This is a genomic window from Pseudomonas sp. PB120 (assembly GCF_009761815.1).
Taxonomy (GTDB): Bacteria; Pseudomonadota; Gammaproteobacteria; order Pseudomonadales; family Pseudomonadaceae; genus Aquipseudomonas.
The window spans coordinates 1-57,451 of the sequence record NZ_RWIN01000053.1 but is presented as its reverse complement, the minus strand read 5'-3'; the positions used below and the strand labels follow the sequence as shown (position 1 = coordinate 57,451).

The window sequence follows — 57,451 nt, the reverse complement described above, 5'->3', positions numbered from 1 at the left end:
GTTGATTTTGCCGTCCGCCAAGCGTTCAAGCTTCGCCGGACCTTGCAGCTTCCAGTCCTGGCCTCCGGCCTGGATATCGCCGCTGGCCAAGCGTCCACGCCAGTTGCCCTTATCCAGCGCACCGTCGAGCCCTAGGGCCAGTTTCAGCTGCGGCCCTTGCAGGTCGAGGCTGAGTTTCTGGTTTTTGATATCGCCCTGGCCGCTGGCCGTCAGCGTGCCCAGTGAGGTGTCGCCGGCCTGAATGCCGCTGCCCTTGAGGTCAATCTTCGCCCGTTGCGCGCTGTCGAGCGTCGCATCGAGGTTCAGGCTTTGCAGGCGATTGTCTTCGAACGCCAGCTGCGTGCCCTGCAAACCGAGCTTGCCCTGTGGCGCCTTGAGCGTGCCGGCGACATCCAGTCGACCGTTGAGCTGGCCGCGCAATTGCGGCCACAGCTGAGCCAGGCGCGGCAGCTTGATATCGATTTGACCGGAGAGTTTCTGCTGCAGGCTGCCCTTGCCGCTGATGCTGTTGTCACCCAGGCGAATTTGCAGCGCGTTGAGATTCCATTGTTCACCGCCGCCATCGGCCTTGGCCTGGATCACCGCCGGTTGGCCGCGAAGCTTGCCTTTCAGGTCGAGGTCGGCCGTGAGACTAAGTGTTTCATTCTTCATCTCGCCTTTGCTGCGCAGCGGACCCGCTAAAGTGCCCGGCAATTCCGCGACCCAGTACGCCGGGTTGATCGCCGACAGATCCAGTGCCGTGTCCCAGGCGATGCCCTCGGCAAATTGCAGGTTCAAGTGCCCTTCGGCCTTGCCCTGCCCGGCTTCGAGTTGAATTTGTTGCAGGTAGATTTTCGTCAGGTCGCCGCTGAACGGGCTGCTCAGGTTGAACGCCCCCGCCGGGCCGTCCAGCGCAGCGTTGAAGCTGCCGAGGTATTGGCCGTCGGTGTAGGAGATGTCGCCGTTAAAGCGGCGCAGCGCCACTTGCGGTTCGTCGATCAGAGGATAGAGGCGGTGCCAGGGGAAATCCTGCCAGTCGATTTTTGCGTCGGCGCTCAGGCCTTTGCTCCAGTCGAGGTTGCCCGTGAGCTTCAGGCTTTGCTTGTCGTTGGCCGTCAGGTCGAGGCCGGCAATTTGCGCGCCTTTGGCGTCGACCTTGCCTTGCAACATCAGTGCAACCGGCGCGACTTCTGCGGGCAGCGTGGCATTGCCGAGCAATTGGTAACCGTTTTTCAGGTCGCCGGCGCCCGTGAGCACCAGCTGATTGAGTTGCAGGGTGTCCGGCAAATCGGCGCTGGGCTTGAAGCCGTCAGCGGTGATTCGCACCTTGGCTGGCAGGTTTTCCACCAGCGGTTGCAACTCGCCAGTCAGTTGGCCGTTGAGGTAACCGCTGCTGTCGGCTTTCAGGTTCAGGGTTTTCAGCAGATCGCCGTCGATCTTCAGGGCCAACGCCCAAGGTTCGGGGGCTGGCAAGGTCAGCTTGCCTTCCACTGTCAGCGGCCAGTTGCCGCTGGGTTGCAGCAGGCCGGAAAGGTTCAGGCTCAGGTCGTCGCGCTGCAACTGAACCGAATCGATCCGCAAGCCTTGCGCTGTCCAGTGCGCGGCCAGTTGCAGGCCCTTGAGTTCTTCGCTGCCGTTGAACAGCAGGCTGCCAACCTTCACGTCCCCCAGTTCGATTGCCAATGGCAATTTAAGATCCGGAAGGCTGATCGGGCCGCTGCTGGCTTCTTCTTCGCCCGGCGGAAATTGCAGGCTGACCTGATCGGCCTGCAACTGTTCGATGCACAGGGTCATGCGCGTCAGGCACAGTGGCGACCAGGCAAAAATCACTTTGCTCAGTTCAACCCGACTGCTGCCCTGCTGCCACACCAGGTGATCGGCACTCCACTGCCCGCCCAGACGGCCCTGGTAGTTTTCGAGGGTCAAACCCGGCACGAAGCCAAGCGCCCAGCGGCTGCCCGTCTGCGTTCCGATCACGGCGGCCAGTGTCAGCACAATCAGCATCAGCAACGCGAGAGGCGTCAGCAGCGTTACTTTCAAACCACGCTTCACAGCTCAGGCCCCATGGAAAAGTGCAGTCGGATGCCACCGTCGTCGTCCAGCGCATGGGCCAGGTCGAGGCGAATCGGCCCCACCGGCGAGACCCAACGCACACCGATGCCGACGCCGGTCTTGAGGTTCGGCAGTTCGAGGGTATTGAACGAGTTGCCTTGGTCGACGAAGGTCGCCACCCGCCATTTTTCGGCGATGGAATACTGATACTCGGCGCTGGCCGTGACCATGTAACGCCCCCCGATGCGATCACCCTCGGAGTTTTCCGGGGACAGGCTCTGATAATCGTAACCGCGCACGCTCTGATCGCCACCGGCAAAGAAGCGCAGCGACGGAGGCACCGATTTGTAGCCATTGGTGGCGCTGCCGCCGACCTGTACCCGACCGAGGAAACGGTGCTTGTCGAACACGGTGGTCAAGCCTTTCACCAATGCGGTGCCGTACACCAGGTTGGTGTCGGACCCCAGCCCTTCCTTGGCCACTTTGGTTTCGAATTGCAGACGATAGCCGTTGTGCGGGTCGATGCGGTTGTCGCTTTTCAGGTAGGAATAGCTGACGCCCGGCATTAGCAAGGTGCTGAGCCCCGAGTCGTCGCCCAGCCGATATTCCTCGCGCTGCCACTTCAGCGACACCACCCGCTGCCAGCCGCTGGGCAACTTGCTGTGCCACTCAGGACCCAGGGTCAGCAACTTGCTCAGGCTGTCCTTATCGGCGATTTCTTCGTTCTGATAACCGCCGGCGAAGCGCAGTTTGTCGGTCAGCGGCGGGTCCAGCGGAATGTCGTAGAACACCCCGACGTTCTGCCGTGGCGCCGAGACTTCGGTCTCCCAGCCATAGCTGTGCCCCTGGGGGTTGACCCAGTGCCGGGTCCAGTTGGCCTTGACCCGTGGGCCGACGTCGGTGGAATAACCCAGGCCAAGGCCCATGGTACGTGGTTTGCGGGTTTCGAGTTTGACGTCCACCGGGATTACATCGTCCTTGGACGCCGTCGGCGCCGCATCCACCCGGACACTGTCGAAATAGCCGCTCGATTGCATGGCCTGGTTGAGTTCGGCGATCAATTCGGAGTCGTAAGGGGCGCCTTCCTTGAAGGGCACCATGCGCTTCAACAAATCTTCGTCGAACGGCGTGTCACCCTCAAAACTGACCTTGCCCAAGGAATAACGCGGGCCACTGTTATAGATCAGCTCGATGTCGGCAACGCCGGCTCGCGGGTCGACCGACAGCTTCTGACTGGAAAAATGGCCGCTGAAAAAGCCGTAGCGCGAGGCCTGGTTCTGGATCAGCCGCTTGGCGTCTTCGTAACGACCGTGGTTGAGCACCGCGCCGGTTTTCAGCACGTCACTTTTTGGCACGCGAAAGGATTTGAGCGAGGCGGCCGGGCCGTCGATGCGGATGGTGACGTTGCGCAGATGCACCGGCTCGCCCGGATCGATGGTGAGCACCAGGCGCGGCGTCTTGCCGCCCTTCACATCGCTGTCGATGTGTGGCTGGTAATAACCCAAGGCCTGGGCGGCCTTGCGCGCCTGTTCCTCGGCGCCACGACTGAAGCGCAACAAGGCTTCTTCGTCACGGTCGCCGAGGCTGCCGATATAGCCCTCTATATTGGCTTTCAGTTCATCGTTGGACGGTTTGATCCGTACATCCAATTCACTTTGGGCCAGCGCCGCGCAACTGCTGATCAGCATGAGCACGCCGCTGGTAATTCTTCCTGGAAACTTCATAGGCGCGGATGCTATCACGAGCTTGAGAGCGTGATAGAGCCTCGGGTGCCGGGAAAGTTCGACCTCTAGGCTGTCGCGGTTTGCAGCACCTGGGGGTTGGCGTGGAAAAACACGTGCTCGCGTATCGGTCCTACGGCCACTTCGCCGATTTCCTCATAGCCCTGACGTTTGTAAAACTCCAGGTAACGCGGATTCCCGGTGTCGAGGATGACGCCCTGGGAGTGTTCATCCACGGCACACCAGTTGTGCACGGCTTGCAGCAGTTGCTCGCCGAAATGTTTGCCCTGGAATTGCGGGTGAATCCCCAGCAACGGCAAGACATGCACCGCATCGGACGGCACGCAGGAAGCCACCGCATCGTGATATTCAAGGTAGCGACGGGTGCAGCGGAAACCCGTGCTCAGCACCATGCGCAAACGCCAGGCCCAGCTTTCGGTAATGCCCAGGCGACGTTGCGGCGGTGCGATCAGCGCGATGCCGATCAAGCGATCGTTAACCAGCAGGCCGATGGCCGGAAGGTCCTGCAGAAAGTGTTGTTTGACCAGCTCACGCACGGTGGCTCGGACCCGTTGCTCATAGCCGGGGCGTTCGGCTTCGAACAGGTAGCCGAACGTCGGCTCATGTCGGTAGGCCTGATACAGCAGGGAACGGGCTTCGCGGGAGTAGCCACTGTCGAGCATGTGGATATCGGCGATGGCGGTCGAGGTTTCAGGCATTGCGGTTGATCTCCCCGGGGCGTCGCTCTAAATGGCGCCGCTCTTATTGGTACGAGCCTTTTGCTGGCGTCACAGTTCCCAACAGGTATAGACCAACCTTGGGATCTTCATCGACTGAACTGGCCCCAATCCCACATGTCAGCTAGCATCGCCCTTTTGCCAGGACTGCCGACCATGAAGATCGTCTCCTTCAACATCAACGGGCTGCGCGCTCGCCCGCATCAGCTGGCGGCGCTGATTGAAAAGCATCAACCCGACGTGATCGGGCTGCAGGAAACCAAGGTCCATGACGACCAGTTCCCGCTGGCCGAGGTTCAGGCGCTGGGCTATCACGTGTATTTCCACGGGCAAAAGGGTCACTACGGCGTCGCCCTGCTCTCGCGCAAGGAACCGCTGGCGCTGCACAAAGGCTTCGCCACCGATGAAGAAGACGCGCAACGCCGCTTTATCTGGGGCACGTTCGCCGACGCCAATGGCGTACCGGTGACCATCATGAACGGCTATTTCCCACAGGGTGAAAGCCGCGACCATCCGACCAAATTCCCGGCCAAGGAACGGTTCTACAACGACCTGCAGCACCTGCTGGAAAGCCAGTTCAGCAACGAGCAGCCGCTGGTGGTGATGGGCGATGTGAACATTTCCCCGGAAGATTGCGACATTGGTATCGGCCCGGACAACATGAAACGCTGGCTCAAGACCGGCAAGTGCAGCTTCCTGCCGGAAGAGCGCGAGTGGATGGCGCGGTTGAAAAACTGGGGGCTGGTCGACAGCTTCCGCCACCTGAACCCGGACGTGTCCGACCGTTTCAGCTGGTTTGACTACCGTAGTCGTGGTTTCGAAGATGAACCCAAGCGCGGCCTGCGGATTGACGTGATCATGGCGTCCCACGGCCTGATGCCGCGGGTGAAGGATGCCGGCGTGGATTACGAACTGCGCGGGATGGAAAAACCTTCGGACCACGCGCCGATCTGGCTCGAACTGGCCTGATCAACACAGTCCCCCTGTAGGAGCGAGCTTGTGTGGCGAGGGAGCTTGTCGGATCGCCGCACCGTCCCGCTCGGCTGCGGAGCAGTCGCATAGCTTTTGGGGCCGCTTCGCGACCCAGCGGGAGCAAGCTCCCTCGCCACACAAGCCCGCCCCCACAGTAGTGGCAACTGTCATCTTTCGGCAACCTTACTGACTTATTCTCCCGGCACTTCCTTTGGCTTAATAAGGTGCCGGCATGACGCTGCGCGTTTTCCTGCTGTTGATGCTCTGTGTCGGCCTACCCCAGACGGTGTCGGCCGGCGCTTTGCCGACGCCCGAACAAGGTCCGGTGCTGCGCATCCAGGGCTCCAACACCATCGGTGCGGCGCTGGGCCCGGCGCTGGTTGAAGGTCTGCTGCGCGATCAAGGCCTGCTCAAGGTTCACAGCGAAGCCCCGGACACCGCCAACGAACTGCGCGTCGTGGGCGAAACCGCACAGGGTCGCCGAGTGGTGGTGGACATTGCGGCCCACGGCTCCAGCACCGGGTTCACCGCCCTGAAAACCGCCAACGCGGACCTCGCCGCGTCGTCGCGCCCGATCAAGGACAGCGAACTGCAGGCCCTCGCCCCGCTCGGCGACCTGAAATCCCCCGCGGCCGAACAAGTCATCGCCATCGATGGGCTGGCCATCATCCTCCACCCGCAAAACCCACTGAATCAACTCGATACCGGGCAACTGGCGCGCATCTTCAGCGGCGAAGCTAAAACCTGGGAAGAACTCGGCGGCACGGGCGGCCCTATTCATCTGTATGCGCGCGATGACCAGTCCGGCACCTATGACACCTTCAAGGAACTGGTCCTCAGCGGCTATGGGAAAACCCTCAGCGGCGCGGCGAAACGCTTCGAATCCAGCGAGCAATTGTCCGACGCGGTCAGCCTTGACCCGCAAGGCATTGGTTTCATCGGCCTGCCCTATGTGCGCCAGGCCAAAGCCGTGGCGATTGTCGATGGGCAATCCCAGGCCATGTTGCCGCTCAACAGCCTGATCGCTACGGAAGACTATCCGTTGTCGCGCCGGTTGTTCTTTTACCTGCCACCCAACGGCAAAAATCCCTGGGCCGACGCGCTGGTGGCGTTCGCCCAAAGCAGCAAGGGCCAGGCCATCGTCGCCGCCAACGGTTTCATCGCGCAAACCGTGCAGGCCATGACCGTCACGCCGAACGCGCTGATGCCCGAGGGTTATCAAGCGCTCAGCCGCCATGCCCAACGGCTGTCGGTGAATTTTCGCTTCGAGGAAGGTAGCGCCACGCTGGATAACAAGGCACGACAGGACCTGTCGCGGGTGCTGGATTACATAAAACAGCGCGACAAAACCAATCGGCAAGTGACGCTGGTCGGGTTTGGCGATGCCAAAAGCGATCCGGCGCGCGCGGATTTGCTGTCGAAACTGCGGGCCATGGCGGTGCGGCGGGAACTGGTGAAAAGCGGCGTGGTGTTTCGCGAAATCCGTGGCTTCGGCGCCGAAATGCCGGTGGCGGCGAACAGCGCGGATGAGGGGCGGATCAAGAATCGGCGGGTTGAGGTTTGGGTGTACTGACTTAACGAAATTGTGAATTTGTTACAACCCTGTGGCGAGCGAGCTTGCTCGCGCTTGAGTGTGCAGCACTCACAAAGACCTGCAATTCATGTCAGATAATTGGGGCCGCTTCGCGACCCAGCGGGAGCAAGCTCCCTCGCCACAGGGGTATGGTTTGCTTGAAGAATACGTTGAGTCGTTAGCCGAGCAGTTTTTCCAGCTGCGCCACGGTATCCACCGCCCCCATCGTCCTGGCAGCATCCAGCGCGCCGATGCCATTGGCATCCTTGGCTTTCGGGTCCGCACCCTTGCTGATCAGGTAGTCGACGATTTCAACGCGGTTGAACATCGCCGCCATCATCAACGCGGTACGGCCGTCGAACGAAGAGCCTTCCACCTGCGCGCCGCCTTCGACCAGCGCCTTGACCACTGCCAGATCGCCCTTGAAGGCTGCGCCGGCAATCGGGCTCTGGCCGTTGTCGTTGCGGATTTCCGGGTCTGCCTTGTGCTCCAGCAGGACTTTCACCGTCTCGACGTGGCCATGGTAAGCGGCCAGCATCAACAGGGTGTCGCCCTTGTGGTTGCGCAGGTTCGGCGGCAAGCCCTTGGTCAGCAGCGCAGCCATCATGGCCGCATCGCCCTCGCGCGCTTTGTTGAATACCTGTTCGGCAAATTCAGCGGCTTCTTCGGGGGTCATCTGGCGGCTTTGGTCTGACATCGGGCACTCCATATTCGGTTATTCGCAAGGCCGACAGTTTCCCGAGCAGCCCCGTCACTGTCACTTCTTTTTTCTCATGCCCGGCCATAGCCACATTCAATAGCGGTACTTGCCGTTGTGAATCTCCGTCAACAGTTGCTCGGTGACCTGCACGTAGGTCTCGGTCCCCGGCAGCCAGGCATAGATCGGGTCATCCCCGGTTCTACCGGGATCGAAGGCTTCGTCCTTGAGTCGGGTCTTCTGGTACTTGAACGTCCCGGTGGTCTCCATTTTCACTTTCACTCGCAGGAACAACGGCACCGCATAGGCCGGCAGTTGCTCCCGGGTGAAGGCCAGCAGTTCGCTGAAATCCAGGGTCGCCAGGGATTCCGCCGGGGTGATCGCCGCCATGCCGGCACGGCCGTTGGTGTTGCGGATCTCGACGCCGTACGCCACAGCCTCGGAAATCGTCGGGTGTTTCAGCAGGACATTCTCGACTTCGGTGGTCGAGACGTTTTCGCCTTTCCAACGGTAGGTGTCGCCCAAACGGTCGACGAATCGGGCGTGTCCGAAACCGATGTTGCACAGCAAGTCACCGGTATTGAAATAACGATCGCCCTTTACAAACACGTCATGCAGCACCGCTTTTTCGGTCTTCTGCGGGTCGGTGTAGCCGTCGAGTGGTGCCTTGTCGTCGATCTTCGCCAGCAACAGGCCCCGTTCGCCCTTGGCAACTTTGCGCATGAAACCCTGTAAGCCACGTATCGGCGCGCCGCTGTCGTGGTCGTATGCCACCAACTCCCAGGACATCAGGGAAAAGCCGACAGTGTTGTCGAAATTGAGAATGTTGGTGAACCCGATATTGCCGTCGCTGGCAGCGTACAACTCGCAGATGTGGTTGACCCCAAAGCGCGTCTTGAACTCGGCCCACGCGCCGGGGCGCAAGCCGTTGCCGATCATCTTCGTCACGCCGTGTTGGCTGTCGTCGGCGCTGGGCGGTTGATCCACCAGGTAACGGCACAACTCTCCGACGTAGCCAATGGTGGTCGCGCGGTAATGGCGCACGTCATTCCAGAACTGGCTGGCGCTGAACTTGCGGCGGATGGCAAACCCCGCAGCGCCGCTGATGGCCGAGCCCCAGCACACGCACAGTCCGGTGGCGTGATAAAGCGGCAAGGTGCTGTAGACGATGTCCTCCGGGCGCATATCCAGCGCGATCAGGCCGAAGCTCGCGGAACTGCGCATCCAGCGACCGTGCTTGAACACGCCAGCCTTGGGTAAACCGGTGGTGCCGGACGTATAGATGTAGAAACACGGATCGTCGAAAAAAACCTGCTGGCTACTGGCGGGGTTTTCGCTGTCGCTGCCGAGGCTGGCCGTCATCAGGTTGATGAAACCGTCCGGCGCAATGCCCGGGGTGCTGTAAGTATCGTTGTCTGCAACGAACCAGGTACGCGACGCGTCGATGGACACCCGTGCGCGAACCGCCGAAAACGCCGGGACCAGCTCTTCGCCGACAACAATCGCGACCGGCGACACCAGCTTCAGGCTATGAGTGAGGGCGTCGCGGGTCTGCGTGGTATTGAGCAAGGCGCTGACCGCGCCGACCTTGGCCACCGCGAGAATCGTCACCAAGAGCTCCGGGCGGTTCTCGATGAACACCGCGACCACGTCGCCCTTTCGAATGCCTTGCGCAATCAGGTGACGGGCAATGCGATTGGCCCACTGGTTGACTTGCAAATAGGTGAGTGTCAGGTCGCCATGCAATAGTGCCGGCCCCTCTGGATTGCGCAGGGTCGCCTGCTCGAAGCTCCAGCCGAGGCCGCACGATTGGGTCGGGTCCGTGACGTTCGCGGCCTTCATGCCCTTGACCACCCGGGGAATGGCCTTGGCAATGACAGGCAGCTTGCGGAGCATCATGCCCCAGGTAATCGCGTCGCGCATGGTTGCTCCCGTTGGTCTTCTTATAGTCGGGCGGCGTTGATGACCCCGAAAATACGTCAGCGGTTCTTGAGCTGTACACGCGGTTTTTGAAATGTTTTGTATCCGCGGGCTCTGGCGAGAAAGCGCATGAGCACGCGGCCGGCGATTGGTTCCATAAATAGGGGACCGACCACGCAAAATGCAGGATGCACGATGGCCATTCATGCAGATTGCACGAAAGCGAAAATTGGCTAAAAAGTTAAACCATTGATTTATAAAGATTTTATAAATTTAGAATGCTGGCACAAAGGCTGCAACTACCTCTCCATGCTTGCCAACCAAGTGCTAACGGAGCTGATAGACATGAGCCTGATCCAGGAAAAATTTTCGTCCTTGTTCTCCAACTTCGATGTGACCACCCAGGCACGCCCGGATGGCGGCATCTTGCTGACCCTGAGCAATGCCGACGGCAAAATCTTCAAACGCTCGATTTCCTACCAGCAATTGCATGCCGGTGATCAGCTGTCGTGGGTAATCAGCGCCATTCGCCGCGACATCGCCGAACAGGCCAGCGAATTGCCACAAATTTCCATGCTGCAAAGCCAGCAGCGCTTTGCATTGCCGTCGTATCACTCGGCGTAAATTGTTCCGTATGTAGTCAACGAACTGTGGGAGCGAGCTTGCTCGCGATGGCGGCCTGTCATTCGATTTGATGTCGACTGATACATTGCTATCGCGAGCAGACTCGCTCCCACAGTTTTTGTGCATCGCCGTTCAGAGCGAAAGAGTCAGTCTTCAAGACCCGGGAAGCGGCTGGCGATGTCATCGCCGGTGAAGGTGGCAATCAGCCCTTCAGGATTGTTGAACAGGCGGATCGCGACGAAATGGGGATGTTCACCCAAATCAACCCAGTGCGGCATGCCAGCCGGAATCGAAATCAGGTCATTCTTCTCGCACAGTACGGCGTAGACGTAATCGTCGATGTGCAGGGTGAACAGGCCACGACCGGCCACAAAAAATCTTGTGCTGTCCTCGCCAAGGCGAAACTCGGCGCAGTGCTCCGTTGTTTGCGGGTGCTCGCTGCTCAGTCGAATCACGTCAACGGTGCGGTAACCGCGCTCAGTCATCAGTGTGTCGATCTGCCCCTGGTACGCCGCAATCATCTCTTCCTCGCGGGCCCCCGGCTGGATTTTCGCCGCCGCTTGCCAGCGGTCAAAGCGAACGCCGTGCTCGGCCAGGGTCGAGGCGATGTCTTCCAAATGGGTCAGCACCTTGTTCGGAAGGTCAGGGCTCGAGACGTGGTAAACGGACAGGCTGCTCATCAGGGCAATTCCTTAACGGGTCAGGGTCGAGCGCATCTTCAATCCGCACTCAAACAATAATTCAACGGCGAGGCTCATGGCCTGTCCTCGCGCATGCGTGTGGCAATGATAACGGCGGCGGCCAACGCGGCGATGCTGGCAATACTAAAGGTGTAGGCGGCCCCGAGCCCATTCCAGCTATAACCGGAATACAACGCGCCGAGTGCGCCGCCGGTGCCGGCCAGCGCCGCGTACAGCGCCTGGCCCTGCCCTTGTTGGCGCGCGCCAAAACTGCGTTGCACAAACTGGATGGCAGCCGCGTGAAAGCTGCCGAACGTCGCCGCGTGCAGCACTTGCGCAAACAGCAGCACCCACAAGAATTGCGCGAACGAACCGAGCAACAACCACCGCAACGCCGCCAGCAGGAAACTCGCCAGCAACACCCGGCGCACCGAAAAGCGCGCGAGGATCTTGCTCATGGCCAAAAACATCAGGACTTCCGCCACCACGCCCACCGCCCAAAGCATGCCGATCACGCCGCGGCTGTAACCGAGCCGCTCAAGGTGCAGCGTCAGAAAGGTGTAATACGGACCATGGCTCATCTGCATCAGCGCCACACATCCGTAAAACGCCAACACGCCCGGGCTGCGCAGTTGCTTGAGAAAACCGTCCCCGGCCGGACGCTCGCCCTGAGCCGGTTGGGCATTAGGCACCCACAGGCTGCTGACCACGATCCCGGCCATGATCAGCACCAGCGCCACCGGATAAATGTCGAGGCTGAGCCATTCGAACAAGCGACCCAGCGCAACCACGGTGATGATGAAACCGATGGAGCCCCACAGGCGGATCTGGCTGTAGCGCGACGTCTGCCCTTTCAAGTGCGCCAGGGTGATGACTTCGAACTGCGGCAACACCGCGTGCCAGAAGAACGCATGCAACGCCATGACCATCGCCAGCCAGGCGTAGGTCTTGCTGACGAAGATCAGTGAAAACGTCAGCAACGTGCACACCGCGCCGAAACGCACGATGGCCAGGCGTCGCCCGGTGTAGTCGCCGAGCCAGCCCCAGATGTTCGGCGCAACGCAACGCATCAGCATCGGGATCGCCACCAGCTCGCCGATGCGCGCGCTGGAAAAACCCAGGTGATCGAAGTACAGCGCCAGAAACGGCGCTGTCGAACCGAGCAAGGCGAAATAGAACAGATAGAAACTGGAGAGCCGCCAGTATGGGAGCGCCGCCACGGCCGTCAGACCGCAGCGGCTGTGAGGTCAGTCATTAAAGCTGACCCAGCACCGGCGTGCTGACCCGCACATCGGCGTTCTGGCCGCGATGACGCAACAGGTGATCCATCAACACGATGGCCATCATCGCTTCGGCAATCGGCGTGGCGCGGATGCCGACGCATGGGTCGTGACGGCCCTTGGTGATCACGTCCACCGGGTTGCCATGGATGTCGATGGAACGGCCCGGCGTGGTGATGCTCGATGTCGGCTTCAACGCCAGGTGCGCAACGATCGGCTGACCGGACGAGATGCCACCCAGAATGCCGCCCGCGTTGTTGCTGAGGAAACCTTCCGGGGTCATTTCATCGCGGTGCTCGGTGCCGCGCTGGGCGACGCTGGCGAAACCGGCACCGATCTCCACGCCCTTGACCGCGTTGATGCTCATCAGCGCGTGGGCCAGTTCGGCATCGAGACGGTCAAAGATCGGCTCGCCCAGGCCCGGCATCACACCTTCGGCGACGACGGTGATCTTCGCGCCCACCGAATCCTGGTCGCGACGCAGCTGGTCCATATAGGCTTCCAGCTCCGGGACTTTGTCCGGATCAGGACTGAAGAACGCGTTCTCTTCCACCGAATCCCAAGTCTTGAACGGGATTTCGATCGGCCCGAGCTGGCTCATGTAGCCACGGATGACGATGCCCTGGGTTGCCAGGTATTTCTTGGCAATCGCGCCGGCGGCTACACGCATGGCGGTTTCCCGCGCCGAGCTGCGACCGCCGCCGCGGTAATCGCGCTCGCCGTATTTGTGATGGTAGGTGTAATCGGCGTGCGCCGGGCGGAACAGGTCCTTGATCGCCGAATAGTCCTTGGACTTCTGGTCGGTGTTGCGGATCAACAGGCCAATGGCGCAGCCGGTGGTGCGGCCTTCGAAGACGCCGGAGAGGATTTCGACTTCGTCGGCTTCCTGGCGCTGGGTGGTGTGGCGGCTGGTGCCGGGTTTGCGGCGATCGAGGTCGCGCTGCAAATCTTCCAGGGAAATCTCCAGCCCCGGCGGGCAGCCGTCGACAATGGCGACCAACGCCGGACCATGGCTTTCGCCCGCGGTGGTGACAGTGAACAGCTTGCCGTAGGTATTGCCGGACATGCAGGACGCTCCGTGAAATGAACCTGAATACGTAATGCGCGCCAGTATACGCAGGCTACCCGACTAGTTCATCCTCGAACCTTATGGGTGCCTGTGAGTCCAACCGGCATCTTGTTCATGATGGCGTGATGATGCTGCGAGTTCTAGCCTTGAGCCTTACCTTGTTTACCGGCTTTGTTCAGGCCACCGTTTTGCAACGGCCGATTTCATTGGACACCGGCACCGGCGAGCTTTTCGGCTCGTTGCTGCTGCCCAAGTCCGACACGCCGGTGCCGGTTGTCCTGATCATTTCCGGCTCCGGTCCTACGGATCGCGACGGCAATAACCCTGACGGCGGACGCAACGACAGCCTGAAGCGCCTGGCCTGGGTCCTAGCCAAACACAATATCGCCAGCGTGCGTTACGACAAGCGCGGCGTGGCCGCGAGCCTGGCGGCGACCCCGGACGAGCGCAATCTGTCGGTGGAAGCCTATGTGGCCGACGCCGAAGCCTGGGGCCGAAAGCTCAAGGCCGATCCGCGCTTTGGCCCGTTGATCCTGCTGGGGCACAGCGAAGGCGCATTGATCGCCAGCCTGGCCGCACCGAGCCTGGATGCGGCAGCAGTGATCTCCATGTCCGGCAGCGCCCGGCCCATCGATCAGGTGCTGCGCCAGCAACTGAGCAATCGCCTGCCCCCACCGTTGCTGCTGCGCAGCAATGAATTGCTCGACAGCCTCAAGGCGGGCCATGTCGACGACAACGTACCGCCGCAATTGCAGGTGATTTTCCGCCCCAGCGTGCAGCCGTACCTGATCTCGCTGTTCCGCCAGGACCCGGCTGCGGCGTTCGCGCAACTGAAAATGCCGGCGCTGATCATTCAGGGCAGCAACGACATTCAAGTCGGGGTCGGCGATGCCAGGCTGCTCAAGGAGGCCAAGCCGGACGCCGAACTGGCGGTGATCGAAGGCATGAACCACGTCATGCGCATCGTGCCCAATGACGTCAAACGGCAGCTTGCCTCGTATAAAGATCCGCAATTGCCGTTGGCCGCCGAATTGAGCACAAGGATTCTTGGGTTTATTGACGGACTTCGCACCCGTTAAGCGCTACTTGCCCTCCAGTCCTGGAAAAAACGGCCGATAAGCCTTTGTCGCCAGCGCCATGACTGGCGGCAAGCAGAGCTTGGACAGGATCTCGCCGTTATGACTGATACCCAGACTTCACCCGACAGCACCGCTGAAAAAGACGCACCACCAGCGGCCGAGCTGCCGTGGGCGGACGTCCAGGTCGAGCACCACAAGATGCTCCGTCTGGCGCCGTTACAGACCGACCGCAACACCGGTGGTCGCCCTTTGCGCTTTGTGGAGTTCGGCTACGCCGACCGCAACAGCAAGGAACACAGCCTGATGCGCATGAGCATTTCGCTGCCCGGCCAGCGCGTGCGCAAGGAACAGAATCATCTTGATGTGTGGGTCGATCACACCACCAAACGGGTGCATTTCGGGCCTGACAGCGGCTTGCAGATCGAACCGATGAATCGCGGCATCGGCCGCTTCATGGCTGCCCAGGGCATCACTTGGGCGAAAAAGAGATGGCCTGGCTACACCGTCGACGGCACGGACCTGAACAACAAGGACGCACTGAACGAAGACACCCGCCTGCGTCGCGATCACTTCCTGAAGGCCCATGGCTTTGAGGTGGCGTACGCCGATGCCCAGCATTTGAAGGGCAGCGTCAAAGAGGTGCAAGTCGGCGATCTGCTGGGTGAGTGGAACACCGAAAAATTGCAGGTGGTGGAGATTCTTGAAGCGGCGCAGATGCTCCAGCAGGCCGAGCAGAATCTGGCCGAGCAGGAAGTAAAGCTCAAGAAACACGAAGAGAAAGTCAGCAAATACAAACGCGAAGACGCCGGGCTGCGGTTCACGATTACGTGCCTGGTGGCGTTTGCGGTGTTTCAGGCGGGGTTGTTGATCTGGATTGCGACGCACCGGTAATCGCTATCAAACCTGGATTGTGGCGAGGGAGCTTGCTCCCGCTCGAGCGCGAAGCGGTCGCCAAACAGGCAACCGCGTTTTGCCAGGGACTCAATGGCGTGTGGTCTTAGGGCTGCTTCGCAGCCCAGCGGGAGCAAGCTCCCTCGCCACAGGGTTAGACGCGGGAGGCGAATAGCGCCTGATGCTCGCGGCACTGTTCAGCCGTCAACATGAACACGCCATGACCACCGCGTTCGAACTCCAGCCACGCGAAGTCGACTTCCGGGTACAGCGATTCGACGTGAACCTGGCTGTTGCCCACTTCAACAATCATCAAGCCCTTCTCGGTCAGGTGATCCGCCGCTTCGGCGAGCATGCGGCGCACCAGGTTCAGACCATCGTCACCGCAGGCCAGGCCCAATTCCGGCTCGTGCTGGTACTCGTCCGGCATGTCGGCGAAATCTTCGGCATCGACGTAAGGCGGATTCGACACGATCAGGTCGAAACGCTGACCCGGCAACCCGTCGAAACCATCGCCCTGCACGGTGTACACCCGCTCATCGACGCCATGGCGCTCTATGTTCTGATTGGCCACCTCCAGCGCTTCGAACGACAGGTCGGCCAGCACCACTTCAGCGCTCTGGAACTCGTAGGCACAGGCGATACCGATGCAGCCGGAGCCGGTGCACAGGTCGAGGATGCGCGCAGGCTCGGCGCCCAGCCACGGCTCGAAGTGTTTTTCGATCAGCTCGCCGATGGGCGAACGCGGGATCAATACACGGTCGTCGACGATGAACGACATGCCACAGAACCACGCCTCGCCCAACAGGTACGCGGTGGGAATGCGTTCTTCGATACGACGCTTGATCAGGCGCTGAAGCTTGACCACTTCGTCCTCTTCCAGGTTGCAGTCAAGATAGCTGTCGGCCATTTCCCACGGCAGGTGCAAGGCGCCCAACACCAGTTGACGGGCTTCGTCCCAGGCGTTGTCAGTCCCATGGCCGAAGAACAGATCCCCTCCATGGAAATGGCTGACGGCCCAACGGATATGGTCACGCAGGGTACGAAGTCGGGAAGTGATCACAGCGGCAAGCTCCAGAAAAAACGACTGGCGATTCTACCAGCCAAATGCCGCCAACACGACGCAGGAAAAACACGGGTTCAGTTGTAGGACTAGTCTCTTTATCTGGCGGGGTATTGAACAAAACGAGTAACTTGACAAGGCTGTAAGCCAGTAACGACGGCGCCTGCGATGGTAGCGATTCACAGAAGCGCTCAGCCAGAGGACAATGTCGCAAAAGCCCCACTCGAAGGAGCCCCAGAATGTCCGTTCCAAAAACGATGTTTCAACTCAGCGGCCGCGGTTACGCAGCAGCCAATCTGAGCCATGCGACCCTTGTGATCATCGATGCCCAGAAAGAATACCTCAGCGGCCCCCTGGCCCTGACCGGCATGGAAGCCGCCGTCGCGAACATCAAGCAATTGCTGGCCGCTGCCCGTGCCGCGGGCCGCCCGATCGTGCATGTACGCCATCTCGGCACCGTCGGCGGGCTGTTTGACCCACAGGGCGAGCGCGGTGAATTCATCCCGGGGCTTGAACCACAGGGCGACGAAACCATCATCGGCAAACTGCTGCCGAGCGCGTTTCACGGCACCCCGCTTGAAAAACGCCTGCAGGACCTCGGCGCCCTTGACCTGATCGTCTGCGGCTTCATGAGCCATTCCAGCGTCAGCACTACGGTGCGTGCCGCGAAAAACCTGGGCTTCCGCTGCACCCTGGTGGAAGACGCCTGTGCGACCCGCGACTTGCCCTACAAGGGTGGAGTCCTGAGCGCCGAGCACGTTCAGCAGACCGAAATGGCGATCATGGCGGACAACTTCGCCACCCTCGCCCTGACCCACGAGCTGATCTGACCGGCGATTGATGAGCGGTTCTGCCGCCGCTCATCCGCAAAAGCCTGTCATTTGCTGTAAATGTCTTAGCCTCAGGAACATCCCGGTCAACTCCCGGTCGAAGGGCCGATACCCATTGAGGAAGGTCGGAATGAAGTTATCCGATGGTTTTGACGCTCGCCGCTTGCGGCCCAAAGGCCAACGCAACTGGCGTTTTCGTATAGGCGCGGCGTTTGCTGCGCTGCTGGCCATGTGCGGTGTGTTGCTGGCCATGGCCGGCGCCGCCAGCCTGCTCGGTCACCCGCCCGCCCTGGGCGAATTGAATGCCAGCCCGATCGGCTCGGCGGTGATTCTGGCGATCGGCCTGTTCGTGCTGTACATCGGCGTGTGGCTGTGGCGCCGTTGCCGTCGCCGTTCACGCCAGTCGCGGGAACTGAACATGTCCCCGCACCTGATGAAAAAACACGACTGAGCGAACGCGTCGCGTTTTCTCGCGCCTCATTCGCCTCGAGTTGGGTAAACTGGCCGCCCTTCGCGGAGGCTGACATGCAAGACGACGATTTTTCCCTGTTCAAAAGCGCGATCCAAGGCGTCAAGCCGATCAAGCACGATCGCGCCGAAACCGGCAAACCCAAGGCTGACCGCGCGCAAATCGCCAAGCTGCGCCAGGCCGCCACCGTGCGTACCGATGCCACGACCGTTGACGGGCTGTCCGATCAGTTTGTCATCGACGTCGGCCCGGAAGACGAGTTGATGTGGGCGCGGGACGGCGTGCAGGAAAGCCAGATGCGCAAGCTCAAGATCGGCCAGATCCCGTTCGAAGGCAGCCTCGACCTGCATGGCATGACGGTGGAGAAGGCGCGGGAAACCCTTTGGGCATTCCTGGCCGAAGCGACCAAGTTCGAAATCCGCTGCGTGCGCGTCACCCACGGCAAAGCGGTACGTCTGGACGGCAAGCGCCCGATGATCAAAAGCCACGTCAATACCTGGTTGCGCCAGCATTCCCAGGTGCTGGGCTTCACCTCGTGCCAAGCGAAACATGGCGGTGCCGGAGCCGTTTATGTGATGCTCAAACGGACCATGATGGAAGGCCGCGACGAGTAAAGCTGTTGCGACAAGCTTGCAGCGCCGTGTCCGCCACCGTACCCTTGCTCTTTGCGTAAAATCCCACAGGTAGTTTCATGTCCCTGGAACAGAATTACACACAGATTCTCGGCCAATTGGGCGAGGACGTTTCCCGCGAGGGCCTGATCGACACGCCAAAGCGTGCCGCCAAAGCCATGCAGTACCTTTGCCGCGGTTATGAACAGACACTGGAAGAGGTCACCAACGGTGCCCTGTTCAGTTCCGATAACAGCGAAATGGTGCTGGTGAAGGACATCGAGCTCTACTCGTTGTGCGAACACCACCTGTTGCCGTTCATCGGCAAGGCCCACGTCGCCTACATTCCGAGCGGCAAGGTACTGGGTCTGTCGAAAGTCGCGCGGATCGTCGATATGTACGCCCGCCGCCTGCAGATCCAGGAAAACCTCAGCCGCCAGATCGCCGATGCGGTCCAGCAGGTCACCGGCGCCCTGGGCGTTGCAGTGGTGATCGAGGCCAAGCACATGTGCATGATGATGCGCGGTGTGGAGAAACAGAATTCGACGATGGTCACTTCGGTGATGCTCGGCGCGTTCCGCGACAACGCGGCGACCCGCAGCGAGTTCCTGAGCTTCATCAAGTAAAGCGCCCCCCCGAAGAAAACCGGCATTCATCGCCGGTTTTTTTTCGTCCGCGAAAATCAGGTAAGCTGCGCGCCTTGCGAATTCTCCTGTGAGGCTTAACTGTGTTTGTAAAAGCGCTGCGTGTCGGCCTTGGCCAACTGATCATCTTCATCGACTTCATCACTCGCCCAGCCAAAAAGCAGCGCCCCGCCGCCGCTCAGGCTCAGGTTGAAACGGCTGCCCGGGACCTGACCCTGTATCAGTTCCACGCCTGCCCGTTCTGCGTGAAAACCCGCCGCACCCTGCGCCGCCTGAACGTGCCGGTGGCATTGCGCGATGCGAAGAACAACGAACAGAATCGCCAGACCCTGCTGGAGCAAGGAGGCAAGATCAAGGTGCCGTGCCTTCGTATCGAAGAGAATGGCCAGACCACCTGGATGTATGAGTCCAAGGTGATCATTGATTATCTGGACAAGCGGTTTGCTGCGGCCTGATGGTTTTGTGGCGTAGCTGATGGCCTCTTCGCGGGCAAGCCTTGCTCCTACAGGTATACGCACAAACCTGTGGGAGCGAGCCTGCTCCGGGCGGCGTTCCGACGATGAGGCCTGAACAGTCACTACAAACCCCAGATAAAAATAAACCGGCCCATTGGCCGGTTTATTTGTTTATGCCCTCCCCTCAGGCCGCTTCTGCCCTTTGCGCATCACGCACTACCGCCGCCAATCGCTTGAGGCCTTCGTCCAGCCTGGCCGGATCGATATGACTGAAGTTCAGGCGCAAATGCCCATGATGCTCGTCCGGTTCGGGAAAAAACGGTTCCCCTGGCATGAACGCCACATCATTCGCCAATGCAGCCTTGAGCAAGGTTCGTGTGTCCAGCGGTTGCTTGAGCGTCAGCCAGAAAAACAGCCCGCCTTGCGGCACATTCCAGTCAGCCAGATCGGAAAAATGCGTTTCCAGTGCGCACTGGAACGCGTCCCGACGGCCCCGGTAGAAATCCCGTAATTCGACCAGGTGATGCTGGAATTTCTCGGTACCGATCCATTGCAATGCTTGCCACTGGCCGACGCGATTGGTGTGCAGGTCCGCCGACTGCTTGAGTTTCAGCAGGTGCGGGAACAAATCCGGGCTGGCGATCAGGTAACCCACGCGCAACCCGGGCAGCAGGGTTTTCGAGACGGTGCCGGTGTAGATCCAGCTGGCCTTCTTCAGACGACTGACGATAGGGGTGGCACTGCCGCCGTCAAACGTCAGCTCCCGGTACGGCTCGTCTTCGATCAGGGTTACGCCAAACTCATCCAGCAACGCTGCAACCGCCTCGCGCTTGGCATCGCTATAGCGAACGGCCGACGGGTTCTGGAAAGTCGGAATCAGGTAGATGAAGGCCGGCTTGTGTTTTTCCAGACGTGCTCGCAACTGCGCTAAATCAGGCCCATCGGCCTCTTGTGGAACAGTGATGCAGTCCGCACCGAACAGCTGGAAAATCTGCAACGCCGCCAGGTACGTCGGTGCTTCGAGCAGAATCTCGGTGCCTTTGTCGATGTACAGCTTGGCCGCGAGGTCGAGGGTTTGCTGAGAGCCACTGACCACCAGCACCTGGCTTGCTTCGCACGGCACGCCCAACGCACGCGCCTGGGCAGCCAAGACTTCGCGCAGCGCCGGCTCGCCTTCACTCATGCCGTATTGGCCCATGGACAGTGGCATGTCGGCCCACTCGACGTTCGGCAACATGGCTTCGGCCGGCAAGCCGCCAGCAAACGACATCACCTGCGGACGCTGGGCCGCCGCGAGGATTTCACGGATCAAAGAACTTTTAAGGCGCGAGACACGTTCGGAAAAAGCCATGGGGTCACCGGTAGCGAGGCCAGAGGAAAATGAGTCAAACTGATTGACCGAAATTACGACAACTTGCGCGGATACGTCAACATGCTTGACCTTAAAAACCCCTCCTCCCAACAGCAAGCCATGGAAGCGTTTTTCTTCGGCTATCAGGCATTCACCGCCAAGGCCGACGAAATGCTCGAGCGACGCGGTTTGAGCCGGGTGCATCAGCGCATCGTGTTTTTCATCGCGCGCTACCCGAACCTGAGCGTCAAGGAGCTGCTGGCCTTGCTCGGGGTGACCAAGCAGGCGCTGAACATGCCGCTACGCCAGTTGGTGGAAATGCAGGTGGTAAACAGTGTCGCGTCGCAAACCGACGGGCGTAAGCGATTGCTGGAACTGACCGACGAGGGTGCACGCTTCGAACAGGCGCTGCGACGTGAACAGGTGAAGTTACTGGAGCGGGTGTTTACCGAAGCCGGGGAAACGGCGGTAAATGGCTGGATGGCGGTAAATCTGGCGCTGGGGAAAGGCCAGGTGGCGGCTGACTGATCGTTTTACCTGCTGTTTTTTCGGCAACCCATCTGAGGTCATCGCGAGCAGGCTCGCTCCCACAGGGAAATGCAATCAAAGGTGGGAGTGAGCCTGCTCGCGATAACGTCCTGACAGGCGATATATCCCTCCCACCAAATTTTTCGTCTACAAAACCAAAAACATTATTTGCTTTATTTGTATACAAAAGCATAATCCACTTCGTGCGAGTTCCTGACCAACCGGTCAACAAATTCGCAAGTGCCTCAAAGGGCCGCTGCCACCCTCATGGGTCCGGCCCTGGAAATAACAATAAAACTCTTGAGGAGTACTCGCTGTGGAAAGCCGCAAATCCGAAGCATCGACGCTGGATCTCTCGCCGCCTTTACGCACTGGCTGGCTGGAGCGCATCTTTAAACTCAGCTTGCATGGCACCACGGTGAAGACCGAGCTGATTGCCGGTCTGACAACCTTCATCACCATGGCCTACATCATCTTCGTCAACCCGAACATCATGGCCGACGCCGGTATCGACCATGGTGCCGCGTTTGTCGCCACCTGCATCGCCGCTGCACTGGGCTGCCTGTTGATGGGCCTGTACGCCAACTGGCCGGTCGGCCTGGCGCCGGGTATGGGCCTGAACGCCTTCTTCACCTACACCGTGGTCGGCACCATGGGCTACAACTGGGAAACCGCCCTCGGTGCGGTGTTTGTCTCGGGCGTGTTGTTCATGATCCTGACCTTCTCGCGAATCCGCGAGTGGCTACTCAACAGTATTCCCGTCAGTTTGCGCTTCGCCATGGGCGCCGGCGTGGGCCTGTTCCTGGGGCTGATCGGCTTGAAAACCGCAGGCATCGTCGTCGATAGCCCGGCCACCTTGATCAAACTGGGCTCCCTGCGCGAGCCTGGCCCGCTGTTGGCCGCCATCTGCTTCCTGATGATCGCCATCCTCAGCTACCACAAAGTGTTCGGCGCGATCCTCATCAGCATCATCACCGTGACGCTGGCCGGTTGGGGCCTGGGTCTGGTGCATTACGAAGGGATCATGTCTGCTCCACCGAGCCTGGCACCGACCTGGATGGCCATGAATCTCGCCGGCGTGTTTAACGTCAGCATGATCAGCGTGGTACTGGCCTTCCTCTTCGTGCACATGTTCGACACCGCCGGCACGCTGATGGGTGTTGCCCAACGCGCCAATCTGGTCGGTGCCGATGGCCGGATTGAAAACCTCTCCCGCGCCATGAAAGCTGACAGTGCGTCCAGTGTCTTCGGGGCCGTCGTGGGCGTGCCACCGGTGACCAGCTACGTGGAAAGTGCGGCAGGCGTCGCAGCGGGCGGCCGGACAGGTCTTACCGCCGTGACCGTCGGCGTGCTGTTTATTGCGGCCATGTTCTTCGCACCACTGGCGGGCATGATTCCCGCTTATGCAACCGCGGGTGCACTGATTTACGTTGCGATGCTGATGATGGGCGGCATGGCCCACATCGAATGGGACGAGGCCACCGACAGCATTCCGGCCATCGTTACCGCGATCATGATGCCCCTGACCTTCTCCGTCGCCGACGGCATTGCCCTGGGTTTCATCACCTACGTGGCGCTGAAGGCCGGTACCGGCAAGTACAAGGAAATTTCCGTGAGCCTGTGGGTGCTCTGCGCGATATTCATCGCTAAGTTCATCTTCTTGTAAGCGTTACAGGCTTCAAACCAGCCTCACCCCGTCGGGTGGGGCTTTTGCACAAATGGAGGAAAGTGATGAGTCTGGAAACCTGGCTGCTGTTCAGCGGCGCTGCGCTGGTAGTGATCCTGATCCCGGGGCCCCTGTCTTTGCTGATGATCAGCAACAGTCTGAATTACGGTTTGCGCCGTTCTTACCCAGCGTTCCTCGGCGGTGTGATTGCCTCGATCTGCTTGCTCAGCGCGTCGGCACTCGGCCTTGGCGCCCTTCTGCTCGCGTCGGAACAGTTGTTCAGTGCCTTGAAAGTCGTCGGCGCGCTGTACCTGTTCTACCTTGCCTGGCAGAGCTGGCAGCAATCGCGTCAGCCTTCCCAAGGCGCTGAAGTGCCTCAGGCTGCGCCGGTCCCACGCTTTCGTGCGCTGTTCGGCCGCGCCTTCGTATTGGGCGCCAGCAATCCTAAAGACATCCTGTTCTTCGCCGCCTTCCTGCCGCAGTTTTTGAGCGCCGAACAACCTTTCCTGCCGCAACTGCTGGTGATGATCGCGACATGGACCGTGCTGGACCTGCTGTGCAAGCTGGCCTACGGCCTCGGTGCCCATGGCGCGGCGCGCTACTTGCGCAGCGGCAAGGGTCAGAGTTGGTTCAACCGAATCAGCGCCGGCCTGTTCAGTGGTGCGGGAGCGGCTTCGTTGCTCAGCGGTCATTGAGGCGTCACCTGCCGATCGGCACACAACTTGCTCGGTTCCAGCACCTAGACGCTGGAACCGAACATGCTCCACTCCCACCTCACCACCCTCAACGCCGTTTCGCTGGTGCTCAACACCTTCAAGGCCGAAGGCTTGTCCAGCGAGGAGCTGTTGGCCGGCAGCGGCATCAGCGCCGCTGATTTGGCCCGGGCCGACACACGCATTACCACCAATCAAGAGATGCAGGTCTGCGCCAACGCGGTCGCCCTCAAGCGCGATATCGGCCTGGAGCTGGGCCAGCGGATGCACGTTTCGTCCTACGGGATGCTTGGTTATGCCTTGCTCACCAGTGCCACCTTCGGTGACGCCTTGCGGCTGGCGTTGCGCTATCCGGCGCTATTGGGAACACTTTTCGAGCTGAGCCTTGAAGACGACAGTGAACGTGTCTGGTTCGTCGCCGCCGATTACCGGGAGAACCCGGCACTGGCGGTGTTCAATGCCGAGTTCTGTCTGGTGTCGCTGAAAGTCATCTGCGATGACCTGCTGGGGCATCCGCTGCCGCTGTTGGGCGCGCGCTTCGAACACGCGGCGCCTGACTATGAGTCGACCTACGCCGAACACTTCAACTGCCCCCTGCACTTCGAGGCGCGGGACAACGCATTCGCCTTCGAACGCCGCTGGCTCGATCAACCGTTGCCGCTGGCGGACGTGATCACTCACCAGGCCATGGCCGAACGCTGCCGCAAGCAGAACACTGAATTCACCGGGCGTCAGGCGTGGCTGGGACGGATCCGCCAATTGCTCAGGGCTCAACTGAACGCCGCACCGGGGCTCGAAGGCCTGGCAGAGCAAATGAATTGCTCGGCACGAACCTTGCGTCGGCACCTCAAGGATTCGGGTTGCAGCTATCAGGAGTTGCTGGACGAACTGCGGTTTGAGCAAGCCAAGCAGATGCTGTGCGAGGAGCAGATGCCGATCTACCGGATCGCCGAGGCCTTGGGTTTCAGCGAGACCGCCAGTTTCCGTCATGCGTTTGTGCGCTGGAGCGGCGTAGCGCCGAGCCAGTTCAGGCCCTGAGTCATGCGCTATCGGGGCTGCCGTCTTCGCCGGAACAGTAAAAAGGCAAATTGCAGACACAAAAAACCCCGGTCTTTCGACCAGGGTCTTTGCTATCGACTCGAAGTAGCCAGCGGCTTTCTTCGTAGCTCCAAGGCGTTCAGTGGGCCTTGAGGCTGATATGGCGCAGCGGACGGGACTCGAACCCGCGACCCCCGGCGTGACAGGCCGGTATTCTAACCGACTGAACTACCGCTGCGTATCGCTTTGGACTTGCGTCCAAGTAACTCGTTTGACTGAAAGCTTCGGTGCTTTTCAATCGCGAACCGAAAAAATCCGATTCGTAAAATATGGCGCAGCGGACGGGACTCGAACCCGCGACCCCCGGCGTGACAGGCCGGTATTCTAACCGACTGAACTACCGCTGCGCGTCGGTGGAGGCTTTTAAAAGCTTCCATCTTGCTTTCGCAAGACTCTCGGAAGTGGTGGGTGATGACGGGATCGAACCGCCGACATTCTGCTTGTAAGGCAGACGCTCTCCCAGCTGAGCTAATCACCCGTTTGCATCTCCGAGGCCGCGAAATTTACGCAGGTAGCGAACCTAAGTCAATAGCAGGATTGAAGTTTTTCTGAAAAAGACAAAATTCTTTCAATCAGTACCGCATCGGCTGCTTTCGCGAGCAGCCCAACTCCCACATTAAAAACACCATCCACTGTGGGAGCGAGCCTGCTCGCGATGCCCCCCGGCACATTCAACATCCATGCTGGACATTGGATTCGGATTATTCGCTGTAAATCATCTTCTTGGTCATGCCGCCATCCACCACAAACTCCTGGCCCGTAACGAACCCGGCGTTCTTCGACAGCAACCAGGCAACCATCGCCGCGACATCCTCAACGGTCCCTACCCTGCCCGCTGGATGCTGGGCATGGTCGGCATCGGTCAGGGGCTCGGCACGCCGCACTGATGGGTCTCGTGTATCGATCCAGCCAGGGCTGACCGCATTCACGCGGATTTCCGGACCCAGGCTGATGGCCAACGCGTGAGTCAGGGCCAGCAACCCGCCCTTGCTCGCCGCATAGGCCTCGGTGTCGGGCTCTGACTGCCCGGCGCGGGTCGACGCCAGGTTGACGATCGCCCCGCTGTGAGCACGCAGGTAGGGGGCGCAGTGCTTGGCCAACAGCATCGGCCCACTGAGATTGACCGCCAGCACCCGATTCCAGTACGCCAGGTCGAGACTTTCCAGAGTGATGTTATGCGGATCGGCCACTGCCGCGTTGCACACCAGTGCATCCAGGCGCCCGAACTGCCCCAGCACCTCGGCAACGCCCAGCGCCACCTGCCCTTCATTCGCGACATCCATGGCGATGAACCAGGCGTTGTCGCCCAGCACCTTCGCCACTTTCGAGCCGCGCACCCGGTCCAGGTCCGTCAGCACCACCTGCCAGCCTTCGCTGATCAGCCAGGCCGCAATGCCCAGACCGATGCCCCGCGCAGCACCGGTCACCAGTGCGACGCGGCCATTGGTGCCGGTACTCGACGTGGACAACTCGATCACAAGGCAGCCAACCCACGCGCCAGATCGGCTTGCAGGTCTGCCGCGTCTTCCAGACCGACCGCAATGCGGATCAGGCTGTCACGAATACCCGCCGCTTCGCGCTCTTGCGGCGTCAGTCGGCCGTGAGAGGTAGTGCTCGGGTGCGTGATGGTGGTCTTGGTGTCGCCGAGGTTGGCAGTGATCGAAATCAGACGCGTTGCATCAATAAAGCGCCAGGCGCCCTCTTTGCCGCCCTTGACCTCGAAACTCACGACCGCACCGAAACCTTTCTGTTGACGCTGGGCCAGCTCATGCTGCGGATGGCTCTTGAGGCCGGCGTAATGAACCTTCTCGATGCCGTCCTGCTGTTCCAGCCATTCGGCCAGTTGCTGGGCGTTGGCGCAATGCGCCTTCATCCGCAGGCCGAGGGTTTCGAGGCCCTTGAGGAAGATCCAGGCGTTAAACGGGCTCAGGGTTGGCCCGGCGGTACGCAGAAAACCAACCACTTCTTTCATGTGCTCGCTGCGACCGGCCACTACACCGCCCATGCAACGCCCCTGGCCGTCGATGAACTTGGTGGCCGAGTGCACGACGATGTCCGCGCCCAGGTTCAGGGGCTGCTGCAATGCAGGCGTGCAGAAGCAGTTGTCGACGACCAGCATCGCGCCTTTGGCATGAGCGATTTCCGACAACGCAGTGATGTCCACCAGCTCGGCCAATGGATTGGACGGCGATTCGACGAACAGCAACTTGGTGTTGGCCTTGATGGCCGCGTCCCAGCCGGACAAGTCCGCCAGAGGCACGTAGTCGACTTGGACGCCGAAACGCTTGAAGTACTTCTCGAACAGGCTGATGGTCGAGCCAAACACACTGCGCGACACCAGCACATGGTCACCGGCGCTGCACAGGCTCATTACCACGGCCATGATGGCCGCCATGCCAGTGGCGGTGGCCACGGCCTGTTCGGCGCTTTCCAGCGCCGCAATGCGCTCTTCAAACGCGCGCACGGTCGGGTTGGTGTAGCGCGAGTAAACGTTGCCCGGGACTTCCCCGGCAAAGCGCGCAGCCGCATCAGCAGCGGTACGGAATACATAGCTGGAAGTGAAGAACATCGGATCACCGTGTTCGCCTTCCGGCGTGCGGTGCTGACCGGCGCGTACGGCCAGGGTATCGAACGCTACGCCTTCGAGGTCGCTGTCCAACCGACCGGCATCCCAATCCTGACTCATGCTGTCACTCCTTGCCTTGCTCGTTTTTTAGTAGATACAAAACCGGCCCCTCAGGGCCGGTAGTTACTCAGTTGTTATACAGATCAATGATCGCGCTGACTGCCTGCGTCTTGACCTTGGAGGCATCGTTACGTGCCTGCTCGATCTTGTTCAGGTAAGCCTCATCGACGTCGCCGGTGACGTACTGGCCGTCGAACACCGCGCAGTCGAACTTGTCGATCTTGATCTTGCCGCCACCGACCGCTTCGATCAAGTCAGGCAGGTCCTGATAGATCAACCAGTCGGCGCCGATCAGATCCGCCACGTCCTGGGTCGAACGGTTGTGGGCGATCAGCTCGTGAGCACTAGGCATGTCGATGCCGTAGACGTTCGGGTAGCGAACGGCCGGTGCTGCGGAGCAGAAGTAAACGTTTTTGGCGCCGGCTTCACGGGCCATCTGGATGATCTGCTTGCACGTCGTGCCGCGAACGATGGAGTCGTCCACCAGCATGACGTTCTTGCCGCGGAATTCCAGTTCGATGGCGTTGAGTTTCTGGCGTACGGATTTTTTCCGTGCTGCCTGGCCCGGCATGATGAAGGTGCGGCCGATGTAGCGGTTCTTCACGAAGCCTTCGCGGAACTTGACGCCCAGGTGGTTCGCCAGCTCCAGGGCCGCGGTGCGGCTGGTGTCCGGAATCGGGATGACCACGTCGATGTCGTGATCCGGACGCTCGCGCAGGATCTTCTCGGCCAGCTTCTCACCCATGCGCAGACGGGCCTTGTAGACCGACACGCCGTCGATGATCGAGTCTGGACGCGCCAGGTAGACGTGCTCGAAGATGCACGGGGTCAGGGACGGGTTGGTCGCGCACTGACGGGTATGCAGCTTGCCGTCTTCAGTGATGTAGACCGCTTCGCCCGGCGCCAGGTCGCGGATCAGGGTGAAACCGAGCACGTCCAGGGACACGCTTTCGGAGGCGATCATGTATTCGACGCCTTCGTCGGTGTGACGCTGGCCGAACACGATCGGGCGGATGCCGTGCGGATCGCGGAAGCCGACGATGCCGTAGCCGGTCACCATCGCCACGACGGCGTAACCACCGACGCAACGGTTGTGCACGTCAGTGACGGCCGCGAAGACATCTTCTTCGGTAGGTTGCAACTTGCCGCGCTGGGCCAGTTCGTGCGCGAACACGTTGAGCAGCACTTCCGAATCGGAGTTGGTGTTGACGTGGCGCAGGTCAGATTCGTAAATCTCCTTGGCCAGCTGTTCAACGTTGGTCAGGTTGCCGTTATGCGCCAGGGTGATGCCGTAAGGCGAGTTGACGTAAAACGGTTGAGCTTCGGCCGAGGTCGAGCTGCCCGCGGTCGGATAACGCACATGGCCAATGCCCATGTGCCCGACCAGGCGCTGCATGTGACGCTGATGGAACACGTCACGCACCAGACCATTGTCCTTGCGCAGGAATAACCGGCCATCATGGCTGGTGACAATACCGGCAGCGTCCTGGCCGCGGTGCTGGAGGACGGTTAGCGCGTCATACAGCGCCTGATTGACGTTCGACTTACCGACGATACCGACGATGCCACACATGCGACGCAACCCCTACTTAATGGATCTGAACTGAACACAACTCACTGAGGCGTTTTGGCCGTCGGCAAGAGGTGCTCCTTGAACGGTATCTCAACGGGTACGCTGATACCGCTGGCAAGCCACTGACTGCTCCACCCGAGGATCAGGTTTTTGGACCAGTCTGCGACCAATAGAAATTTTGGCACGAGCTGTGACTGTTGCCACCACCCGTCCTGCTGTACCGGCCCCAGGCTTAACAGCCCGACCGCCACGACCACCAGCAACACGCCACGCGCGGCGCCGAAGGCCATGCCGAGGAATCGATCGGTCCCGGATAGCCCGGTGACGCGTACCAACTCGCCGATAAGATAATTGATCATTGCGCCCACGATTAAGGTGGCGACAAACATGATGGCACAGCCCGCGATCACGCGAGCCGATGGCGTTTCGATGTATCCGGCGAGGTACTCGGACAATGAACCACCGAACATCCAGGCGACGACTCCTGCGATGATCCAGGTCACCAGCGATAGTGCTTCCTTGACGAAGCCGCGGCTCAAACTGATCAATGCGGAGATGGCGACGATTGCAACGATCGCCCAGTCAACCCAGGTAAATGGCACAGTGCAGCCTACAGACGGATAAGGCGGCGCATTTTAGCAGAGCCCATGCTTATCGGTAAGCTGCGATTGTCAGTGCTTTTCAAATCGGGTCGATAGTTTTCAACCGCGCTCAGGCTGGAAGCGCACCACAAACCCTTTGAGGTTCTGTTGGCGGCTCAGCAAGTCACGCAGACGGTCGGCCTCAGCCCGCTCGATCAGCGGTCCGACAAACACCCGGTTCTTGCCATCGGCGGTGCGGATATAGGCATTGTAACCCTGGCTGCGCAGGGTTTTCTGCAAGCTTTCGGCACTGGCACGACTGGAAAGACTGGCAAGCTGCACCGACCAACTGACCGACAGGCCATTGGCATCGATGCGGCTTTGCGTGGTGTCCGGCTTGCCCGGTGCGGCAGCTATCGGCTGAGACGGCGCCGCAGCAGGCTTGGCGGCCAATGCCGGCGCCGGGGCTGGAGCGGCCGGCTTGGCAACAGGCACAGGCGCGACCGGCGCAACGGACGCAACCGGTTTCGGCGGCGCTTCCTGCTGTGCAATTTCATCGTCGCTCGGCACCGGCTCTTGCGGCAACGCTTGCGGCTCAGGCACGACCACCGGCTCGACCTGCACCTGCGGCACGGAAGGCGCTTGAGGCGCAGCCGGAGCTTCGACCGTCACCTGACGCTGCTCGTCCTGACGGGAAAACAGCATCGGCAGGAAAATCACCGCCAGCGCCACCAGAACCAGGGCGCCAACCATGCGCTGTTTGTATGCCTTATCCAGCAATGCCATTTGCCGCTTCCTCCGTGGAGCGCCGGTCAAGCCATTCTAGGGCCTCGGCGACACAATAAAATGATCCGAACAACAGAATCTCGTCGTCACTTGTCGCCAGCGCACTTTGCCCTTCCAGGGCGGCCGCCACGCTGTCATAGGACGTTACCGATGCCCCAAGCGCCTGCAATGCCGCCTGCAAATCAGCAACCGGACGCGCGCGAGGCGAATCCAGTGGCGCGACGGCCCAGTGCTGGACACTGGCACTCAATTCGCCGACTACACCGTCCAGATCCTTGTCCGCCAGCAACCCGAACACTGCCAGACGCTTGCCGACAGGAGGTCGACTGGCCAGACGGCGGGCCAGATACTCCGCTGCATGCGGGTTATGCCCCACATCCAGCAACAGATTAAGACGCTTGCCCTGCCAGGTGTACTGACGGCGATCAAGACGGCCGACGACTCGAGTCGATTTCAGCGCATCAATTATCTGGGCTTCATCCCACGGTAAACCGAGCAACAGATAAGCCTGCAGCGCCAGCGCCGCGTTCTCCATCGGCAGATCGAGCAACGGCAGATCGCGCAACTCGACCATACGCCCCTGAGCGTCCAGGCCGCGCCACTGCCAATTAGTATCTGTTACGCCGAGATCGAAGTCGCGCCCCCGCAGGAAAAACGGGCAAGCCAGCTCACGCGCTTTATCCAGCAGAGGTTGCGGAGGATTCAGGTCACCGCAAAGCGCAGGTGCGCCCTGGCGGAAGATGCCGGCCTTTTCGTATGCCACGGACTCACGGGTATTGCCCAGGTAATCCGCGTGATCGACGCCGATGCTGGTCACCAGCGCCATGTCGGCATCCACCACGTTGACCGTATCCAGACGCCCGCCCAACCCGACTTCCAGCACCACAGCATCAAGACCGGCCTGTTGAAACAGCCAGAACGCCGCCAGCGTGCCCATTTCGAAGTACGTCAGGGACGTGTCGCCACGGCCCGCCTCAACCGCGGCAAAGGCCTGGCACAGCTCGGCGTCAGTGGCTTCGACGCCGTTGACCTGCACCCGCTCGTTGTAACGCAGCAGGTGCGGAGAATTATAGACACCGACGCTCAGGCCCTGCGCCCGCAGCAATGAAGCCACGAATGCACAGGTAGACCCCTTGCCGTTGGTGCCGGTGACCGTGATCACCCGAGGCGCCGGCTGGCCCAGTCCCATGCGGGACGCTACCTGTTGCGAGCGCTCCAGCCCCATATCGATGGCCGAAGGGTGCAACTGCTCAAGGTAGGCGAGCCACTCGCCAAGGGTACGTTGGGTCATAGGTTGGCAGGTACCGGTGGAACCACGATCGGCTCAATGGGGGCGGCGACGAATTTAGGCGTCGGCAGACCCATCATCTGTGCCAACAGGTTGCCCAGGCGCGGACGCAGTTCCTGACGGTGAACGATCATGTCGATGGCGCCGTGCTCCAGCAGGAACTCGCTGCGCTGGAAGCCTTCCGGCAGTTTTTCGCGCACGGTTTGCTCGATCACGCGCGGACCGGCAAAACCGATCAGGGCTTTCGGCTCACCGACGATCACGTCACCCAGCATGGCCAGACTCGCGGAAACGCCACCGTAGACCGGGTCGGTCAGCACGGAAATGAACGGAATGCCTTCTTCACGCAGACGCGCCAGCACCGCGGAGGTCTTGGCCATTTGCATCAGGGAAATCAGGGCTTCCTGCATCCGCGCGCCACCGGAGGCGGCGAAGCAGATCATCGGGCATTTGTTTTCCAGCGCATAATTGGCGGCGCGCACGAAGCGCTCGCCAACGATGGCGCCCATCGAACCGCCCATGAAAGAGAATTCAAACGCCGAAACCACGACCGGCATGCCCAGCAGGGTGCCGCTCATCGAGACCAGTGCGTCTTTTTCGCCGGTCTGCTTCTGTGCAGCGGTCAGGCGGTCCTTGTACTTCTTGCCGTCACGGAATTTCAGGCGGTCGACCGGCTCCAGGTCCGCACCCAGTTCGGCACGGCCTTCCGCGTCGAGGAAGATGTCGATACGGGCGCGGGCGCCAATACGCATGTGGTGGTTGCACTTGGGGCAAACATCCAGGGTCTTTTCCAGCTCCGGACGATACAGCACAGCCTCGCAAGACGGGCATTTGTGCCACAGACCTTCAGGCACCGAGCTCTTCTTGACCTCGGAACGCATGATCGAAGGGATCAGTTTGTCTACTAACCAGTTGCTCATGCTTTCTTTCTCCAGTACCGGCGGCCCGAACGCTCTGGTTCGCAGCCCCGCGTATGCCCTTGAGCTAAATTCATATGTGCGGCGATGATTGGCGGGTTGCCGGATCAGCTAAACGTGACCTGCGTACACCCCAAAAACCCTCAGCCATGCCTGTGGACGGCGGCAGTGTGCCAGCCGTCACATCAACCGCGTACTGCGTTGATGAATGCCTGAATTTTTGCGTGATCCTTGATGCCCTTGCTCGCCTCTACCCCGCCGCTAACATCCACGGCGTAAGGTCGAACCCTGGCAATCGCCTCGGCGACGTTATCCGGGGTCAATCCACCCGCCAGGATAATCGGCTTGCTTAAACCTTGCGGTATCAGAGACCAGTCGAATGCTTCTCCGGTTCCCCCGGGAATGCCCTCAACGTATGCGTCGAGCAGGATACCGCTGGCACTCGGAAACGCATCGCATGCCGCCGCGATGTCATCACCGGCCTTGACCCGCAGTGCCTTGATATACGGCCGGTGCCAGCCTTCGCAGTCGGCAGCGGTTTCGTCGCCATGGAACTGCAACAGGTCCAGCGGCACGGCGTCGAGCAACTCGCCCAGCTCACAACGACTGGCATTGACGAACAAACCCACGGTGGTCACGAACGGCGGCAGCGCCTTGATGATCGAGCGCGCCTGCTGAAACGTCACGGCCCGCGGGCTCTTGGCGTAGAACACGAATCCGATGGCATCGGCCCCAGCTTCAACCGCTGCCAACGCATCTTCTATGCGGGTAATCCCGCAAATCTTGCTGCGAACGGCCGACATGTCGATACAACCTCAAGGCAAATCCGGGAAAGTCCCGGATGGTAGCAAATGCGTTCGAGGGCGTCAGCCGTCAAGTTCGGTGAAACCCGTCAGGAAATGTGGACCGATGTAACGCTCGGGCAATTCGAACTCGTCGCGGTACTCGACTTGCACCAGATACAGCCCAAACGGATGCGCCGTAACCCCTCCCGAACGGCGAATACGACTTTCGAGCACTTCTTTCATCCACTCCACCGGGCGCTCGCCGGCACCGATGGTCATCAGCACGCCAGCGATGTTGCGCACCATATGGTGCAGGAACGCGCTGGCACGGATGTCCAGCACGATCATCTTGCCGTGACGCGTGACGCGCAGGTGATGCAGCTCCTTGACCGGCGATTTGGCCTGGCACTGGCCGGCACGGAAAGCGCTGAAGTCGTGGGTACCGACCAGATACTGCGCGGCTTCGGCCATGCGCTCGACGTCCAGCGGGCGGTGGTTCCAGGTGATTTCTTCGTTCAGGTGCGCCGGACGGATCTGATCGTTGTAGATCACGTAGCGATAACGCCTGGCGATGGCCTTGAACCGCGCATGAAAATGCGATGGCATGACCTTGGCCCAGCTGACGCTGACGTCGTGGGGCAAATTGATGTTCGCGCCCATGACCCAGGCTTTCATCGACCGCTCGACCTGTGTGTCGAAATGCACCACTTGTCCGCAGGCATGCACGCCCGCGTCGGTGCGTCCGGCGCAGAGCAGCGACACCGGCGAGTCGGCGACCTTGGACAACGCATTTTCCAGGGTTTCCTGCACCGTGAGCACACCGGAGGCCTGGCGCTGCCAGCCGCGATAGCGCGAGCCTTTGTATTCAACGCCCAAGGCGATCCGGTAAAAGCCGTCGGCTGCCATTTCGGCGGCCGGGTTATCTATGTTTGCCAAGGAGGGACAGCCTGCTGATGTACGCAAAGGCGGGCATTATAAGGCTGTCGGGCGGGGATGCCAGTGAGATCTCTACCGGTTGTTCTGGCCTCATCGCGAGCAGGCTCGCTCCCACAAGGATTTTGTAAACACTGGAGATCCCTGTGGGAGTGAGCCTGCTCGCGATAGCATTCCAGAAAATGCCATCGCACCCCGATAAAACAAAAACGGCAGCCTCAATGGGCTGCCGCTCTGTTTACAGCGCGTCGATCACTCAAACCAGACGCGAAAGCATCTCCCGCGCTTCACTCTTCTGACCGTCATCGCCTTCGCTCACCACCTCGTTGAGAATATCCCGAGCGCCATCGTTATCGCCCATGTCGATGTAGGCCTGGGCCAGATCGAGCTTGGTGGCGACTTCGTCAGTGCCGGAGAGGAAATCGAAGTCCGGTTCGTCCGCCGCGGAGGCCATGGCGTCTTCGGCCGTGAAGGTCGGCTCGCCGATGCTGGAGGACAACTTTTCAAGCTCGGCGTTGACGTCATCGAGCTCGGCCGAGAAGGCATCCGGTGCATCCATTTCATCGGCCAGCGACAGATCGAAATCGGCAGGAAGGTCGAGATCGCCCAGCGCCATGTCAGGGACGGCCGGTGTGGCAGGCGCTGGCAAATCCTTGAGGTCGTCATCCAGGTTCAGCAGGAAATCGTCCTCGGCCAAGGTCGCTGGCGAGGCATCGCCACCCAGGTCCATGTCCAGGTCGAAGTCCGACAGGTCATCCAGGTTTTCCTTGATTTCGGTGTGCTGCTGCAACACCGATTCAAAGCTCAAATCGTCTTCCTGCGGGAACTCGTCCAGCTCGACGACCTCTTCGGGTGCCGGCTCCGGCGCAACCACCGCAGGCGACGCGGCTTCCAGGTCATCCAGGCTCAGGTCGAAGGCGCTGTCGAAATCGGCGTCGGGCAATTCCGGCTCCGGCTCTGGCGCCTGCGGTTCGTCCAGCAACAGGTCCTTGACGTATTGCGCATCCAGTTCGGCCGCGATGGCGGCTGCCGCAATACCGCCAGCGGCCACGAGGGCCATGGCCGGGAAGCGGCTTTTCAGCTGTTCGACTTGGGCGAAGTTGTCACCGTTGGCGACCAGTTGGCGCTCCTGGACAACGAACGCATCACGATCGCCCTGCTGACCATAGACTTCCATCAGTTTCAGGCGCAGGTCACTGCGTTGCGGTTCTTGCTTGATGCCGTCTTCCAGCAACGCAGCCGCCTGATTCAGACGACCGGCAGCGATGTGCGATTGAGCCTTGCTCAATACATCGTCATCGCGCTCGCCAGCCGGCGATACCAGTGGTGCAGCGATCGGCGTCGTCATCACTACCGGAGCAACCAAAGGCGCGGGCGCCGGTTTTGGCGCGGGTGCGGGTACGGGAGTCGGCGCGGTCGCGAGCTTCACGCTTGGCGGCGGAACCTCCAGACCTTCGAAGCTGCTTTCCGGCAGATCCTGCTCGACGGAGAACTCCTGCTCCTCAGACAAGGCCCGAGCCATGCGCAGATGCTTCTCGGCTTCTTGCTGGGCCTTGCGACGACGGGCCAGCAACAGCAGCAACAGCAGGAGCACCACTGCACCACCGCCGGCCAGGCCCAGCAGGTACGGATTGGTCAACAAATCGTTGTATTTCTGCTCGTCGGAGGCGACGGGTGCCGGCTCGATCGGGGTCTCGACCGGAGCTGGCGTTGCCTCCGGTGCAGTGACCACTGGCGCTGGAGCGACCGGCGCCACTTCAGCCGGCGCGGCTGCGGGGTTGGGCACCAGCTCGGCGGAAATCGGCGCAGCAGGCGCTGCGGGCTCAGCGGCCGCAGCAGGCGCAGCAGGCGCAGCAGGTGCGGTAGCGCTCCCTTCTGCCTGCATCTTGGCCAATTGATTGTTCTTCAGTTCGATCAAGCGTTGCAGCTTGTCCATCTGACTTTGCAGATCGGTGATGCGGCTTTTCAGTTCGGCATTGCCACGACGCGTGCTGTCGAGGCTTTCCTGAGTGATGGCCAGTTTGTTGCTGAGGTTCTTGGCGTCGCCCGCAGCACCCTTGCCACGATTCTTGCCAGTCTCCGCAGAGACCAGGCTCAGTTTGTCCTTGGCAGCCTGCGACGAAGGGCCTTCAGCGCGAGCACGCTTGGTAGCGTCCAGCTGTTGCTGCCCGTTGGCGGGCTTCGCAACATAGCGACGCCCCTGACGCCATGCGGTGTTCTGCGCGGCGACCTCAGCGATGGCTTTGGGTTGCGGCAGGCTGGTGCTCTGGGTTTGATCCGGCAGACGCAGCACCTGACCGGTTTTCAGCCGGTTGATGTTGCCATCGATGAAGGCATCCGGGTTCAGCGCCTGAATCGCCAGCATGGTTTGTTGGACCGACCCACCATTGCGTGCCTTGGCGGCGATTTCCCACAGGGTATCGCGTGGCGTCGTGGTGTATTGGGTCGGTTTGGTCGCACCGGTGACCGGCGCGGTGACGGTTTGAGTCGGCGCAGGTTGCGCGGCCGCATCAACGGTTTGCGGCGAGAATTTGGACGGATCGAGCAGCACGCTGTAATCGCGCAGCAGGCGACCGTTGGGCCACATCACCTGAACCAGGAATTTCACCATCGGCTCGGAGAGTGGTTTGCTGGACGTCACGCGCAGGATGCTTTTGCCGCTGGCGTTGAGCACCGGCGTGAACGTCAGGTCGTTGAGAAACGCCTGGCGGTCGACACCGGCCTTGGCGAAATCGTCGGGCGACGCGAGGCTCGGCACCACTTCGGCAGCGGTGAGGTCCTTGACGTCGAGCAACTCGATTTCGGCCACCAGAGGCTGGTTCAGCGTCGATTTCAGGGTCAGCTCCCCGAGCCCGAGTGCATGCGCCATACCGGAGGACAGCGCCGAGGCGGCCGCTATTGCTAACACCAGTTTGCGAACTTGAACCATAGCGTCATCCTTTGTTTGAACATTCCTCGGCCAGCGAGAAGGTGTTAATAGCCGCTGCCGTAAGGCATTGCGCGCGGCGGCGAAGTGTCGTCGCGCGCGATCATTTCATTCGTGCCATGCCAGCCACACGAAGTGGCTCGCCAACAGCCATCCGGCAAAGCTTAGCGCTCGACTAGAACCATTCGACAAATTGTTGCCAAGTATCTTTTACACAAGGTCTTTTATCAACAATTCAGCCACCTGCACAGCGTTGAGCGCCGCGCCTTTGCGTACGTTATCTGACGTCGCCCACAAATTTAGTTCCGACAGGTCGTCGATCCCCCGGCGAACCCGACCGACGTACACCACGTCCTGCCCTACCGCATCACCGACCGCCGTCGGATAATCGCCGGCTTCAACCAGTTCGATACCCGGTGCGTCTTCCAGTGCCGCGTTGACTTTCGCCAGGTCGACTTCGCTCGCGGATTGCAGGGTCACGCTAAAGCTATCGCCAAAAAACACCGGGGCTTGAATGCAAGTCACGGAAATCTTCAAAGAAGGTAGCGCCATGACCTGCCGGAGTTCGCGCACCAGGCGCTTTTCCAGCAGCGTATGACCCTGATCATCGGGCTTGCCGACTTGCGCCAACAGGTTGAACGCCATCTGCCGGTCGAAAAAAGTCGGCTCCAGTGGTCGTACATTGAGTAGCTCCGCGGTTTGGCGGGCCAGTTCGGTGACGGCTTCGCGACCCTGGGCGGAAACGGCCAGGTTGGCGGTCAGGTTGATGCGCTGCAGGTCGAGCAGGCCGAGCAATGGGGCCAGCACCACCGCCAGCGTCGTGGCCGAGGGGCTTGGGCTGCTGACCTGGAAGGGCTTTTTCAGACCAGAAAGGACGTGTGCGTTGGCTTCCGGGACCACTTGCGGCGCCTGATCGGCCGGCAAGGCGCCAGACAAGTCGATCAGCGAGCAACCGGCGGCCGTGGCGCGGGAGGCGAAACTCAGGGTGACCGCCGGGCCTGCGGCGAAAAACACCAGCTGGACTTTGCTGAAATCGAACTCATCGACCTCGCGCACGCGCACGTTTTTGCCGCGAAACGGCACCGAGTGCCCCGCAGACTCGCTGCTGGCCAACAGGTGCAGGCTGCCGACCGGGAAGTCGCGCTCTTCCAGGATCTGCACGAGCGTTTCGCCGACAGTACCGGTGGCGCCGATCACGGCAATATCAAAGGACTGGCTCATGGTTCTACCTCTGGCGAAACGGGGGGAGCGGCACTTTACCGGGTGGGTGGCTTGCAGGCAATTCGGCCAAGGGTTTGCGGTGGATCTGATGGCCTCTTCGCGGGCAAGCCTTGCTCCTACAGGTATTGCGATTGTTCCAAAATCCCGAGAACGACACAAAACCTGTAGGAGCATGGCTTGCCCGCGAAGAGGCCCTTCCTGACGATACAGCCTCCATAAAAAAACCCGCACCTCTTTCAAGGTGCGGGCTTTTTCACAACGTCAATCAATCAACGCTCAAGCAGGATCCGCAGCATGCGACGCAGCGGTTCGGCCGCACCCCACAGCAGCTGGTCGCCAACGGTGAACGCGCCGACGAACTGCGAGCCCATGTTCAGCTTGCGCAGACGGCCCACCGGGATGTTCAGGGTGCCGGTGACCTTGTTCGGGCTCAGCTCCTGAATGCTGGTTTCACGGCTGTTCGGCACCAGCTTGACCCAAGGGTTGTGCTGGCTGATCAGCCCTTCGATATCAGCGATCGGTACGTCTTTGTTCAGCTTGATGGTCAGCGCCTGGCTGTGGCAGCGCATGGCGCCGATGCGCACGCAAATGCCATCGACCGGGATCGGGCTCTTGAAGCGACCGAGGATCTTGTTGGTCTCGGCCTGGGCCTTCCACTCTTCGCGGCTCTGGCCGTTCGGCAGTTCCTTGTCGATCCACGGGATCAGGCTGCCGGCCAACGGTACGCCGAAGTTTTCGGTCGGGTACGCATCGCTGCGCATGGCTTCGGCGACGCGACGGTCGATGTCGAGGATCGCGCTGGCCGGGTCGGCCAGTTGATCGGCGACCGCGGCGTGGGTGGCGCCCATTTGCTTGATCAGCTCACGCATGTTCTGCGCGCCGGCACCGGAGGCCGCCTGATAGGTCATGGCGCTCATCCACTCCACCAGACCCGCTTCGAACAGGCCGCCCAGGCCCATCAGCATCAGGCTGACGGTGCAGTTGCCGCCGATGTAGTTCTTGGTGCCCGCGTCGAGCTGCTGGTCGATGACCTTGCGGTTCACCGGGTCCAGCACGATCACCGCGTCATCCTGCATGCGCAGGCTGGAAGCGGCGTCGATCCAGTAACCCTGCCAGCCGGCTTCGCGCAGCTTGGGGAAGACTTCGCTGGTGTAGTCGCCACCCTGGCAGGTCAGAATCACGTCGAGGGTTTTCAGCTCTTCAATGCTGTAAGCGTCCTTGAGCGGAGCAATGTCCTTGCCCACGGACGGCCCTTGGCCACCGACATTCGAAGTGGTGAAAAACACCGGCTCAATAAGATCGAAATCCTGCTCTTCCAGCATCCGCTGCATGAGCACGGAACCGACCATACCGCGCCAACCGATCAGACCTACACGTTTCATCGCAACTACACCTTCTTTAAAAAGTGGGCCGCTGCTTTCGAAGTTGAAAGTGGCAGCGGGCCCGAGAGATTACAGATTCCGCAGCGCGGCGACTACTGCGTCACCCATTTCCTGCGTACCGACTTTAGTGCAACCGGCCGACCAGATGTCGCCGGTGCGCAGGCCTTGATCCAGCACCAGGCTCACGGCTTTCTCGATCGCATTCGCTGCATCCTGCAGATTGAAGCTGTAACGCAACATCATCGACACCGACAAAATGGTCGCCAGCGGGTTGGCAATGCCTTTGCCTGCGATGTCCGGCGCCGAACCGTGGCACGGCTCGTACATGCCTTTGTTGTTGGTATCCAGGGACGCCGACGGCAGCATGCCGATGGAACCGGTGAGCATCGACGCCTGGTCGGAAAGAATGTCACCAAACATGTTGTCGGTCACGATCACGTCGAATTGTTTCGGCGCGCGCACCAGCTGCATGGCAGCGTTGTCGACGTACATGTGGCTCAGTTCGACTTGCGGGTAATCCTTGGCCACTTCCTCGACGATTTCACGCCACAGCTGGCTGGACGCCAGGACGTTGGCCTTGTCCACCGAGCACAGCTTCTTGCCGCGCACCATGGCCATGTCGAAGCCGACACGAGCGATGCGACGGATTTCGCTTTCGCTGTACGGCAGGGTGTCGTAGGACTGACGCTCGCCGTTTTCCAGGGTGCGGGTGCCGCGTGGCGCGCCGAAGTAGATGCCGCCGGTCAGTTCGCGAACGATCAGGATGTCCAGGCCGGCAACGATTTCCGGTTTCAGGCTCGACGCCTCGGCCAGTTGCGGGTACAGGATCGCCGGGCGCAGGTTGCCGAACAGGCCCAGTTGCGCACGAATTTTCAGCAGGCCGCGCTCAGGGCGGATGTCACGTTCGATGGCGTCCCATTTCGGGCCGCCCACGGCGCCCAGCAACACGGCGTCGGCGTTGCGGGCGCGCTCCAGGGTTTCGTCGGCCAGCGGCACGCCGTGCTTGTCGATGGCCGCGCCGCCGATCACGTCGTGGCTCAGCTCGAAGCCCAGGCTGTACTTGTCGCTGGCCAGTTCCAGCACCTTGACCGCTTCGGCCATGATTTCCGGACCAATACCGTCGCCTGGGAGAATCAGAATCTGCTTGCTCATGCTTTCCTCATGTCATCAGTCGGTGCGCCCTTGGGCACGCCCGGAAAAAGTCTAGTGTTCGGGGCTCACTTTTCGGCGAACAGCACCAGCACATCGGTACTGAACGAACCATCAGCCTCAATCTCAAAATATTCGCGTACTTCGTTGCCCATCGATTGCTGCAACTCACGGATCGCCGCGCGCATCACTTCAGGCGTGCGCATGCGCTCGACCCAGGAGGTGTACTCCAGACGCAGCCGTTGACGCGTGGTGCTACGGGTGTGCAACCCCGCTTCGCTGACCTGGCGCAACCACTCGCCGGCGGAATAATCGCGCACATGGCTCGTGTCGCGCAGCACTTCGACGCTTTGCAGGTAAGTGTCGAACAACGGGCTGCCCGGTGACAACACATCGATGAACGCCGCCACGCCGCCCGGCTTCAGCACCCGGCGAACTTCGCGCAGGGCCAGGCCCAGGTCACTCCAATGGTGCGCCGAATAACGGCTGAACACGAAGTCGAACTCACCGTCGGCGAACGGCAGGCGCTCGGCGGCACCGTTGACCGTGGCAACGTTACTCAAGCCACGATCGACCGCCGCAGCGGCCACCACGTCGAGCATTTGCTGCGACAGGTCGTAGGCCACCACTTCTTTCACCAGCGATGCCACCTGAAAGCTCACATGACCGGCGCCGCAGCCCAGGTCCAGCACCCGCGCACCGCCCTGCCCGGCCAGCTCAGCCTGTAGCAGCGCGAATTCGGTGCCTTGAGCGTGGACAGCGCTGCTCAGATAGGCCGCGGCCTGTTCACCGAATTGCTTTTGGACTACCTGGCTGTGTTGGGCGGTGCTGGTCATGGGGACTTCCTTTTTGGGGTGAGCCTTGGGGTGTCTCTACTGCCGCCATCGCTAGCAGGCTAGCTCCCACATTGGATTTATGGCGTACACAAATCCCTGTGGGAGCTAGCCTGCTAGCGATGAGGCCGGAGTGGCCTACATCAATTTCCGATCAATTACGCGTCGCGAAACAACCAAGGCTGGCTCGCACGATGCTTGGCTTCAAACGTCGCAATCGCTTCGTGGTCCTGCAAGGTCAGGCCGATGTCATCCAGGCCGTTGAGCAGGCAATGCTTGCGGAACGCATCGATTTCGAAGCTCAACACCTTGCCATCCGGACGGGTCACGGTCTGGGCTTGCAGATCGACCTGCAACTGGTAGCCAGGATTCGCTTCAACTTGCTGGAAAAGCTCGTCCACTTCAGCGTCGCTCAAGATGATCGGCAGCAAGCCGTTCTTGAAACTGTTGTTGAAGAAGATGTCGGCGTAGCTCGGCGCGATGATGCTGCGGAAACCGTATTCTTCCAGCGCCCATGGCGCGTGTTCACGGCTGGAGCCGCAACCGAAGTTTTCGCGGGCCAGCAACACGCTGGCGCCTTGATAGCGCTCGGCGTTGAGGACGAAGTCCTTGTTCAGCGGGCGCTTGGAGTTGTCCTGATACGGCTGCCCCACATCCAGGTAGCGCCACTCATCGAACAGGTTCGGGCCGAAACCCGTGCGCTTGATCGACTTCAAGAATTGCTTCGGGATGATCTGGTCGGTGTCGACGTTGGCACGATCCAAAGGCGCGACAAGACCAGTGTGCTGGGTAAAAGCTTTCATGCTGCGCTCCTTTAGATCAATTCACGGACGTCGACGAAACGACCGTTTACAGCAGCGGCGGCGGCCATGGCCGGGCTCACGAGGTGGGTACGACCACCGGCGCCCTGACGGCCTTCGAAGTTACGGTTGGAGGTCGATGCGCAATGCTCACCGGATTCCAAACGGTCCGGGTTCATCGCCAGGCACATCGAGCAGCCCGGCTCGCGCCATTCGAAACCAGCCTCGAGGAAAATCTTGTCCAGGCCTTCCGATTCAGCCTGAGCCTTCACCAGGCCCGAGCCCGGTACCACAATGGCCTGCTTGATGGTCGATGCCACTTTGCGGCCCTTGGCGATCACCGCAGCAGCGCGCAGGTCTTCGATCCGCGAGTTGGTGCAGGAACCGATGAACACGCGGTCCAGCTGAATGTCGGTGATCGCCTGATTGGCGGTCAAACCCATGTACTTCAAGGCGCGCTCGATGGAACCGCGCTTGACCAGGTCCGTTTCCTTCGCAGGGTCCGGCACGTTTTGATCAACGGCCAACACCATTTCGGGCGAAGTACCCCAGCTGACTTGCGGCTTGATCTGCGTCGCGTCCAGCTCGACCACGGTATCGAATACCGCATCGGTGTCGGACACCAGGTCTTTCCAGGCCTCGACAGCCAAGTCCCATTCCGCGCCTTTCGGAGCGAATGGACGACCCTTCACGTAGGCCACGGTTTTTTCGTCAGCCGCCACCAGACCCACGCGAGCGCCGGCCTCAATGGACATGTTGCAGATGGTCATGCGGCCTTCAACGGACAGATCGCGAATCGCGCTGCCGGCAAACTCGATGGCATGGCCGTTACCGCCGGCGGTGCCGATCTTGCCGATCACCGCGAGGACGATGTCCTTGGCGGTCACGCCGAACGGCAATTGGCCTTCGACCAACACCAGCATATTCTTCATTTTCTTGGCGACGAGGCACTGGGTGGCGAGCACGTGCTCGACCTCGGAAGTGCCGATGCCATGAGCCAGGGCGCCGAATGCGCCATGAGTCGAGGTGTGGGAGTCGCCGCAAACCACGGTCATGCCCGGCAAGGTTGCACCCTGCTCCGGGCCGATGACGTGAACGATGCCCTGGCGGACGTCATTCATCTTGAATTCGACTATGCCGTATTCGTCGCAGTTGTCGTCGAGGGTCTGAACCTGCAAACGCGAGACCTGGTCGACAATGGCTTCGATGCCGCCCTTGCGCTCCGGGGTGGTCGGTACGTTGTGGTCCGGGGTCGCGATGTTGGCATCGATGCGCCAAGGCTTGCGCCCGGCCAGACGCAGGCCTTCAAAGGCTTGCGGCGAGGTCACTTCGTGAATGATGTGACGGTCGATGTAGATCAGCGCAGAACCATCGTCGCGCTGCTTGACCAAATGCGAATCCCAGAGCTTGTCGTAGAGCGTTTTGCCGGCCATCAGACGGTTTCCTCATCAGCTTGTTTCTATGCCCCGGGCTTTGAACAGTTCAATAACCCCTTGGCTTGTGAGGTCGATCCTATGGGGTTACATTAAATAACTCAAATTCATATTTTTTATGCTTTGGATAACCAACTGGAATACTTGAATGGACCTGGCCAACCTTAATGCCTTTATTGCCATTGCCGAGACCGGAAGCTTCTCTGGCGCGGGCGAACGGCTGCACCTGACGCAACCGGCGATCAGCAAACGCATCGCCGGGCTGGAGCAGCAGTTGAAGGTGCGCCTGTTTGACCGACTGGGCCGCGAAGTCGGCCTGACCGAGGCCGGCCGCGCCCTGCTGCCACGGGCCTATCAGATTCTGAATGTGCTGGACGACACCCGCCGCGCCCTGACCAACCTCACTGGCGAAGTGACGGGCCGCCTGACCCTGGCCACCAGTCACCACATCGGCCTGCACCGTTTGCCACCTCTATTGCGGGAATTCACCCGCCGCTACCCACAGGTTGCGCTGGATATTCAGTTCCTCGATTCGGAAGTGGCCTACGAAGAAATCCTCCATGGCCGGGCGGAACTGGCGGTCATCACCCTGGCGCCCGAGCCCCACACGCTGGTCGCGGCCACGCCGGTGTGGGATGACCCGCTGGATTTCGTGGTTGCCCCGGAACATTCTCTGATCAGCAACGGGGCCGTCAGCCTGGCGGATATCGCCCTGCACCCGGCTGTTTTCCCCGGCGGCAACACCTTTACCCATCACATCGTCCAGCGCCTGTTCGAAGCCCAGGGCCTGACACCGAACATCGCCATGAGCACCAACTATCTGGAAACCATCAAGATGATGGTTTCGATTGGCCTGGCCTGGAGTGTGTTGCCACGCACAATGCTTGATGATCAAGTTGCACGAATACCTTTACCGGGCATACAACTGACTCGCCAGCTAGGCTATATCTTGCACACAGAACGGACGCTGTCGAACGCAGCACGGGCCTTCATGGCCTTGCTGGATGCACAAATCGATTTGCCAGGGACTCAAGGCTAGCGCGTGCGCCTCCTGTAGAGCCTTGATGACCGTACCTATCGCCCAATTCAGCACAAGGCCTGCCAATGCCGAAATCTGTTGAACGTGTTCCGCCGATGCCACGTATTCAGGCGCTTGACCCGAAACGGTCGGAGCAGAGCTGGGAAAGCGCGCCGCAGTTGCTCGCCGCCCTCAACGGTGCACGCTTGGGCGCCTGGTATTGGGACATCGAACGGGGGCAGATCAGTTGGTCGAGGGGCACCCAGGCGTTGTTCGGTTTCGATCCTCGGCAACCGCTGCCAGCGGACCTGGAATACCTCGACTTGCTGCCCCCGGAAGACCGGGCGAAAACCGTTCGCGCCTTCCACGCGGTGATTGCCGGCGCGCCGCTGGAACAGGCGATGCACCACCGCATTCGCTGGCCCGACGGCAGCCTGCACTGGCTGGAGATCAACGGCAGCCTGCTGCCGGACAAACACGGCCGCCCAAGAATGATTGGCGTGATCCGCGAGATCACTCACCAGCGCCAGCGCGAACAGGCACTGAGCAGCTCGGAAAAACGCTTCGCGACGCTGTTTCACCTGTGCCCGAACATGGTGCTTCTCACCCGCCAGGAAGACGGTCTGATCACCGAAGCCAACCAGTATTTTGAAAGCCTGTTCGGCTGGCCGGTGCAGAACGCGATTGGCCGCACCACCGTGGAACTGGGCTTGTGGGTGCATCCGGAGCAGCGGGAAAAACTGGTCAGGGCCACAAAGGCCAAAGGCGAACTGATCAGCATGGAGGTGCAGTTTCGCGCCAGCAATGGCCAGGTCCACGACGGCATCCTCAGTGCGCAAAAGGTCGAGCTCGAAGGGCAGCCGTATCTGCTGAGCACCTTCCTCGACACCACCGAACGCAAAGTCGCCGAACAAGCCCTCAAGGACAGCCAGGAACGTCTCGACCTGGCGCTGGATTCCGCACAACTCGGCACCTGGGACTGGCACATTCCCAGCGGCATGCTGTACGGCTCGGCGCGTGCTGCGCAGTTACACGGCCTGGAGCCCATCCCTTTCCATGAATCCTTCGACGAGTTTTTCGAAGGCGTGCCCGACGAAGAGCGCGGCAGCATGCGCGACGCCTACCGCAGCCTGCGCGAGGGCCCGGCGGGCAACTACCAACTGACCTACCGCGTGCAACTGCCGGATGGCAGTTCGCGCTATCTGGAAAGCCGCGCCCGCCTCTACCGTGATGAAAAAGGCTTGCCGCTGCGCATGGCCGGCACCCTGCTCGACATTACCGACCAGGTGGAACGCGAACAGCTGCTGGTGGCATCCGAAGAAAAATTCGCCACCCTGTTCCAGGTCAGCCCCGACCCTATCTGCGTCACCCGCCAGGACACCGGCCAGTTCATCGAGATCAATTCCAGTTTCACTCAGACATTCGGTTGGAGCGCTCCCGACGTGATTGGCCGCAGCGCGGATGAAATTGGCCTGTGGGACGCTTCAGCGAAAAGCCTGCAACGGATCGAGCAAGTCATCCGCGAGCAAAGCCTCAATAGCGTGGCGATCCAGGTTCAGCACAAAGACGGGCAATCGCTGACGTGCGTGATCTCCAGCCGCCAGATCAGCGTCGGCGATCAACCGTGCATCGTCACCACCCTGCGCGACATCACCCAACAGCAACGCTCGGAGGCGGCGCTCAAGGCCAGCGAAGAGAAGTTCGCCAAGGCCTTCCACTCCAGCCCCGACGCCATCACCATTACCGAGCGCGACACCGGGCGCTACCTGGAGGTCAACGACGGCTTCTGCCGCCTGACCGGCTACCGCGCCGACGAAGTGGTCGGCCGCACGGTGTATCAGGTCGGCATCTGGGCCGAAGAGAAACAGCGCTCGGCGCTGCTGGCCGAGCTGCAGATCAAGGGCCGGGTGCATCACCAGGAAATGCTCGGGCGCAATAAACGCGGTGAACTGCTGACCGTGGAAGTCTCGGTAGAACCGATCACCCTGAATGAAACGGCGTGCTTGCTGCTGACCGCGCGGGACGTCAGCCTGCTGAAAAACGCCGAAGCGCAGATCCGCCACCTCGCCTATCACGACCCACTGACCAACCTGCCGAACCGCGCACTGTTGATGGATCGCCTGAGCCAACAGATTGCCCTGCTCAAGCGCCACAACCTGCGCGGCGCCTTGCTGTTTCTCGACCTCGACCACTTCAAGCACATCAACGATTCGCTCGGCCATCCGGTGGGCGACACGGTGCTGAAAATCATCACCGCGCGCCTCGAGGCCAGCGTGCGCATGGAAGACACGGTGGCGCGGCTCGGCGGCGATGAATTCGTGGTCCTGCTCAGCGGCCTGGAAGGCTCGCGCAACGAGGTCAGCGCTCAGGTTCGGGAGTTGGCGGACACCCTGCGCGAGCTGCTGTCCGAGCCGATGTTCCTCGACGGACAACGTCTGCAAGTGACACCGAGCATCGGCATCGCGCTGATTCCCGATCACGGCTCGACGCCGACCGACCTGCTCAAAAGGGCCGACATCGCGCTCTATCGCGCCAAGGATTCGGGGCGCAACACCACGCAGATGTATCACAACACCATGCAGAAGGCCGCCAGCGAGCGACTGCGCATGGAAACCGACTTGCGCCTGGCGCTTTCCCGGGGCGAATTTCGCGTGCACTACCAACCCCAGGTGGATGCCCGGGACAACCGCATCGTTGGCGCCGAAGCGCTGGTGCGCTGGAACCACCCGGAACTCGGTGCGCAATCGCCAACCGAGTTCATCAAGGTGCTGGAGGACAGCGGGTTGATCCTGGAGGTGGGCACGTGGATCGTCGACGAAGCCTGCGAGGCCTTCAAGCAATTGATGATCCAGGGTTTGATCGACCCGCACGATTTCAGCCTGTGCGTGAACATCAGCCCGCGGCAATTCCGCCAGAACGACTTCGTCGAACGCATCGAACACAGCCTCGGCAGCCACGGCCTGCCCTGCTCGCTGCTTAAACTGGAAATCACCGAAGGCATCGTCATCCAGAACCTGGAAGACACCATCAGCAAAATGCGGCGCCTGAAAAAACTCGGGGTGAGTTTCGCCATGGATGATTTCGGTACCGGTTATTCGTCACTGACTTACCTCAAGCGTCTACCGGTGGACACGTTGAAGATCGATCAGTCGTTCATCCGCGACGCCACCACCGACCCCAACGATGCCGAAATCATCCGCGCGATCGTCGCGATGGCACGCAGCCTGGAATTGAAGGTGATTGCCGAAGGGGTGGAAACGCCAGAGCAGCTTGAGTTCTTGCAAGGGCTGGGGTGCCATTTTTATCAGGGGTATTTGCACAGCCAGCCGTTGCCGGTGGAGGAGTTTCAGAAACTTCTGAAATAACCTGATTTTTGTAGGAGCGAGCCTGCTCGCGATGGACGTCAACGATGACGCGGGCTTCTGGATAAACGTGCCGTCCTGAAGTCCATCGCGAGCAAGCTCGCTCCTACAAGGGACACGGGCACAAAAAAAGGGCGCCAAGGGCGCCCTTTTTTATCGCTCTGGCTTAATGCTGCAGAGCTGGTTTTTGCGTCCCGTTGATCGGGATGCGTTTGGCTTTCGCCTCTTCTGGCACAACGCGCAGCAAGTCAATGCTCAGCAGGCCGTTGCGCAGGTCGGCGGCCTTGATTTCGATGTGGTCCGCCAGGCGGAACGACAGTTTGAACGCACGCTGGGCGATGCCCTGGTGCAGGAAGGTCACGCCTTCCGTCGCGTCGCGTTTGCCGCCACTGATGGTCAGCACGCCCTTCTCGACTTGCAGGTCCAGGTCTTCTTCCTGAAAACCGGCGGCCGCCACGACAATACGGTATTGATCGTCGCCATGTTTCTCGACGTTATAAGGCGGATAGGTGCTGCCTGGCTCGTTGCGCAAGGCAGTTTCGAACAGATCATTGAAGCGGTCGAAACCAACCGAGGAACGGAACAGTGGGGCCAGGGAAAATGCAGTACTCATGGTTCAAATCTCCTGAAAACAATCAGCAAGGTTTTTTGTCTCCGCGACCCGAATTCGGCATCGCGTAACCCTTAGATAGGGACCACTGATTGCATTTCAAGAGATTATTTCGAAGTTTTTTTCAGGCCGCCTCTGCCACCTGTAAACCCAGCAGACGCGAAACATGGTCCAGCTCGGTCTCACGCCGCAGAACGGTAAACAGCTCGACCGCTTCGGGATAATTGCGGGTCAGCATCGCCAGCCATTGCTTCAAACGGCCCGGCGATTGGCGGGGCGTCATCTGCGCCTTGGCTTGCAGCCAGAAATCCTGGATGAGCGGCAACAGCTCGGCCCAGGTCATCTCGACCACCTCTTCACCGGCCCGCGCCGCTGCGATTTGCCGCGCCAGATCCGGGCGCGAGACCAGGCCACGACCGAGCATGATGTCTTCGACACCGCTGATTTCGCGGCAGCGGCGCCAGTCTTCGACGCTCCAGATGTCGCCGTTGGCAAACACCGGCACCTTCACGACTTCCTGCACGCGCGGGATCCATTCCCAATGCGCCGGCGGTTTGTAGCCGTCCATCTTGGTCCGGGCATGCACCACGATGTGCTCGGCTCCGCCCTCGGCCAGCGCCGTGGCGCAGACCAGCGCACCGTCCGGGCTATCGAAACCCAGGCGCATCTTGGCGGTGACGGGAATGTGCGCCGGAATCGCACGACGGACGTGCTCGACGATCTGGTTCAGCAACTCCGGTTCTTTGAGCAGTACCGCACCGCCACGGGACTTGTTCACCGTCTTGGCCGGGCAACCGAAGTTCAGGTCGATCACCTCCGAGCCCAATTCGCAAGCGAGCGCGGCGTTTTCCGCCAGGCACACCGGATCGGAACCGAGCAGCTGCACCCGCAGCGGAACACCGGACGCCGTGCGCGCACCGTTCAGCAGTTCAGGACCGAATTTGTGGAAATAGGCAGGCGTGAGCAGCTGGTCGTTGATCCGGATGAACTCGGTCACGCACCAGTCAATCCCGCCGACACGGGTCAGCACGTCCCGCAGGATGTTGTCGACCAACCCCTCCATGGGTGCCAAAGCAATTTGCATGAAAAACACACTCGACGAAAAACGTGCGGCAGTTTACTGGATTCTCGGTCGAAAGACTTGCATCTGCCTCTGTGGCGAGGGAGCTTGCTCCCGTTAGAGTGCGCAGCACTCTCCATTGAAGAGGACCGCTGCGCGCTCCAGCGGGAGCAAGCTCCCTCGCCACAGGATCGTGTCAGCTCGGGACTTGCAACGCCGGGCCGTAGCCCTCGACGAATTCCGCGGGCATGCGCCTGGGCTTGCCGGTGGACAGTTCAATGCAGACGAACGTGGTTTGCGCCCGCAACAACGTGGTGTTGTCGCTCGGTCGCTTCAACTGGAAGTGTCGGGTCATTTTCAGGCGCTGGTCCCAATCGACGATCCAGGTCGCCAATTGCAGCTCGTCACCTTCATAGGCCGCGGCCAGGTAGTCGATCTCATGCCGAACCACCGCCATCGCCCGATCCAGCCGGCGATACTCGACCAGATCCAGGCCCAGCCGCTGCGAGTGGCGCCAGGCACAGCGTTCGAGCCAGCTCACGTAGACCGCGTTGTTCGCGTGCCCCAGCCCGTCGATGTCCTCGGCGCCTACTTCCAGATCAATGATGAACGGCGTTGCCCGATCCCAGCCCATGCCCCACTCCTGGTCAAATAATGTCGACCGGGGCAGTGTAACGGATGCTCAAGCCGATTGGCGCGATTGCAAGCTGCGGCCAGACAGCAGTGATAGCACGCCATCAATTACCCTGGGGTCGGCGAGTACCCGCTGATGACCGCCCTCTTCCAGGCGCAACAGACGGCTGTCGAACCAGGCTTCGTGGATCAACTGAGACTCTTTGACCGAGACGAAGCAGTCGTCTTCGGCGTGGACAATCAACCCGGGCATGTCAAGCTGGTAGTGCGCGACATCCAGCGTCGCGGCGCGCATGCCGACGTCTTGCTCGACCTGGCGAATGAACGCCGACCGGGCTTTGGGTGGCAGCCGCACGTAGCGGGCAAAGCCACGCAACACGCCGAGAATGCGAGCCGGGGCAGCAATCGTCACCAGGGTTTCGGTGCGCAGGCCCAGCTGGACCGCGAGCATCGCACTGGCGCCGCCCATCGAATGACCGATGACGGCTTGCAGCGGCGGCAATTCGGCAGCAGCCTCAAGCATGGCCCGGGCGAACAGCGCCACGTTGGCCTCGCGCCCCGGGGAACGTCCGTGAGCCGGGCCATCCAGGGCCACAACGGTGTAACCGGCATCGACCAGGGCGGTGATGAGGCTGGCAAATTGTGTTGGCCGCCCTTCCCAGCCGTGCATCAGCAACACCGCCGGGCCTTGCCCCCAGCGCAATGCCGACAGGCCAAAGCGCAAAGTGATTCGTTCGGCCTTTGCCAGCATCGGCAATTCCCAGTCACGCGGCGGCAAATCCCGTGGCGTCATGAACGCCAGTCGCATTTTGCTCGCCACCAGTTTTGGTGCAAACCAGCCTAAGGTGCCATTAACGCCACGAACCCACTTCAACGTGCTCATCGCTCTCACTCCTCAGGCCAGTGCCTTCAGGTCATAGCACCGCAGACTTGGCGGCGCGCAGCATACGATCGGACAACTCTCCTGGCCCCAACGCGCGAGCCAGCGCCAAACCACCGACCATCAAGGCCAGGTCGGCCAAGGCTTTGTCGGTGTCTTCCGGGGTGGACGCCAACTGCGCGACCATCATTTCCAGATGCTCATTGAGCACCACGCGAAACTCGTCTGGCAGACGGCCCAGCTCACCGACGGATGCCGGGATCGGGCACGCTGAATCAGAAGAGTCACGGTGCTTGCGAGACAGGTAAAACGCAGCGACCAACGCGCGACGCTCTTCACCCGTCAATTGCTCATCCATGTCGGCAATCAGCTCACGACGGTGGCCAAGCAGTTGCTTGAACGCCTCAAGCATCATTGCGTCCTTGCTTTCGAAGTGCGCGTAGAAGCCACCAACCGTCAGGCCGGCCGCCCCCATCACTTCGCCCACACTCGGTTCGGCCGGGCCACGCTGGATCAGCGCTGCGCTGGCGGCCTTGAGGATGCGTTCGCGGGTTTGAGCTTTTTTATCGTTCATCGTTGCCTCCGAATATTACGACTAGAATATTATTCTCATAATAATTTTCTGCAAGTCGTGGATATGACCGCTGGTCTGAAGATCAGTTTGGGGGATAAGGGGGGATTTGGCCAAACGCCAGACAAACAAAAGGGCCATTCAATAATTGAATGACCCTTATAAAATCCCGCAGAGCGGGTAATCGTGGCGTCCCCTAGGGGACTCGAACCCCTGTTACCGCCGTGAAAGGGCGGTGTCCTAGGCCACTAGACGAAGGGGACACAAACCCTTCTATACACTGATCAGCGCTGAGTGCTGATCGAATCAAGGCCGGTGTGGCCAGACCTTGAACTGTAAAATTGGTGGAGCTAAACGGGATCGAACCGTTGACCTCTTGCATGCCATGCAAGCGCTCTCCCAGCTGAGCTATAGCCCCGATTTATCGCCTGGCGGCGGAGCAGCATCTTGCGACACTACTTCTGTAAAACTGGCGTCCCCTAGGGGACTCGAACCCCTGTTACCGCCGTGAAAGGGCGGTGTCCTAGGCCACTAGACGAAGGGGACGCAAACCCTTCTATACAACTGATCAACGCTAAGTGTTGATCGCTTCAAGGCCGGTGTGGCCTGACCTTGAAGTGTAAATTGGTGGAGCTAAACGGGATCGAACCGTTGACCTCTTGCATGCCATGCAAGCGCTCTCCCAGCTGAGCTATAGCCCCTCATCGTTGAGGACGGGGCGAATCTTAATGGCGCATCGAAAGGCTGTCAAACTTATTTTTAAAATATTTCAAAGTTTTTTGCCCACATAACAACCACTTACCGCCCTCGCCCCCTAAATCCGGGGTTGTATCCGTTCTTGTAGCAGCTGCCGCAGGCTGCGTTCGAGGGCGAAGCGCTCGCCAATCGGCCACCCCACCCTTTCCGACGAAATGTGTAACGGCCACGAGGGGCCGCTTCGCAGCCCAACGCAGCCTTCGGCAGCTGCTACCGGATTAGTGTCAATCAGGCGATGTTGGCCAGGAGTTTTTCCCACTCCTTGTTTTCCTTCTTGGACACGCCACCCAGCAGGTCGATGGCCTGGCGCAGACGGAAACGAGTCAGGTCCGGGCCGAGGATTTCCATCGCATCGAGCACGGAGACCGAACTGGCCTGACCGGTGATCGCCGCAAACATCAGCGGCATGGCGTCACGCAGCTTCAGCTCCAGGGATTCGACCACCGCTTGAATCGTCGCGGTGATGCTGTCCTTCTCCCACTGACGCAGGCTTTCGAGCTTCCACAGGATCAACTGCATCAGTTGGCGAACCTGATCGCCCGACAGTTTTTTGGACTCGAACAGTTTCGCGTCCGGGTTCACGCCGCCGGCGAAGAAGAAACCGGCCAGCGGTGCGACCTGGCTGAAGGTTTCAACGCGACCCTGCACGTGCGGTGCGATTTTCATCATGTATTCAGGGTTCAGCGCCCAGGTTTGCAAGCGCGAGGCGAACTCTTCTACCGGCAGGTCACGCAGCCACTGGCCGTTGAGCCACGACAGTTTCTCGATGTCGAAAATCGGCCCGCCGAGGGAAACGCGACTCAGGTCGAAGTGCTCGACCATTTCCTGCAACGAGAACTTCTCGCGCTCGTCCGGCATCGACCAGCCCATGCGGCCCAGGTAGTTGAGCATCGCTTCCGGCATGAAGCCCATGCGCTCGTAGAATGTCACCGAGGTCGGGTTCTTGCGCTTGGACAGCTTGCTCTTGTCCGGGTTACGCAGCAGCGGCATGTAGCACAGCTCCGGTTGTTCCCAGCCGAAGTACTCGTACAGCAAAATCAGTTTCGGCGCCGATGGCAGCCACTCTTCGCCCCGCAGGACGTGGGTGATGCCCATCAAATGGTCGTCGACCACGTTGGCCAGGAAGTACGTCGGCAAGCCGTCGGTCTTCATCAGGACTTGCATGTCCATGCGATCCCACGGGATCTCGACATCGCCACGCAGCATGTCCGGCACTACGCAGACGCCTTCGCTCGGCACTTTCATGCGGATCACGTGCGGCTCGCCAGCGGCCAGGCGACGCGCCACTTCCTCCTTGGACAGCAGCAGCGCGCGGCCGTCGTAACGCGGGGTTTCGCCGCGCGCCATTTGCTCGGCGCGCATCTGGTCCAGCTCTTCGGCGGTGCAGAAGCAGGGGAAGGCGTGGCCCATTTCGACCAGCTGCTGGCAATATTTCTGATAGATCTCGCCACGCTCGCTTTGACGGTAAGGACCGTGCGGGCCGCCGACGTCAGGGCCTTCGCTCCAGTCGATACCCAACCAGCGCAAGGCGTCGAAGATCTGCTGTTCGGACTCGCGGGTCGAACGCAATTGGTCGGTGTCTTCAATCCGCAGGATGAACTCACCGCCATGCTGCTTGGCAAAGCAGTAGTTGAACAAAGCGATGTAAGCGGTACCTACGTGGGGGTCCCCGGTAGGCGATGGCGCGATGCGAGTGCGGACGGTGGTCATGGCAAGTCTCGAAATAAAGATCAAACAAAGGGCGAATGGTAACAGGCGATACCGGGCTGGCTCCAGTGAACAGGGCATTTAAGCCAAGTTTGCGTCTACAACGCGTCTACGCCGCGGTGAATGGCCAAATATCAGCCGTTGGCATTTACCGTTTATCGGCTATATGCCAGATTCGTCTGCTGATAACTTTCCTGACACTTTCTCGACTACAGTCTGCCCCATGCCTGCCCAACTCAAGCGTCGCCTGTTTATTTTCCTGTTGATCGTCCTGTTGATTGCCGGGGGCTTCTTTGCCCAGTGGTTTTTTAAGGGACGGTTTTATGAAAGCACTGACAACGCCTATGTCCAGGGCGAGATCACCCGTGTGTCGAGCCAGTTGGGCGCGCGCATCGATCAGGTGCTGGTGCAGGACAACCAGCACGTCGAGAAAGGCCAGCTGCTGATCAAGCTCGAGGGTGATGACTTCCACCTCGCCGTCGACCGGGCCAACGCCACCCTCGCCACCCGCCAGGCCGAACGCCTGCAAGCGCAAAGCAAACTGACCCAGCAAGCCAGCCTGATTGCCGCGAGCGACGCACAAGTCGCCTCCAGCCAGGCCAGCCTCGGGCGTTCGCAGATCGACTTGTCCCGCGCGCAAACACTGCGCAAACCCGGCTATGTGTCCGAAGAACGGGTAACCACCCTCTCCGCCGACAACCACATTGCCCGCTCACAAGTGACCAAGGCCCAGGCGGACGCGCAAAGCCAGCGTCAGCAAGTCAACTCCCTGAGCGCCGAAATCAAACGCCTCGACGCCATGATCGCCAACGCCAGGACCGATCTGGCCCAGGCCGAACTGAACCTGACCCGCAGCGAAATCCATGCGCCCATCAGCGGCCTGATCGGCCAGCGTGCCGCCCGCGAAGGCCAATACGTGCAGGCCGGCGCTTATCTGATGTCGATCGTGCCGGACCAGGACATCTGGATTCAGGCCAACTTCAAGGAAACCCAGATCGGCCACATGCAGCCCGGCCAGAAAGCCGAGCTGACCTTCGATGCTTATGGCGACACGCCCATCGAAGCGCGAGTCGACAGCCTGTTCGCCGCCTCGGGTGCGCAATTCAGTCTGCTGCCCCCGGACAATGCCACGGGCAACTTCACCAAAGTCGTACAACGGATTCCGGTAAAACTGACCTTCGCCGCGGACAATCCGCTGCACGGCAAGATCCGTCCGGGCATGTCGGTCACCGCCAAAGTGAACATCAAAGACGCCCCTGACAATGGCCGGTGATCAACTGATCCGTCCGGTCGGCGAACCGAGCCGGCGGGACTGGATCGCGGTCATGAGTGTGATGCTGGGCGCCTTCATGGCGGTGCTCGATATCCAGATCACCAACTCGTCACTCAAGGACATTCAGGGCGCGCTGTCGGCGACCCTGGAAGAAGGCTCGTGGATCTCCACCTCATATCTGGTCGCGGAAATCATCATGATCCCGCTTACCGCATGGCTGGTCCAGCTGCTGTCGGCGCGGCGCCTGGCGGTGTGGGTGTCGCTCGGCTTTCTGGTCGCCTCCCTGCTCTGCTCCATGGCCTGGAGCCTGGAGAGCATGATTGTCTTCCGCGCCTTGCAGGGCTTTACCGGTGGCGCGCTGATTCCGCTGGCGTTCACCCTCACCCTGATCAAACTCCCCGAACACCACCGCGCCAAGGGCATGGCAATGTTCGCCATGACCGCGACGTTCGCCCCCTCCATCGGGCCGACGCTGGGCGGCTGGCTGACGGAAAACTGGGGCTGGGAATACATCTTCTACATCAACATCCCTCCCGGCCTGCTCATGATCGCCGGCCTGATGTACGGCCTGGAGAAGAAAGAAGCGCACTGGGAGTTGCTGAAAAGCACCGACTACGCCGGGATTCTCACCCTGGGCGTCGGCCTTGGCTGTTTGCAGGTGTTTCTGGAGGAAGGCCATCGCAAGGACTGGCTGGAGTCGAACCTGATCGTGACGCTGGGCAGCATTGCGCTGATCAGCTTGATTACCTTCGTGATCGTGCAGACGTCCAAACCCAACCCGCTGATCAACCTTGGCATCCTGCGCAATCGCAACTTTGGCTTATCGAGTATTTCCAGTGTCGGGATGGGGGTCGGGTTGTATGGCTCGATCTACTTGCTGCCGCTGTACCTGGCGCAGATCCAGAACTACAACGCCCTGCAGATCGGCGAAGTGATCATGTGGATGGGCGTGCCGCAGCTGTTTCTGATTCCGCTGGTGCCGAAACTGATGAAGGTGATTTCGCCGAAATGGTTGTGCACATTGGGCTTCGGGCTGTTCGGGCTGGCGAGTTTCTCGTCGGGCGTGCTGAATCCGGACTTCGCCGGACCGCAGTTCAATCAGATCCAGATCATCCGCGCACTGGGCCAGCCGCTGATCATGGTGACCATTTCACTGATCGCCACGGCGTACATCCTGCCGCAGGACGCGGGGTCGGCGTCGAGTCTGTTCAACATTTTGCGCAACCTCGGCGGCGCGATTGGCATCGCCCTTCTCGCCACGCTATTGGATGCGCGGACCAAGACTTACTTTGATTATTTGCGCGAGGCGATTGTGCCGACCAATCCGCAAGTGGCCGAGCGGATGGCGTCGTTGACGGACCGGTTGGGCAGCGAGGGAGCGGCATTGGGCAAACTCAGTGAGATTGCGCATCAGCAGGCGTCGATCATGGCGTACAACGATGCTTTTCACTTTGTCGGGATTGCGCTGGGGATCAGCATGATTGCGGTGTTGTTGACCAGGAAGTTGCCGGAGGGGTTGAAGGCTGGTGAGGCGCACTAGCTGGTATTTGTAGCGCCTGATCTGGCCCTTTCGCGAGCAAGCTCGC

50 protein-coding genes and 7 tRNA genes (1 of these 57 cut by a window edge) are annotated in these 57,451 nt (G+C 60.5%); 18 read left to right on the top strand and 39 right to left on the bottom strand.

What is annotated here, in order from left to right:
* The 3 genes from EJA72_RS12300 to EJA72_RS12290 all read right to left on the bottom strand — a co-directional run.
* Positions 1–2,031 carry the 5' portion of a translocation/assembly module TamB domain-containing protein gene (locus EJA72_RS12300; RefSeq protein WP_178129328.1) on the bottom strand. 1,638 nt of this gene lie to the left of the window's left edge, so the window shows 2,031 of its 3,669 coding nt (coding positions 1–2,031); the start codon lies at positions 2,029–2,031; its stop codon lies off the left edge, out of view.
* Complete coding sequence (locus tag EJA72_RS12295; protein ID WP_157711715.1) at positions 2,028–3,755, bottom strand: autotransporter assembly complex family protein; 1,728 nt, start codon at positions 3,753–3,755, stop codon at positions 2,028–2,030. The genes EJA72_RS12300 and EJA72_RS12295 overlap by 4 nt, the downstream gene beginning before the upstream one ends.
* A 65-nt stretch (positions 3,756–3,820) precedes the next feature.
* The gene (locus EJA72_RS12290; RefSeq protein ID WP_157711714.1) at positions 3,821–4,471 is read right to left on the bottom strand and encodes an N-acetyltransferase; all 651 of its coding nucleotides are present in this window, start codon (positions 4,469–4,471) and stop codon (positions 3,821–3,823) included.
* Positions 4,472–4,645: 174 nt separating this feature from the next.
* On the opposite strand from EJA72_RS12290, the gene xthA reads away from it, so the two are divergent.
* A complete protein-coding gene (gene xthA / locus EJA72_RS12285) occupies positions 4,646–5,458 on the top strand; it encodes an exodeoxyribonuclease III (RefSeq protein WP_157711713.1) in 813 nt (270 codons plus the stop codon).
* 235 nt (positions 5,459–5,693) lie between these two features.
* Entirely contained in the window at positions 5,694–7,034 is a 1,341-nt protein-coding gene (locus EJA72_RS12280) for a substrate-binding domain-containing protein (protein WP_157711712.1), read from the top strand.
* Positions 7,035–7,212: 178 nt separating this feature from the next.
* Here the strand turns inward: EJA72_RS12280 and EJA72_RS12275 are convergent, their stop codons facing one another.
* Together EJA72_RS12275 and EJA72_RS12270 are read right to left on the bottom strand one after the other, a co-directional pair.
* The gene (locus EJA72_RS12275) at positions 7,213–7,731 is read right to left on the bottom strand and encodes an ankyrin repeat domain-containing protein (RefSeq protein WP_157711711.1); all 519 of its coding nucleotides are present in this window, start codon (positions 7,729–7,731) and stop codon (positions 7,213–7,215) included.
* A gap of 96 nt (positions 7,732–7,827) precedes the next feature.
* Positions 7,828–9,654, bottom strand: coding sequence for a long-chain-acyl-CoA synthetase (locus EJA72_RS12270; RefSeq protein WP_157711710.1), 1,827 nt, complete (start codon positions 9,652–9,654; stop codon positions 7,828–7,830).
* A gap of 342 nt (positions 9,655–9,996) precedes the next feature.
* Here EJA72_RS12270 and EJA72_RS12265 point away from each other — a divergent pair, with 342 nt between their 5' ends.
* A complete protein-coding gene (locus EJA72_RS12265; RefSeq protein ID WP_157711709.1) occupies positions 9,997–10,275 on the top strand; it encodes a DUF3509 domain-containing protein in 279 nt (92 codons plus the stop codon).
* A 146-nt stretch (positions 10,276–10,421) separates the two neighbouring features.
* On the opposite strand, the gene EJA72_RS12260 is transcribed toward EJA72_RS12265, so the two are convergent.
* The 3 genes from EJA72_RS12260 to aroC form a co-directional block, all read right to left on the bottom strand.
* On the bottom strand, positions 10,422–10,955 hold the full coding sequence (locus tag EJA72_RS12260) for an acireductone dioxygenase (protein WP_157711708.1): 534 nt from the start codon (positions 10,953–10,955) through the stop codon (positions 10,422–10,424).
* Between the two features lie 74 nt (positions 10,956–11,029).
* Positions 11,030–12,175: an MFS transporter gene (locus EJA72_RS12255; protein WP_178129327.1), complete on the bottom strand. Its 1,146-nt coding sequence runs from the start codon at positions 12,173–12,175 to the stop codon at positions 11,030–11,032.
* Between the two features lie 34 nt (positions 12,176–12,209).
* The gene (aroC, locus tag EJA72_RS12250; protein WP_130203669.1) at positions 12,210–13,301 is read right to left on the bottom strand and encodes a chorismate synthase; all 1,092 of its coding nucleotides are present in this window, start codon (positions 13,299–13,301) and stop codon (positions 12,210–12,212) included.
* Positions 13,302–13,384: 83 nt separating this feature from the next.
* On the opposite strand from aroC, the gene EJA72_RS12245 reads away from it, so the two are divergent.
* Both EJA72_RS12245 and EJA72_RS12240 read left to right on the top strand, forming a co-directional pair.
* The gene (locus tag EJA72_RS12245; RefSeq protein ID WP_157711707.1) at positions 13,385–14,383 is read left to right on the top strand and encodes an alpha/beta hydrolase; all 999 of its coding nucleotides are present in this window, start codon (positions 13,385–13,387) and stop codon (positions 14,381–14,383) included.
* A 99-nt stretch (positions 14,384–14,482) separates the two neighbouring features.
* Positions 14,483–15,274, top strand: a complete 792-nt coding sequence (locus tag EJA72_RS12240; protein WP_157711706.1) for a hypothetical protein — start codon at positions 14,483–14,485, stop codon at positions 15,272–15,274.
* A 154-nt stretch (positions 15,275–15,428) separates the two neighbouring features.
* Here EJA72_RS12240 and prmB read toward each other — a convergent pair whose 3' ends face one another.
* Positions 15,429–16,337, bottom strand: coding sequence for a 50S ribosomal protein L3 N(5)-glutamine methyltransferase (prmB, locus tag EJA72_RS12235; RefSeq protein WP_178129326.1), 909 nt, complete (start codon positions 16,335–16,337; stop codon positions 15,429–15,431).
* Positions 16,338–16,576: 239 nt separating this feature from the next.
* On the opposite strand from prmB, the gene EJA72_RS12230 reads away from it, so the two are divergent.
* From EJA72_RS12230 to EJA72_RS12210, 5 genes are all read left to right on the top strand, one after another.
* Positions 16,577–17,167 (top strand): cysteine hydrolase family protein, encoded by a 591-nt coding sequence (locus EJA72_RS12230; protein WP_157711705.1) that lies wholly within the window; start codon positions 16,577–16,579, stop codon positions 17,165–17,167.
* A gap of 130 nt (positions 17,168–17,297) precedes the next feature.
* Complete coding sequence (locus tag EJA72_RS12225; protein ID WP_157711704.1) at positions 17,298–17,618, top strand: hypothetical protein; 321 nt, start codon at positions 17,298–17,300, stop codon at positions 17,616–17,618.
* Between the two features lie 74 nt (positions 17,619–17,692).
* The gene (locus tag EJA72_RS12220) at positions 17,693–18,250 is read left to right on the top strand and encodes a Smr/MutS family protein (protein WP_157711703.1); all 558 of its coding nucleotides are present in this window, start codon (positions 17,693–17,695) and stop codon (positions 18,248–18,250) included.
* Between the two features lie 77 nt (positions 18,251–18,327).
* Entirely contained in the window at positions 18,328–18,873 is a 546-nt protein-coding gene (gene folE, locus EJA72_RS12215) for a GTP cyclohydrolase I FolE (RefSeq protein ID WP_157711702.1), read from the top strand.
* A gap of 101 nt (positions 18,874–18,974) precedes the next feature.
* A complete protein-coding gene (locus EJA72_RS12210) occupies positions 18,975–19,346 on the top strand; it encodes a glutathione S-transferase N-terminal domain-containing protein (RefSeq protein ID WP_178129325.1) in 372 nt (123 codons plus the stop codon).
* Positions 19,347–19,530: 184 nt separating this feature from the next.
* Here EJA72_RS12210 and EJA72_RS12205 read toward each other — a convergent pair whose 3' ends face one another.
* On the bottom strand, positions 19,531–20,697 hold the full coding sequence (locus tag EJA72_RS12205) for a PLP-dependent aminotransferase family protein (protein ID WP_157711701.1): 1,167 nt from the start codon (positions 20,695–20,697) through the stop codon (positions 19,531–19,533).
* 81 nt (positions 20,698–20,778) lie between these two features.
* On the opposite strand from EJA72_RS12205, the gene EJA72_RS12200 reads away from it, so the two are divergent.
* From EJA72_RS12200 to EJA72_RS12185, 4 genes are all read left to right on the top strand, one after another.
* The gene (locus tag EJA72_RS12200; protein WP_157711700.1) at positions 20,779–21,225 is read left to right on the top strand and encodes a MarR family winged helix-turn-helix transcriptional regulator; all 447 of its coding nucleotides are present in this window, start codon (positions 20,779–20,781) and stop codon (positions 21,223–21,225) included.
* 316 nt (positions 21,226–21,541) lie between these two features.
* Entirely contained in the window at positions 21,542–22,891 is a 1,350-nt protein-coding gene (locus EJA72_RS12195) for an NCS2 family permease (protein ID WP_178129324.1), read from the top strand.
* A 65-nt stretch (positions 22,892–22,956) separates the two neighbouring features.
* Positions 22,957–23,586 carry a LysE family translocator gene (locus tag EJA72_RS12190; RefSeq protein WP_157711699.1) on the top strand — a complete coding sequence of 210 codons (630 nt, stop codon included), beginning with the start codon at positions 22,957–22,959 and terminating at the stop codon, positions 23,584–23,586.
* A 63-nt stretch (positions 23,587–23,649) separates the two neighbouring features.
* Entirely contained in the window at positions 23,650–24,642 is a 993-nt protein-coding gene (locus EJA72_RS12185) for an AraC family transcriptional regulator (protein WP_157711698.1), read from the top strand.
* A 161-nt stretch (positions 24,643–24,803) separates the two neighbouring features.
* On the opposite strand, the gene EJA72_RS12180 is transcribed toward EJA72_RS12185, so the two are convergent.
* The 19 genes from EJA72_RS12180 to leuC all read right to left on the bottom strand — a co-directional run bounded on the left by EJA72_RS12180 (position 24,804) and on the right by leuC (position 43,995).
* Positions 24,804–24,880: transfer RNA gene (locus EJA72_RS12180), tRNA-Asp, on the bottom strand.
* 92 nt (positions 24,881–24,972) lie between these two features.
* Positions 24,973–25,049 (bottom strand) — tRNA-Asp (locus EJA72_RS12175).
* A gap of 55 nt (positions 25,050–25,104) precedes the next feature.
* Positions 25,105–25,180 (bottom strand) — tRNA-Val (locus EJA72_RS12170).
* A gap of 223 nt (positions 25,181–25,403) precedes the next feature.
* A complete protein-coding gene (locus EJA72_RS12165) occupies positions 25,404–26,180 on the bottom strand; it encodes an SDR family oxidoreductase (RefSeq protein ID WP_178129323.1) in 777 nt (258 codons plus the stop codon).
* Entirely contained in the window at positions 26,177–27,388 is a 1,212-nt protein-coding gene (locus EJA72_RS12160) for an O-succinylhomoserine sulfhydrylase (RefSeq protein WP_157711697.1), read from the bottom strand. The genes EJA72_RS12165 and EJA72_RS12160 overlap by 4 nt, the downstream gene beginning before the upstream one ends.
* Positions 27,389–27,455: 67 nt before the next feature.
* On the bottom strand, positions 27,456–28,961 hold the full coding sequence (gene purF / locus EJA72_RS12155) for an amidophosphoribosyltransferase (RefSeq protein WP_007935163.1): 1,506 nt from the start codon (positions 28,959–28,961) through the stop codon (positions 27,456–27,458).
* Between the two features lie 41 nt (positions 28,962–29,002).
* Positions 29,003–29,563, bottom strand: coding sequence for a CvpA family protein (locus EJA72_RS12150; protein ID WP_178129322.1), 561 nt, complete (start codon positions 29,561–29,563; stop codon positions 29,003–29,005).
* A 99-nt stretch (positions 29,564–29,662) separates the two neighbouring features.
* A complete protein-coding gene (locus tag EJA72_RS12145; protein WP_157711696.1) occupies positions 29,663–30,328 on the bottom strand; it encodes an SPOR domain-containing protein in 666 nt (221 codons plus the stop codon).
* Positions 30,312–31,619 (bottom strand): bifunctional tetrahydrofolate synthase/dihydrofolate synthase, encoded by a 1,308-nt coding sequence (gene folC, locus EJA72_RS12140; RefSeq protein WP_157711695.1) that lies wholly within the window; start codon positions 31,617–31,619, stop codon positions 30,312–30,314. Before folC ends, EJA72_RS12145 begins: the two co-directional genes overlap by 17 nt.
* Complete coding sequence (gene accD, locus EJA72_RS12135) at positions 31,616–32,536, bottom strand: acetyl-CoA carboxylase, carboxyltransferase subunit beta (protein ID WP_157711694.1); 921 nt, start codon at positions 32,534–32,536, stop codon at positions 31,616–31,618. The genes folC and accD overlap by 4 nt, the downstream gene beginning before the upstream one ends.
* Before the next feature lie 182 nt (positions 32,537–32,718).
* On the bottom strand, positions 32,719–33,336 hold the full coding sequence (locus EJA72_RS12130; protein WP_157711693.1) for a phosphoribosylanthranilate isomerase: 618 nt from the start codon (positions 33,334–33,336) through the stop codon (positions 32,719–32,721).
* Positions 33,337–33,399: 63 nt separating this feature from the next.
* Positions 33,400–34,224: a tRNA pseudouridine(38-40) synthase TruA gene (gene truA, locus EJA72_RS12125; protein ID WP_157711716.1), complete on the bottom strand. Its 825-nt coding sequence runs from the start codon at positions 34,222–34,224 to the stop codon at positions 33,400–33,402.
* 283 nt (positions 34,225–34,507) lie between these two features.
* Positions 34,508–37,180: a FimV/HubP family polar landmark protein gene (locus EJA72_RS12120; RefSeq protein WP_157711692.1), complete on the bottom strand. Its 2,673-nt coding sequence runs from the start codon at positions 37,178–37,180 to the stop codon at positions 34,508–34,510.
* A gap of 207 nt (positions 37,181–37,387) precedes the next feature.
* A complete protein-coding gene (locus EJA72_RS12115) occupies positions 37,388–38,398 on the bottom strand; it encodes an aspartate-semialdehyde dehydrogenase (RefSeq protein WP_157711691.1) in 1,011 nt (336 codons plus the stop codon).
* Between the two features lie 269 nt (positions 38,399–38,667).
* Entirely contained in the window at positions 38,668–39,780 is a 1,113-nt protein-coding gene (gene asd / locus EJA72_RS12110; protein ID WP_007975660.1) for an aspartate-semialdehyde dehydrogenase, read from the bottom strand.
* Positions 39,781–39,849: 69 nt separating this feature from the next.
* A complete protein-coding gene (gene leuB, locus EJA72_RS12105) occupies positions 39,850–40,932 on the bottom strand; it encodes a 3-isopropylmalate dehydrogenase (RefSeq protein WP_157711690.1) in 1,083 nt (360 codons plus the stop codon).
* Between the two features lie 65 nt (positions 40,933–40,997).
* Positions 40,998–41,765, bottom strand: coding sequence for a class I SAM-dependent methyltransferase (locus EJA72_RS12100; protein WP_157711689.1), 768 nt, complete (start codon positions 41,763–41,765; stop codon positions 40,998–41,000).
* A gap of 155 nt (positions 41,766–41,920) precedes the next feature.
* On the bottom strand, positions 41,921–42,565 hold the full coding sequence (gene leuD / locus EJA72_RS12095) for a 3-isopropylmalate dehydratase small subunit (RefSeq protein WP_157711688.1): 645 nt from the start codon (positions 42,563–42,565) through the stop codon (positions 41,921–41,923).
* Positions 42,566–42,576: 11 nt separating this feature from the next.
* Positions 42,577–43,995, bottom strand: a complete 1,419-nt coding sequence (gene leuC, locus EJA72_RS12090) for a 3-isopropylmalate dehydratase large subunit (protein ID WP_157711687.1) — start codon at positions 43,993–43,995, stop codon at positions 42,577–42,579.
* 148 nt (positions 43,996–44,143) lie between these two features.
* Between leuC and EJA72_RS12085 the strand changes: the two genes are divergently transcribed.
* Together EJA72_RS12085 and EJA72_RS12080 are read left to right on the top strand one after the other, a co-directional pair.
* Complete coding sequence (locus EJA72_RS12085) at positions 44,144–45,034, top strand: LysR family transcriptional regulator (RefSeq protein WP_157711686.1); 891 nt, start codon at positions 44,144–44,146, stop codon at positions 45,032–45,034.
* A 65-nt stretch (positions 45,035–45,099) separates the two neighbouring features.
* A complete protein-coding gene (locus tag EJA72_RS12080) occupies positions 45,100–48,378 on the top strand; it encodes an EAL domain-containing protein (RefSeq protein ID WP_157711685.1) in 3,279 nt (1,092 codons plus the stop codon).
* A gap of 163 nt (positions 48,379–48,541) precedes the next feature.
* Here EJA72_RS12080 and EJA72_RS12075 read toward each other — a convergent pair whose 3' ends face one another.
* The 10 genes from EJA72_RS12075 to gltX form a co-directional block, all read right to left on the bottom strand.
* Entirely contained in the window at positions 48,542–48,988 is a 447-nt protein-coding gene (locus tag EJA72_RS12075) for an Hsp20 family protein (RefSeq protein WP_157711684.1), read from the bottom strand.
* 121 nt (positions 48,989–49,109) lie between these two features.
* Complete coding sequence (locus EJA72_RS12070; protein ID WP_157711683.1) at positions 49,110–50,069, bottom strand: tRNA-dihydrouridine synthase; 960 nt, start codon at positions 50,067–50,069, stop codon at positions 49,110–49,112.
* 172 nt (positions 50,070–50,241) lie between these two features.
* Positions 50,242–50,679: a thioesterase family protein gene (locus EJA72_RS12065; RefSeq protein ID WP_157711682.1), complete on the bottom strand. Its 438-nt coding sequence runs from the start codon at positions 50,677–50,679 to the stop codon at positions 50,242–50,244.
* A 48-nt stretch (positions 50,680–50,727) separates the two neighbouring features.
* Positions 50,728–51,561 carry an alpha/beta fold hydrolase gene (locus EJA72_RS12060; protein WP_157711681.1) on the bottom strand — a complete coding sequence of 278 codons (834 nt, stop codon included), beginning with the start codon at positions 51,559–51,561 and terminating at the stop codon, positions 50,728–50,730.
* 31 nt (positions 51,562–51,592) lie between these two features.
* Positions 51,593–52,132 (bottom strand): TetR/AcrR family transcriptional regulator, encoded by a 540-nt coding sequence (locus EJA72_RS12055; RefSeq protein WP_157711680.1) that lies wholly within the window; start codon positions 52,130–52,132, stop codon positions 51,593–51,595.
* Between the two features lie 184 nt (positions 52,133–52,316).
* Positions 52,317–52,392: transfer RNA gene (locus EJA72_RS12050), tRNA-Glu, on the bottom strand.
* 79 nt (positions 52,393–52,471) lie between these two features.
* Positions 52,472–52,547 (bottom strand) — tRNA-Ala (locus tag EJA72_RS12045).
* Between the two features lie 52 nt (positions 52,548–52,599).
* Positions 52,600–52,675: transfer RNA gene (locus EJA72_RS12040), tRNA-Glu, on the bottom strand.
* Between the two features lie 79 nt (positions 52,676–52,754).
* Positions 52,755–52,830: transfer RNA gene (locus EJA72_RS12035), tRNA-Ala, on the bottom strand.
* 283 nt (positions 52,831–53,113) lie between these two features.
* A complete protein-coding gene (gltX, locus tag EJA72_RS12030; protein ID WP_157711679.1) occupies positions 53,114–54,595 on the bottom strand; it encodes a glutamate--tRNA ligase in 1,482 nt (493 codons plus the stop codon).
* A 220-nt stretch (positions 54,596–54,815) separates the two neighbouring features.
* Between gltX and EJA72_RS12025 the strand changes: the two genes are divergently transcribed.
* Both EJA72_RS12025 and EJA72_RS12020 read left to right on the top strand, forming a co-directional pair.
* The gene (locus tag EJA72_RS12025) at positions 54,816–55,865 is read left to right on the top strand and encodes an HlyD family secretion protein (protein WP_157711678.1); all 1,050 of its coding nucleotides are present in this window, start codon (positions 54,816–54,818) and stop codon (positions 55,863–55,865) included.
* Positions 55,855–57,405: an MDR family MFS transporter gene (locus tag EJA72_RS12020; protein ID WP_157711677.1), complete on the top strand. Its 1,551-nt coding sequence runs from the start codon at positions 55,855–55,857 to the stop codon at positions 57,403–57,405. Before EJA72_RS12025 ends, EJA72_RS12020 begins: the two co-directional genes overlap by 11 nt.
* Positions 57,406–57,451 lie beyond the last annotated feature (46 nt).

Excerpts from the sequence above, each read along its gene's own strand:
- EJA72_RS12055 (WP_157711680.1), bottom strand. The coding sequence starts at position 52,132 with ATGAACGATAAAAAAGCTCAAACCCGCGAACGCATCCTCAAGGCCGCC.
- asd (WP_007975660.1), bottom strand. The coding sequence starts at position 39,780 with ATGAAACGTGTAGGTCTGATCGGTTGGCGCGGTATGGTCGGTTCCGTG.
- EJA72_RS12020 (WP_157711677.1), top strand. The coding sequence starts at position 55,855 with ATGGCCGGTGATCAACTGATCCGTCCGGTCGGCGAACCGAGCCGGCGG.
- EJA72_RS12245 (WP_157711707.1), top strand. The coding sequence starts at position 13,385 with ATGGGTGCCTGTGAGTCCAACCGGCATCTTGTTCATGATGGCGTGATG.
- EJA72_RS12200 (WP_157711700.1), top strand. The coding sequence starts at position 20,779 with ATGCTTGACCTTAAAAACCCCTCCTCCCAACAGCAAGCCATGGAAGCG.
- aroC (WP_130203669.1), bottom strand. The coding sequence starts at position 13,301 with ATGTCCGGCAATACCTACGGCAAGCTGTTCACTGTCACCACCGCGGGC.
- EJA72_RS12280 (WP_157711712.1), top strand. The coding sequence starts at position 5,694 with ATGACGCTGCGCGTTTTCCTGCTGTTGATGCTCTGTGTCGGCCTACCC.
- EJA72_RS12275 (WP_157711711.1), bottom strand. The coding sequence starts at position 7,731 with ATGTCAGACCAAAGCCGCCAGATGACCCCCGAAGAAGCCGCTGAATTT.
- accD (WP_157711694.1), bottom strand. The coding sequence starts at position 32,536 with ATGAGCAACTGGTTAGTAGACAAACTGATCCCTTCGATCATGCGTTCC.
- EJA72_RS12060 (WP_157711681.1), bottom strand. The coding sequence starts at position 51,561 with ATGAGCACGTTGAAGTGGGTTCGTGGCGTTAATGGCACCTTAGGCTGG.
- EJA72_RS12160 (WP_157711697.1), bottom strand. The coding sequence starts at position 27,388 with ATGAGTCAGGATTGGGATGCCGGTCGGTTGGACAGCGACCTCGAAGGC.
- EJA72_RS12295 (WP_157711715.1), bottom strand. The coding sequence starts at position 3,755 with ATGAAGTTTCCAGGAAGAATTACCAGCGGCGTGCTCATGCTGATCAGC.
- EJA72_RS12075 (WP_157711684.1), bottom strand. The coding sequence starts at position 48,988 with ATGAGTACTGCATTTTCCCTGGCCCCACTGTTCCGTTCCTCGGTTGGT.
- xthA (WP_157711713.1), top strand. The coding sequence starts at position 4,646 with ATGAAGATCGTCTCCTTCAACATCAACGGGCTGCGCGCTCGCCCGCAT.
- EJA72_RS12230 (WP_157711705.1), top strand. The coding sequence starts at position 16,577 with ATGTCCGTTCCAAAAACGATGTTTCAACTCAGCGGCCGCGGTTACGCA.
- EJA72_RS12260 (WP_157711708.1), bottom strand. The coding sequence starts at position 10,955 with ATGAGCAGCCTGTCCGTTTACCACGTCTCGAGCCCTGACCTTCCGAAC.
- leuC (WP_157711687.1), bottom strand. The coding sequence starts at position 43,995 with ATGGCCGGCAAAACGCTCTACGACAAGCTCTGGGATTCGCATTTGGTC.
- leuB (WP_157711690.1), bottom strand. The coding sequence starts at position 40,932 with ATGAGCAAGCAGATTCTGATTCTCCCAGGCGACGGTATTGGTCCGGAA.
- leuD (WP_157711688.1), bottom strand. The coding sequence starts at position 42,565 with ATGAAAGCTTTTACCCAGCACACTGGTCTTGTCGCGCCTTTGGATCGT.
- EJA72_RS12120 (WP_157711692.1), bottom strand. The coding sequence starts at position 37,180 with ATGGTTCAAGTTCGCAAACTGGTGTTAGCAATAGCGGCCGCCTCGGCG.
- folC (WP_157711695.1), bottom strand. The coding sequence starts at position 31,619 with ATGACCCAACGTACCCTTGGCGAGTGGCTCGCCTACCTTGAGCAGTTG.
- gltX (WP_157711679.1), bottom strand. The coding sequence starts at position 54,595 with ATGACCACCGTCCGCACTCGCATCGCGCCATCGCCTACCGGGGACCCC.
- EJA72_RS12115 (WP_157711691.1), bottom strand. The coding sequence starts at position 38,398 with ATGAGCCAGTCCTTTGATATTGCCGTGATCGGCGCCACCGGTACTGTC.
- EJA72_RS12290 (WP_157711714.1), bottom strand. The coding sequence starts at position 4,471 with ATGCCTGAAACCTCGACCGCCATCGCCGATATCCACATGCTCGACAGT.
- EJA72_RS12070 (WP_157711683.1), bottom strand. The coding sequence starts at position 50,069 with ATGCAAATTGCTTTGGCACCCATGGAGGGGTTGGTCGACAACATCCTG.
- EJA72_RS12205 (WP_157711701.1), bottom strand. The coding sequence starts at position 20,697 with ATGGCTTTTTCCGAACGTGTCTCGCGCCTTAAAAGTTCTTTGATCCGT.
- EJA72_RS12145 (WP_157711696.1), bottom strand. The coding sequence starts at position 30,328 with ATGGCATTGCTGGATAAGGCATACAAACAGCGCATGGTTGGCGCCCTG.
- EJA72_RS12100 (WP_157711689.1), bottom strand. The coding sequence starts at position 41,765 with ATGACCAGCACCGCCCAACACAGCCAGGTAGTCCAAAAGCAATTCGGT.
- EJA72_RS12225 (WP_157711704.1), top strand. The coding sequence starts at position 17,298 with ATGAAGTTATCCGATGGTTTTGACGCTCGCCGCTTGCGGCCCAAAGGC.
- EJA72_RS12240 (WP_157711706.1), top strand. The coding sequence starts at position 14,483 with ATGACTGATACCCAGACTTCACCCGACAGCACCGCTGAAAAAGACGCA.
- EJA72_RS12080 (WP_157711685.1), top strand. The coding sequence starts at position 45,100 with ATGCCGAAATCTGTTGAACGTGTTCCGCCGATGCCACGTATTCAGGCG.
- EJA72_RS12065 (WP_157711682.1), bottom strand. The coding sequence starts at position 50,679 with ATGGGCTGGGATCGGGCAACGCCGTTCATCATTGATCTGGAAGTAGGC.
- truA (WP_157711716.1), bottom strand. The coding sequence starts at position 34,224 with ATGGCAGCCGACGGCTTTTACCGGATCGCCTTGGGCGTTGAATACAAA.
- EJA72_RS12190 (WP_157711699.1), top strand. The coding sequence starts at position 22,957 with ATGAGTCTGGAAACCTGGCTGCTGTTCAGCGGCGCTGCGCTGGTAGTG.
- EJA72_RS12265 (WP_157711709.1), top strand. The coding sequence starts at position 9,997 with ATGAGCCTGATCCAGGAAAAATTTTCGTCCTTGTTCTCCAACTTCGAT.
- EJA72_RS12085 (WP_157711686.1), top strand. The coding sequence starts at position 44,144 with ATGGACCTGGCCAACCTTAATGCCTTTATTGCCATTGCCGAGACCGGA.
- EJA72_RS12220 (WP_157711703.1), top strand. The coding sequence starts at position 17,693 with ATGCAAGACGACGATTTTTCCCTGTTCAAAAGCGCGATCCAAGGCGTC.
- EJA72_RS12185 (WP_157711698.1), top strand. The coding sequence starts at position 23,650 with ATGCTCCACTCCCACCTCACCACCCTCAACGCCGTTTCGCTGGTGCTC.
- EJA72_RS12270 (WP_157711710.1), bottom strand. The coding sequence starts at position 9,654 with ATGCGCGACGCGATTACCTGGGGCATGATGCTCCGCAAGCTGCCTGTC.
- purF (WP_007935163.1), bottom strand. The coding sequence starts at position 28,961 with ATGTGTGGCATCGTCGGTATCGTCGGTAAGTCGAACGTCAATCAGGCG.
- EJA72_RS12130 (WP_157711693.1), bottom strand. The coding sequence starts at position 33,336 with ATGTCGGCCGTTCGCAGCAAGATTTGCGGGATTACCCGCATAGAAGAT.
- EJA72_RS12025 (WP_157711678.1), top strand. The coding sequence starts at position 54,816 with ATGCCTGCCCAACTCAAGCGTCGCCTGTTTATTTTCCTGTTGATCGTC.
- folE (WP_157711702.1), top strand. The coding sequence starts at position 18,328 with ATGTCCCTGGAACAGAATTACACACAGATTCTCGGCCAATTGGGCGAG.